Origin of the sequence: Proteiniphilum sp. (assembly GCF_034331125.1) — a bacterium.
GTDB classification, from domain to species: Bacteria; Bacteroidota; Bacteroidia; order Bacteroidales; family Dysgonomonadaceae; genus Proteiniphilum; species Proteiniphilum saccharofermentans.
The window spans coordinates 1-57,671 of record NZ_JAXQGC010000036.1; the positions used below are offsets into that span (position 1 = coordinate 1).

A 57,671-nucleotide genomic window follows, 5' to 3' on the forward strand; every position below is an offset into this window, starting at 1 on the left:
GAACAGGGGTCAGCTTGTTCCGGAATGAGGGGTCAGGATAAAACGGAATTTGCACAATTGAGTCCGGAAGCAAATTATTGTATAACTATAAAAATTTCCGATTATGAACTATCGTGATTTATTGAATTCCGGGGCGAATGTGAGTATAACACTCAAACTGGAAGATCTGCGGGAAATCTTCAGAGAGATGGCGGGCAGTCTTAAGTCCGTACCCAAAGACCCACCACCCGAAGAATTCCTAAGTCGTAAAGAGGTTTTATCTATTCTTAAAATTGATTCTTCTACTTTGTGGAGTTGGGAGAAAACAGGTTACATCAAATCATTCCCATTTGGAGGACGAAAGCGGTATAAATCTGTAGATGTCGAAGCAATACGCACCGGCAGGAAAGGAGTACGACATGGAAAATAAAGAAAAATATATCCGTGTCGGGACAACTTTGTATAAAATTGTTCGGCGTCCGCTGATCAGTGGCGATTATATTGAAGAGAAAATCCTCTGGAGTTATGAGGCCCTTCGGCAAGATTATGGAAAGAATAATCTCCCCGAAATTGAGAAATACGATGGCTTTTGCATTATCCCGAGTCATATAAACTACCAACAGATTTATGGAACCTTTCTTAACCAATACGAACCTATCAACCATACGCCTTGTGAGGGGGATTTTCCTTATATCCGGTTATTCTTGAAACATATTTTTGAGGAACAAATAGAGCTGGGGCTGGACTATATTCAACTTTTGTATACCCGGCCAACACAGATGCTTCCCATTCTTTTACTGGTATCTAATGAAAGGGAAACAGGCAAAACAACGTTTCTGCGATTTTTGAAAATAATTTTCGGGAAGAATGCCACATTCAATACGAATGAAGATTTTAAAAGCCAGTTTAATGCCGATTGGGCAAACCGCTTGTTAGTTCTGGTCGATGAGCTTCTTTTGAATAAGATGGAAGACACCGAAAAGATAAAAAATTTATCAACCGCCGGCGACTATAAGATCGAAGCCAAAGGAAAAGACCGCAGGGAAATTGAATTCTTTGCCAAATTCGTTCTTTGTTCCAATAACGAAAAGAATCCCATTATCATTCCGAAAGAAGAAATTCGTTTTTGGGTTCGGAAAATCAAACCGGTTGAAAAAGATATAACTTCTCTAAGAGAGTTGATGACAAAAGAAATTCCCTGTTTCCTGCATTTTCTTATGAACCGGAAGCTATCTACACAAAACGAATCCCGCATGTGGTTTAAACCGTCATTACTGGAAACTCCCGCCTTGAATAAAATCAAGAAGTACAATTCGAGTAAAGTTGAGATTGAAATGGCTTCTTATTGTGCCGAAGTTATGGAACGCCTCGAACTAAACACATTTCATTGTTGTCCGAAAGACTTCTTGGATATTATGCGGACTGCCGGACTGAAAGCGGATATTTCTCAGATTCGAAGTATTTTGAAAGATAGTTGGGGATTTCGTTCTGACCGTAACAGCGACTATACTTTTTATTGGGTTGGTTTTGATGGAGAGATACATCCAATGAAAAGAAAAGGACGGTATTTGGAGATAGAAAAAAATTTGGTGGATAAAATCCTGTTGTAATGTTTTCTTTTCATCGCTAATTAATTATCAATCAAAAAGAACATAATTGCAACAAAACCACAACAAACATACAACAAAATCAAAATTGTCGGTAACCAATAACAACGAAAGTAGCATTTGTTGTGTGTATGTTGAATTTATAATTTATTGGAATACTGTAGAATATCCCAACCCTACAACAAATCAACAAAAAATAGAAATATGCAATCAGACAATATAAAAAACATACCCATCCGGGATTACCTGAAAAATCAGGGAACTTATCCTGCAAAAGAATATTCCGGTTACGGAATGTACAGAAGCCCGTTCCGTGACGAACGCACGCCGAGCTTCAAAGTCGATTACCACCTGAACCTATGGCACGATTTCGGGAGTGGTGAAGGCGGAAGCATCATCGATCTGGTGATGAAACTGGATAGATGCCCTTTCATTGATGCAATTGAGCAATTGAGAAACTTTTCATTCATGCCCGTGAAAGAAGAACAACATTCATTAAAATTAGACTATTTCTGCGCTCGGCATAGCTCAAACAAGTTTGGCTCTGCCCTCACTGATCGAAATAGTTCTTTTTCCTTTCATCGGAATCCTGAAAAGAACAACGGGATCATCCTGATAGAAGAAAAACCGTTGGAACATCCCGGACTGTTGGAATACCTGCAAAACCGGAAGATTGATTTAACCATCGCAAGGGAACATTGCCGGGAGGTACATTATCAAACCGGGGGACGGGAGTACTTTGCCATCGGTTTTGCCAACGATGCGGGAGGGTATGAAATACGCAACCCCTCTTTTAAAGGCTGCATAGCGCCCAAGGACATCACCCATATCCGGCAGGACGATAGAAAGGAAACCTGTTTTCTTTTCGAAGGCTTTATGGACTATCTTTCCCTGCTCACTATACGGCAGCAACTCAATCCGGAATATCCGAGTTCCAACTGGCACGACAATATCATACTCAACTCCACGGCAAACCTGAAAAAAGCATTGCCATTATTGGCGGATTACGATCAGACGTATTGCTTTCTTGACAATGACAAGGCAGGAATTTAATACTCCCTATTCTCTGTACCGATTAAGCGGGGTTTTTAACTAAAATATTGTTCTCGAATTTTTTCACATTATCGTTTTTTTACTTGTAAACCAGCCATTCTTGAAGCAAATGAGTAAGTCAAGCTTTTTGGAAAAAATACAACTCCTTTTGAGTGGAGATTTTTCCCAAAACCCGTCAGGGATTTAGCTTGATGTCTCATTTGGTGCATGTACATTTGTTTACAAGTAAAAAATTATGCACTTAACCGGAACACGCTTACCGGCGTTCTTCTACCCACACCCTGGTGGGTTTTCTCCTTGTTGTAATGATTCACAAACCATCGGATCCCTTTCCAGAGTGTGGTACCGTTCTCTGCCGGAAACGGGTAAACATAATCCTGTTTCAATGTCCTCCAGAACCGTTCAATATAGATGTTGTCCGTTGCCCTGCCACGGCCATCCATGCTGATGCTGATTCCAAGTTCATTGAGCCTGTTCACCTACGCCGGGCTGGTAAACTGACTTCCCTGATCCGAGTTGATAATCCCGGGCACACCGTGCTCATCTATTGCCCCGTCAAGGACTTCAATCACGTTCTCTCCATGAAGGCTGTTATGAAGTCCCCATCCAACAATAAAACGACTGTACACGTCTATGATTGCCGTTAGATACATGAAACTCCTGTCCATGGGTATGTACGTGATGTCAATCTCCCAGACCTGGTTCGGATGGTCTACATCAAGATTACGAAGCAGATAGGGATAGATATAGTCGGATAGGCCCAATTTGCTCAAATTTCGCTTTGGATATTGAGCTATTATCTGCGCCTTGCGCATGAGTCGTCTCACTCGCTTGGGATTGACCCGTAAACCCTGTGCCAACAAGTAGTCTTGCATTTGCAGAACTCCGTAAGTGGGATGATCCTGATGGTGTTTATCCATTTTCTTCATAATCTCAAGATTCGCATCACATTCTCCTTTTGCCACATAGTAAAGACCGGATTTGCTGATCCCCAGCAGATCACATTGGCTCTGGAGGCTTATACAATCATCTTTCGATACAAGGCTTCGACGTTCAATTATTCCAAGCCTAACTGTTTCGACTTTTTTTTTAACCAGTCCCGCTGCATCTCCAATTCACCTATCTTGGCGAAGAGCTCCCGTCGCTCCTTTTCAAAGTCAGCTTCACTCTTGGGACCTTGTTTCGAGAAGATTTCTTCTGAACGTTTCAGAAACTCATTTTTCCACGTGCTGATCACTGTGGGGTGAACACCATAACGGGCACTTAACTCGGATAACGTCTCGCGTTCCTTGATCGCTGCCAATGCAACCTCTGCCTTGAAGGCGGCTGAATGTTTTCTTCTTGACTTGTTCATATCACAAATATAAGCATTTAATCTTTGCTTAGTTCGTGGTACAAATTTCGGGGAGTATTATATTTTTCTGTCAGATTACGAGAGTAAAGATACAAAAAAGAAGCAATAAATGCAAAGGAAAAGGCAACTAAAATCGTCTGTTTATGGGCTTTCCCAGCGTTTTTTGTAGTGACATTTTTCAGCGTTAATACCCTGTACCATCAGCATCAGTTTTTGCCAGGAAAAGGGGTGAGTTTTGCCTTTTTCATCAAGCGGGGGCAGTGCAAAATTGCCTTTCTCCAGTTTCATGTAGTAGATCACCAGTCCGCCGTGCTCCATGTGCAATGCTTTCATGCTCGTGCAATGACGGTTCAGAAAGATGAACACGTCACCGCTGCGTACATCCTGTCCCATCCCCTCAGTGACCAGCCCGCTTAAAGTGTAGAACCCTTTACGCATGTCCGTTGGAAAAGGGTAAAGCCAGTAACGCATCGAGGCGTTCAGATTGAACATGGCTTACTGGGTTAAAAGGATTAATGAACGCAGCTGAGTCGGATCAGTCCCAATGGGAACACGCACTTTAACGCCATTGGGATAGACTATTTCTAGAAAATTCCCTGGTATGGGATCAACATGCACCGGAATCGGTTTTTGATGGACTGCTTTGTTTGCAGGCAATGAATTGGAACCGGTAAAGACGATCGGAACAAAACCGGACTCTCGAACTGTTCTGTAGTTGTGCTCCTGCAATCTCTTCTGCCAGTAATAAAACCTGGATTCAACGATTGACTCGTTCCGGCAAAACTCTTTTATGCGAAGCCCGCTGGACTGGTAACGATCAAATATCTCCTCAAACTGCTGTAATGTCCACATGTTATTTTTTATGGGCAAATATAGCAAGGATCAGAAGTTAAAATAGGACGGGGTTTACCGAATGCTTACAGTGGACACTAATGATATTCATATATAAACGAAAATCACCACATTCGCACAAAATATTCGATTATGGACGAATATATTGCAATAATTGAAAAGTATAACTTATGGGTAGCTTACACAAATAGGAAAGGTGACAGTAGTGCTTCAAAAATAGTTTTACACTATGATGACACTTCAATGGGTAATTTCCAAAAAAAAAGAGCTACAACTTTAAGCTGTAACCCTTTTCTTGCGGTATGAACGGGACTTTGAATCACATGGTAAACGGCTGTATAGAAACGGATAAGTTTACTGAAAATTGAGATGCAACACGAATCAACCTCGAATGAAATGCAGTCAATTAAAACTTAAACGATACACCTGCGTTTAAAACGGCTATTCCGTACCCTAATTCGGCAAAAGCAGCGAAATTATCATTAAAAAACCAGCGGCTGCCGAGAAAAATAGAGTATCCTATTCCGCTTCCGTAACTGTTTGGTCCCGTGTAATCTCCACTCGAAGAATATGTCACGATATTATAACCCAGCATCAAACCCACGTAAGGATCGAGTTGTGGAACACTTTTGAAACCGTGGTGATGGTATGCACCGCGCGCTCCCACTAACCAGTAATTCCATTTCTGAGAGTAACCTGCGTCTTTGTAGGAATATCCGGCATTTCCGAAATAGCCTCCGATGCTTATTACTCCGGCATCTTCAATATCCCACATTCCGTGGTCGTAAGCGAGTGTCACGGCAGGACGTCCGGTGCCCAGGCCGCCTAAAACGGTTCCTATACCGATTCCTAAGTTTACTGCGCCCATGTCTTTTTGAAACTGTTGAGCGGATAAAGGCATGATTGTTACGGCTGCCAATAGGGCAATAAAGATAACTTTTTTCATTGTTTTTGATTTTTAAAATGTAGAAAATAATTTGTTTATTTTATCATTGAATTGAAGATTAATACCTTTTATATCAGGGATTCTTTGCGTAACGGATATTCACACTTTCCTCGTAATAGGGATTACCACTATAAGCATTTCGAAATCCCAGCCAATCGCCTTTTGCTGGTGCAGAGGCATTTCCATCACCGTTCGTGTCGCCGCCTACCGAATCGTCTTTATATGAAGTGAGAATCGCTGAGGATGGCAGGATAACGTTTGATGCCGAACTGCGTTGAATGCCGGCACCGGCCCGCTTGAATTTTATCACGGCATTAGAGCCTATGTCAATTACCTGAGAACCGTATACCTGTATATATTCATCCAATATATAAGGCACTTCGGTAACATGCCATTGCACGGTTGCATCCAAACCGCCGCTGCTGCGTATCATGGCAATTCCGTTGTGGCTGTTTTGTTGTTGTGGATTCTCCGGATTATGGAATTTATTGTTGGGATTCACCGTGTAGTGCGTCCAGACATACAACGGTTTTCCATTGTCATAGAACGAATTGTTGGTAAACTTTTGCATTTCGGGGTTGGTCATCGCCGCACCACCGTAGAATGCCGTGGCATTTTCGTAGGATGCTGACGGACTGAAAAGCGTATGCGCAAACCGGCAGTTGTCGAATTCGAAAGAACTAGCACCTACCTTTAATGCGTTATAAAATCCACCGCTGTTTTGTCCGGCATAAAAGAAATCCACGTATTTAAACAGGTGTCCCGTGCCATCTTGCAGATTGATCCTTTCCCAATCACCTTTTTCAGGCATCGTGAGTGCTGCATCACCATTGGAGTCGCCACAATAGCGGTCATCGGCAAGCGATGTGAATACAATGCGTTTTTGCGGTGTACCGGCTGCTATTACTTTTCCTTCGATAACATTAATGGAAGCATCTTTCAGCTTCACGGTTACCCCGGGTTCTATTGTCAATACATTGCGTATGGATATCGTCTGTCTGATTACATAGACGTTTCCCTCTGTCCACGTGGTAGGTGTGGTAATGTTCTCCGTTACTTCTACGATGTTGCAGCCTTGTGGAATTTCTTCCTGCAACAAATCGTCCTTTTCGCACGAAGCGAGAAACAAAAGTGCGGCAAGCATTGCCAAACAAGTAAAATTAAAATACTTTTTCATTGCTGTGATGATTTAAAATGTTGATTTAATATTTTGTATTGTGTTAAAGATGACCGTTAGTTTTTATTTTCGATATTTTTACACATCTTTACCGATGCAAATGTACAGTGTCGCGAAAGCGAAAAATACCCCCAAAAAGGGGTTTTATCTTGTGGCGGTTCAATATTAACTTTGTCATAAGTAAAAAATTAAAGACTCACAGCTTTATAACACACTTGTAATTAAATAATTATGAGAATAAGGAATCCAATTATTATATGTCTTCCACTCTTCTTTCTCTTTTTCATGTCGATAAGGTTGTTTTCGCAGGATGTGGATTCACTTGTTTTGAAGCATACAGACAAGCATGGAAAAGTGAATGTTGATTCAATGCTGGCAGTGGGTAAGCAATACCTTTACAGTCGTCCTGCCAAGTCGTTCGAAATTACCGAAAGAGCTATCGCCATCGCCGAAGAACAGAAAGACCAGATGCAGCTCGCCAGCAGCTACAGAAGCATAGGGGCTATATTTACGTTGATAAATACTGATTTAGACTCATCGTTTCATTACCTGGAAAAAGCGGAACATGCCTACCGTAAGTTACAGACAAGGGAAGCCACTCTCGGCTTGGGAATGGTCTTTCATAATTATGGTACAGTGAAACAGATTCAAGGTGATTACGTAAAAGCCATCGATTATTACATTCAGGCATCGAAGATATTTGATGAAGTTGAGGATTCTCAATTTTCGCCTTATACACTCAATAATCTTGCCACATTATATGGTCTCGTGGGTGATGCTCAGAAATCGGAAGCGTATGCGCACCAATGTATCTCCTTGGCTGATAAAAACGGAGATGAGTTTATGACTGCAACAGGGCGTATTATTTTAGCCGATGCGTTAATGACTCAAGAAAAGTACGAAGAGGTGCTCCCTTTGCTTCATCAAATATTGGATTATGGCAAGGAGCAGGATGACCCATACAAAATATTTCTGTATCATCTAAATTACGGCAAGTATTTGATGAGTTATAAAAAAGATTATGCTTCAGCCCTGCAGGAGTATGAAAAAGCGCAGCAACTCGCCACACAAGTTGGTGATGAGTGGGAGATCATGCGCAATGACCTGGCTCTTTCCGAAGCATATCTGATGAATGAACAGTATGGCAAATCACAAGAAGCGGCAGCAAAGGCGCTGAACACTGCCAAAAAGCTGCAAGCGAAAGACAAGCAGCGCGAATCGCTGTGGGTATTGGCACATACAAACGCACATAACCGTGATTTTGAAACTGCTTTTCAGCAACTTGATTCGGCATACCTGTTAAAAGATTCTGTTTATGCTGAAAACAACCGGCAGCAAATGGCATTGTTGGAAACGGAATATCAAACAGAGAAAAAAGAAATCCGGATCAACACATTGGAGAAAGAACGTGTTCTTTATGGAATCATATTCGCGGTAAGCTTATTGGGAATAATTATTTTGCTGGGAGCACTCTATCTTCGTCAGAGAGCAAAAAAACACCTGGCTCAGCAACAGGTGATTCAATTGGAAAAAGAAAAACAACTCATTGCCACACATGCCATTCTTGAAGGAGAAGCCACCGAGCGCACACGTTTGGCGCGCGACCTGCACGACGGACTTGGCGGCATGCTTTCGGCAGTGAAACTTAATTTATTTGATATGAAAAAAGGTGGAGCACTCCTCGCTTCGGAAGATGTGATACAATTTAATAAAGTGGTGGATATGCTGGACAGCTCCATCAACGAGCTAAGGCGCGTTGCGCATAACATGATGCCCGATTCACTCTCGCGATACGGGTTAAAGGTTTCGTTGCAGGATTTTTGCGATAGCCTTTCCATCGTGCAGTTTCATTTCTTCGGCAATGATGAACGTCTTGAGAACACATTGGAGATCATGATTTACCGCAGCGTACACGAGTTGGTAAACAACGCGCTGAAATATGCCGAGGCGGAAAACATAAACGTACAGATCGTTCAGCAACCCGACAGGGTTTCGCTCACCGTGCAGGACGATGGGAAAGGCTTCGATCCAACTACTCCTGTTAAAGGCACCGGACTGAACAACATTCGCACGCGCGCGGAATCGGTTGGCGGAAGCATGAATATCTTCTCTGAACCGGGAAAAGGAACTGAAATTAACGTGGAGTTCAAAATTTAAAGAGACTGAAGACAGGTGTCGGATGACGAATGCAAAACATAAATTTAACATGATAACCGTACATATTGTTGATGACCATAAAATATTGGTGGAAGGCCTGCAAAAACTAGTCGATGAATCGGGATTTGCCAAAACCACGGCTGTCAGTTATACCGGCAAAGAATGTATGACGCAACTGCGACGCGAGCAACCCGATGTGATTTTGCTCGATATAAACCTTCCCGATGCCAGCGGCATTGATTTGTGCAAGGAAATAAAATCGCTTTTCCCGAAAGTGAAGATTGTGGCGTTGACAAGTTATTCTGAATACGCCATCGTGAGGCAGATGATAGAGAACGGTGCTTCGGGATACGTGATTAAAAACGCCATGCCCGAAGAAATCCTGATGAGCATCGAGTCGGTTGCCGACGGCGAGACTTTTCTCTGCGAGCAGATCGATATGCTGATGAAGCGCTCCACCAAACAGCATATCTGGCTCACACCACGCGAGAAAGAATTATTGAAATTCATTGCCGATGGCTTCACGAATGTAGAAATCGCCGAAAAACTGTTTCTCAGCGTTGAAACCGTGAACAGTTACCGGAAAAATCTGCTCCTCAAACTCGGTGCACGCAATACAGCCGTCTTGGTTAAAATGGCATATGAAGAAAAATTGATATGACTCTGTGGCGTAAGACTCTTGCCAAATAAAGTGAATATTCTTGTCTGACCTGGAACTGTCCTACAAATTGGGAAGGCTACAGAATGAAAACTTGTTTCAAAAGGCAGGTTTTTGGATGATCAATTTATTGATTCGAGAGATCGTAAGATAATTCTTACAATAGTTCCATTTTTGTTTCCGGTGTCTGACTTGTCGGTAATCGTGTAATTAATTTCAAATTATGGGAAGAGATAGTCCACAATTGAATCATTATTTATATCAATCGATAATTTATTGCAAAACTGATTGCTTCTGAAATGTTGGCTACATCTAGTTTTTCTAACAGGCTTTTCCGGTAGGACTTTACAGTATCAAAGGAACGACTTATAATGTCAGCTATTTCAGTCATTGTATATCCCATAGCTGATAGTTTTAGCACTTCTTTTTCCATGTCTTTTAGTTCAGGACGAGAAATTTCCGTCCACTTTCTTTTCTGTCTATTGTATATCCAAAATTGTTTGGATTTATATTTCGACATAACAAGTTCTCCGAATCTGTTACCGCTTGATATTGAGGCTGTACAAAGGCCTAACCAAACCTGCCCATTTTCCGTTAATCTTAAAGGAGTTATCTGATGGTTTATTAACTGTTTCTTTTGCGAGAGACTATTAATGATGTGAAAATCATATGAGATTGTATAGTTTTTCTTTTCTTTAATAGGAATGTTCTGGATAAACTGAAATCCAACACTATTCGCTTCAAGTAACAGGTTTAAATCCTCTAAGGGAACTTGATTGATATAGAATTTATATCCTAACTGTCTTACTTCACTAGCATCCATTCCACAAAGAAAGAGAGGATTCTCTGAAACATAAAGAAAGTTTTGCCTATAATAGTCGATCACATAAACACTCCTATAGGTAGTTCGAGCAAAAGCGTCAATATCTTCAAGTATAGTCGCAACTGCATTGTAAGCCTCTTCAGGAATCTCATCTATTCTATTTTCTTTAATAAAAAAGTCTTTTACTTTTATCATATAACAAACTTGGGAAATATTAACATCAAAGATAAAAAAACTTTTTTACAACATTATTGAGAATCAAAATTACCCATTTGGGTATTGTTATTTATTAAAAGTACGGCTATTTTTGCGTGATTTAGTGGTAATTTTTATAAACACAATAATGGACAAATATATCACATCTTTTGAAAACTGTTCGATATGGCAACTCTCAAAAGCAGGTCTTCTCTCCCTATCAAAGTTTGTTGTAAATGAGAACTATAAACATCACAAAATTTTAACCGACAATACACAAAAAAAAAAGAGAAGAGGTTATGGCTGTTTATAGAGAGGAGATCCAATATTTTTCAAAATCGAATATTTTTGTGGCAAAGAACCGCCAGAATGAAATCATTGGTACAATTCGCATAATGGAATGGAATAGAAATGATGAACTTCCAATAACAAAAATATTCGGGATCAAAGAACTAGATGATATTTCTCCTGCAAATAGCAACGCTCACATTTGGCATGTCGGTCGATTTGCCGTACGTTCCGATTTAGGGAACCACGGAATACAACTATTCAGAATTTTAATGATGTATGCTATTATGCCGATTATGCAATATGAGAAAGGTATAATGTTTGCGGAGTGCGATAGTAAATTATTTAGAATCGTCAACCAACTAGGATTTAGAGCTATTGCATTGAATGAAGGCATACAATACTTAGGATCTGATACAATTCCCATGTACTCAACACGTGATGGTATGCTAGAGTTTGTGGAAAGGAATATGAATTTATTACTTGATAAGAAGGAGAATGTAAAAGATAATTTGCCGCATCTTATTTCTACTTTTATGAATAGGCTAAGAGCATAAAATATTTTTGTTTCCTTTATAGTTTCAATGCTCAATACAGTTGAGAAAATTATTTTCTTACAAGGAAACAATATTAGTTTTCCTATATTGAAAACTATATGGATCACGAAAATTCAATCTTAAAATGCCGTGTTTAGTCAATATAAAATATTGCTAAAATAGTGTAAATTTTCGAACTTTCTCAAAAATGCGGACAAATTGCGGACACGGCAAGAAAAACAAAAACGCTAAATTATTTATTACGAATAATTTAGCGTTTTAAACTGTACCCAGAGCCGGGATCGAACCGGCATGGAAGTGAATCCACTGGTGTTTGAGACCAGCGCGTCTACCAATTCCGCCATCTGGGCATTACCAAAAAGTGAATGCAAAAGTACACATATTTTTGATATTTTGAAACAGGTTGGTGCTCTTTTTTACAGATATTCGATCAATTCGTGTTTTTATTTGAAGTTTTGATTGTCTGTTTTATGTTCTGATATCTTTTTACGGATGTATTTTTCGGATCACTTCTTATCATTTTTATGTTATGTTTCCGGCTGCTTCGCGATGCTGTTTCCGTTTTGTTTTGTACCTTTAAAGGCAAATTTGAGGAGACCATAAACAAATTGTTGTGGAAGGATGTTATTTAACTAAATAGGAACCCGTACACAGAAAAAAGTAGATAAAGGTGAATTTCATTTTTAAAAACATATATAATCTTAGGAATGAGAAACAATCATAATTATTGTGTAATCATGAGCGGCGGTGTGGGAAGCCGCTTCTGGCCCTTCAGTAAAGAGGGAAAACCCAAACAGTTTCTTGATTTCTTCGGAACAGGACGGTCGTTGCTGCAAAGTACTTTTGACCGGTTCAAACAAATAGTTCCGGCAGAGAACATATACATTGTGACGAACGATGCATACGCTGAAATGACGAAAAAGCAGTTGCCCGAACTGAAAGATAACCAGCTCTTGCTGGAGCCGATCAGACGAAATACCGCTCCTGCCATTGCTTACGCTTCTTTCAGGATAAACGCGATCGATCCCAACGCGAATATAGTCGTCGCTCCGTCGGATCACCTGATCGTGAATACTGACGAGTTCGTGGCCGATATTCAAAAGGGGCTGGATTTTGTAAACACCAATCCGGTCTTACTTACGCTCGGAATTAAACCCAGTCGTCCCGAAACAGGCTATGGCTATATTCAGGTGAATGAGGAGGAGACGGGTGGAATACATAAGGTGAAGGCGTTTACCGAAAAACCTAATTTGGAACTGGCTAAAAAATTTGTCGACAGCGGTGAGTTTGTATGGAACTCGGGTATTTTCCTGTGGAATGTAAACACCATCCTGGATGCTTTTAAAAAGTACCTTCCGGATATCAACCAGAAGTTCAGCGAGGGAAAAGAGGTGTTTAACACGCCCGACGAGAAAAAGTTTGTCGATGCGAGTTTCCCGTTTTGTCCTAATATATCCATCGATTATGGTATCCTGGAGAAAGCGGATAACGTATATGTGAACATCTCCAACTTCGGGTGGAGCGACCTGGGAACCTGGGGCGCCCTGCATGAGATCTCGGATAAGGATGGGGAAAGCAATGCCAGCCTGCACTGCAAGTCCCTGTTTGTAGAGAGTAACGATAATGTCGTCGCGATGAGTGAAGACAAACTGGTCGTCTTACAGGGTCTTGACGGATATATTGTGGCTGAGTCGGACAACGTGTTGATGATCTGTAAGAAAAGTGAAGAACAAAGGATTAAACATTTCGTGACGGACGTAAAATTCCGTTATGGAGATGAATATGTTTAATCCTCGGAAGAAGACATCAAGCCGGGTATCCCGTAAGGGGCGTACTCTTACTGATCAATACGCCTGCTGATACCCGTGCTCATGTATCTTGCCGACCGCTCTTCCTGAGGGGTCGGCATTTTTCCTGAATTGTTCGTCCCATTCCAGAGCAACCGGTGTACTGCATGCTACCGAGGGGACCGACGGTACGCACCGGGCAGCACTATCCGACGGGAACAGTTCGGAGTAGATGCAGCGGTACATATATTCTTCTTTTGTCAATGGCGGATTGATGGGAAAGCGATGATGTACATTGGCCATCTGTTCGTCCGTTACCTCATGTGCTGCTATCTCTTTTAAAGTATCGATCCAGCCATATCCAACACCATCGGAGAACTGCTCTTTCTGCCGCCAGGCCACTTCTTCGGGCAGATAATCCTGAAATGCCTGACGAAGGATATGTTTTTCAATCTTACCGTTCCCTGCCATTTTGTCTTTCGGATTGAGGCGCATGGCTATATCTATAAATTCTTTGTCGAGGAAGGGTACACGCCCTTCCACTCCCCACGATGCCAGCGATTTATTGGCCCGCAGGCAGTCGTACTGGTGCAGTTTACTCAATTTCCGGACAGTCTCCTTATGGAATTCTTCAGCATTGGGGGCTTTGTGGAAATAAAGATATCCTCCGAAGATCTCATCCGCACCCTCGCCGGAAAGCACCATCTTTACTCCCATCGATTTAATAAAGCGGGCAATGAGGTACATCGGCGTACTCGCGCGGACTGTCGTCACGTCATAGGTCTCGATATGGTAGATCACATCGCGAATAGCATCAATCCCCTCCTGAATAGTGTAATGGATTTCGTGGTGTACCGACCCGATATGGTTTGCCACTTTTCTGGCGGCCGCCAGGTCGGGTGATCCTTCCAGTCCGATGGCAAAAGAGTGTAGTTGCGGCCACCAGGCATCCTCGCTATTGTCAGTTTCCACCCGTTTAGCGGCAAATTTTTTGGCGATGGCGGAAATGATGGAGGAGTCCAGTCCGCCTGAAAGCAATACCCCGTAAGGCACATCGCTCATCATCTGGCGTTGTACTGCATCTTCCAACGCCTGTTTAAGAAGTTGTACATCGGAAACATTCTCTTTCACATTATCATATTCCGTCCACTCACGGGAGTACCATTGCCGGAGCTGGTTATCACTACTATAAAAGTAATGTCCGGGAGGAAATTCTTCAATACTATTGCAGTACCCTTCCAGTGCTTTCAATTCCGATGCCACATAGTAGGCTCCATCCTGATCCCATCCCTGATAGAGAGGGATGATGCCGATGTGATCCCGTCCAATAAGGAAAGCATCCTTTTCGATGTCGTACAAGGCAAAGGCAAAAATACCGTTCAGGTCATCCAGAAAACCGGTTCCCTTGTCCCGGTACAGCGCAAGGATCACTTCACAATCGGATTGGGTAAGGAAATCATACTTGCCCTCATATTGCTTCCGGATCTCACGGTGGTTGTATATCTCACCGTTTACAGCCAGCACTAATTTACCATCCTTGCTGTAAAGAGGCTGATTGCCCGATGCAGGGTCGATGATCGAGAGGCGTTCGTGCGCCATGACCGCTTTGTCGGAAGAGAAGATACCCGACCAGTCGGGTCCGCGGTGGCGTAATTTCCGTGACATTTTCAGTAATTGCGGACGTAACTCTTCTTCGGATTTTTTTATATTAAATGTGCAAACTATTCCACACATGTTATTTCTTGTTTTTGGTGATTGAATAATGGATATTATCGCGATAAAAGGGAGGCTGCCGGTGATATGGAAAACAGACTGTTCTCTTGCGGCATAAGCATCTTATGAATATTCTCCGCCGTTTTTCTGCCCAATGCGATGGCTTTCACTACAAGGCTGGCGCCCATCACGGCATCGCCGGTGGCGAAAACTTTATCAACAGAGCTAAGGTGTTGCTTGTCGACTGCCACATTTCCCCGGACATCGTAATTGACGCCTAACTCATTCAGCAATCCTTCCTGTACCGGGTGGACAAAACCGAGTGCCAGCAATACCAGATCGGCTTTCAATACCTCCTTTTTACCGGTCGGTACCATACTGAAACGACCGTTGCTGTCTTTTTCCCAACTCACCTCTTCTACCAATGCCTCTTTTACTTGTCCGTTTTCTCCGCTGAACTTCAATGTGTTCAATTGCCAACGCCGCTCACAACCCTCCTCATGCGATGACGAGGTCTTTAATACCTGTGGATAGGGACTTGGCCACGGAGTGGCCGGATTATACCCTACGGGTGGTTTGGGCATGATCTCGATCTGCGTCACGCTTAAAGCACCCTGTCGTATCGATGTACCCACGCAGTCGGAGCCGGTATCGCCCCCACCGATCACCAGCACATGCTTCCCTTTTGCCGATATTTGTTCGGCAGTATCGGGCTCTTCTTTCTGCAGGATACGGATCTGTTGTGAAAGGAAATCCATGGCGAAATGGATCCCTTTCAGATCACGCCCTTCAGGTGTGATATCCCTCGGTTTTCCGGCACCGACAGCCAGACAAATGGCATCGTACTCCTCCATGATCTCTGCCCCGGAGATATCTTTCCCTACCTCTGTATTGGTTTTGAATTCAATACCTTCTTCAATCAGCAGCGTCAGTCGCCGGTCGATCACCTGTTTGGCCAGTTTGAAGTTAGGAATGCCATATCTGAGCAGGCCGCCCGGGCTATGGTCTTTCTCGAAGACGGTGACAGAATGTCCTTTCCGGTTCAGTTGCTGGGCGGCAGCCAGTCCAGCCGGACCGGAGCCGATAACAGCTACTTTCTTACCAGTCCTCCGCTTCGGCGGATGGGCTTTAATCATGCCTTCCCTGAACGCCACTTCGGTGACAGAAGCTTCATTCTCACGGATGGTGACCGGCGCCTCGTGCAGTGCCAGTACGCATGATTTTTCGCAGGGTGCGGGACAAACCCGACCGGTAAATTCGGGGAAGTTATTGGTCTCCATTAATACGTCGACCCCCTTTTTCCACTCGCCTTTGTAGATGTGATCCTGCCATTCAGGCATTTTGTTGCCAAGAGGACAAGCCCAGTGGCAGAACGGGATACCGCAGTCCATACAGCGTGCTGCCTGCAACTTACGGTCTTCCCTGTTGAGGGTCTGTTCTACCTCACTGTAGTCATATATTCTGTCGCTTACGGGACGATAACCGGCATCTTTCCTGGGTATCGTCATAAATGCTTTTGGATTTCCCATAATTTTGTCTGTTAATAGTCTCTTTCTACCACGGCGATCTTTTCGTTCAATGCCGCCATCTTCTTTTCCTGTAGCACTTTCTTATATTCAATAGGTACTACTTTGATGAATTTAGTCGCATAAAAATCCCAGTTATCGAGAATACGTTTGGCTATTTCGCTGTTAGTATACTGGCTGTGTTTGGAGATCAGGTTTTTCAATTCCCTGATGTCGGACATCTCTTCCAACAGCGTCAACTCCACCATTTCCATATTGCAGTAAAAGTCGAAATCGCCTTTCTCGTCCAGCACATAAGCAATACCGCCGCTCATTCCGGCCGCGAAATTCCTTCCGGTGCTGCCGAGCACGACCGTACATCCGCCGGTCATATATTCGCAGCAATGGTCGCCGGCTCCCTCCACCACAGCGGTGGCCCCTGAGTTCCTTACACAGAAACGCTCACCGGCGATACCGCTGATGAATACTTCACCTGAAGTAGCTCCATAGAGTGATGTGTTACCGCAGATGATGTTCTCCTCCGATTTGAAGTTGCTGCCTTTGGCCGGTGCTACGATAATACGTCCTCCCGACAAACCTTTACCGAGGTAATCGTTGCAGTCGCCATGAAGGTAGAAAGTAACACCTCCCGACAGGAATGCTCCGAAGCTCTGGCCGGCCGATCCTTCAAAATAGGCTGAAATAGTGTGTTCCGGCAAACCTTTTTGTCCGTACCGCGCTGCAATGGTGCCTGACAGCATGGCGCCGACCGCCCTGTCGGTATTTTTTATTGCTGCCTTGATACCAATCGACTGTTGGCGTTCGATGGCCGGAAGCGCTTCGGAGATCAGCATGCGATCCAATACATCATCGATCTTGTGATGCTGGATAGTCGTCCTCCTGATAGGCAGAAGGTTTGCTTCTTTCGGGAAGTAGATGATCTTTGCCAGGTCGATCTTTTCGGTCTTGGGCAGCTCCGGATAATGTTTGCGTTGGAGTAGGTCGGACCGGCCGATCACTTCATCGAGTGACCTGAATCCCATTTCTGCCAGTTGTTCCCGGGTATCCTCTGCCAGGAAGCGGAAGAAGTTGACGAGGTACTCATGTCGTCCCACGAACCTTCTCCGTAGTTCTTCGTTTTGGGTGGCAACACCCACCGGACAGGTATTGAGATGGCATTTGCGCATCATTACGCATCCCAGTACGATCAGCGCGCTGGTGGCAAAACCGAACTCTTCGGCACCGAGCAGTGCAGCCATTATAATGTCGCGTCCGGTTTTCAGTTGCCCGTCGGTCTGCAATGTGACCACTCCCCGTAAATTATTCGCTACCAATGTCTGTTGCGTTTCCGCCAGGCCGATCTCTAACGGTAATCCCGCGTGTTTGATGGAACTGGCGGGACTCGCGCCGGTGCCTCCTTCCGCACCGCTGATCACGATCAGATCCGCTTTGGCTTTCGCCACGCCGGCGGCAATGGTACCGACACCGCTTTCCGATACCAGCTTCACACTGATCTTCGCGTTCGGGTTCACGTTCTTGAGGTCGAAGATAAGTTGCGCCAGGTCTTCAATGGAGTAAATATCGTGATGGGGCGGGGGAGAGATCAGGGTGATACCGGGAATGGAGTGCCGCGTCCGGGCAATAATCTCGTCCACCTTGAATCCTGGTAACTGTCCCCCTTCACCCGGTTTTGCCCCCTGGGCGATCTTGATCTGTAGCTCATCGGCATTGACGAGGTATTCTGTGGTAACTCCGAACCGGCCGGAAGCGATCTGTTTGATGGCGCTCCGGCGTGACAGGTCGTCGGCCTGCGGGTGGAACCGTTCGGGATCTTCACCCCCTTCACCGGTATTGCTGCGTCCACCGATAATATTCATCGCGATCGCCATCGCTTCATGCGCTTCCTTACTGATGGAGCCATACGACATAGCGCCGGTACAGAACCGCTTCATGATGTCCTCTGCAGGTTCTACTTCGGAAATATCGATGGGATTGCGTGTATAATCGAGCAGGTCGCGGATAAAGGCTGGCTTCTCTTTGTTGTCGACCAACGCGGTGTATTCCTTGAATACCGAGTAATTGTTCGTCCGGGTCGCTATTTGTAGACGGGCGATAGTTTCCGGGTTCCATGCGTGATATACTCCATCGTTCCTGTAGGCATAATTCCCGAGATTTTGGAGATGGAACGGTTCACTGTCGTCGTTGTAAAACGCTTCGAGGAACGGTTGCAGTACTTCCTGGGCCACATCCTCCATGTCGATCCCTTCGATCTTTGATGAGGTTCCTTTAAAATAGCTGTCCAAAAGGGAAGAAGAGATGCCGATGGCTTCGAAGATATGCGCACCCCGATAGCTCCGCAGGGTGGAATTACCCATTTTGGAAAGCACTTTCAGCAATCCCTTATTGACCGATTTGATATAGTTTTTCTTTGCTGTGGGCAGGTCGAGCGCGATCTCGCCCGCTTTTATTTTTTCCGCAAGGATGGCAAAGACCATATAGGGGTTGATGGCATTGGCGCCAAACCCGAATAACAGGGCGAAATGCATTACTTCGCGTGGTTCGGCGCTCTCCACCACAATATCGATCTGCATCCGTTTACGTTTCTCCACCAGATAGTGGTGTACGGCTGATGTGGCGAGCAGGGAAGGGATAGGTGCGTGTTCCGTATCCACGCCTCTGTCGCTCAATACGATATAATTTTTGCCTTCATCGATCGCTTTTTCGACGGAGAGACACATCTGTTCCAGTGCTCTGCGCATGCCTTCTGCACCACTTTTCGGATCGAACAGCATAGGGATAATGGCAGAGGAGAATCCCTTGTACCGCAGGTTCAACAGGATGTCAAACTGGGTATTGGTCAGGATCGGGCTTTTTACCTTCACGATGCCCGATAGTGCGGGTATATCTTTGAGGAGATTTTGGTGTACGGCACCCAGGTAGCCGGTCAGCGACATCACCAGTTCCTCCCGGATCGGGTCAATGGGGGGATTGGTCACTTGTGCGAACTGCTGTCGGAAGTAGTTGAACAGGCGTTGCGGCTTATCGGACAGTGCCGCCAGCGTCACATCGTTGCCCATGGATGAAACGGGTTCCTTCCCTTCCAATGCCATGGGTTTGATCAGTACTTCGAGATCCTCCACCGAATAGCCAAATGCTTTCAGCAGGGTTTCGTAGTTCCCGACATTGTTGTTCACGCTTCGTCCCGAAGAGATATCATCCAGCTTGAGGCAGTTCCTGCTCAACCATTCACGGTAGGGAAATGCGTTTGCCAATGTCTCTTTCAATTCTGCATCGGAATAGATGGTACCGGTCAGCGTATCGATCATCATCATCTTTCCCGGCTTCAACCGTCCCATCTGTTTGATATCGGATGGCTCGAAAGCGAGGGTACCTGTCTCGGATGCCATGATCATGATACCGCTGTGGGTAATGGTATATCGTGCCGGTCGTAATCCGTTGCGATCAAGCATTCCGCCTGCGTAACGCCCGTCGCTGAAAATAAGCGTGGCCGGTCCGTCCCACGGCTCCATCAGCATGCTGTGGTATTCATAGAACGCTTTCACCCCGTCGGGGATAGGATTCTTCTCGTTAAAACTTTCCGGAACCAGCATTGCCATAGCGTGCGGAAGCGATTTTCCGGACATCACCAAGAACTCCAGCACGTTGTCGACAGAGGCGCTGTCGCTCATATTGGGCTGTACTACGGGATAGAGCTCTTCCATATCGGGGAACACATCAGACTGCAATACGCTCTCACGGCTCTGCATCCATTGCCGGTTGCCGCGGATGGTGTTGATCTCGCCGTTATGCGCCAGCATTCGGAACGGTTGCGCCAGATCCCAGGTGGGGAATGTGTTGGTGCTGAACCGGGAATGTACCAGTGCGATCCGGCTCGTGAAATTGGGGTTGGTGAGATCCGGGAAGTACTGACGAAGTTGTATCGACGACAACATCCCTTTATAGATCATCTGCCGGGTGGAAAGGCTTACTATATAAAAACTTCGCTCTTCTGCAATCTCAGTGCTGTAGATACTTTTCTCCACTCTTTTTCGCAGGATATAGAGTTTTCTCTCCAGTTCATCGGGCGAAAAATGGCCGGAAACGAACAGCTGTTTGATCACCGGTTCATTGGCAAGGGCGATCTCTCCCAGGCAACCGCTGTTGACCGGTACATCTCGGATAAAGAAAAGTGAAAGATCTTCTTCATAGGCTTTCTCTTTAATAACGGAGAGGCAATATTCTCTCTTTTCGTCTTCCCGTGGCAGGAAGACGAGTCCTGTACCGTACCGCCCTTCCGTCGGAACTGCAATTCCCTGAAGAAGGATGAACTCATGCGGGATCTGTACCAGTATTCCCGCACCGTCACCGGTGATGTTGTCGGCACTTTCGGCACCCCGGTGCACCATATTTTCCAGCACCTGCAGCCCTTTCTCCACAATGTCGTGAGATTTCTCTCCCGTCAATGTCATCGCGAGGCCGACGCCGCAGGCATCATGCTCGTTCTGAAACGAGTAGAGCGACTCTTTTTCGAATTGCCGGAGGTTTTTGAATATATCTTTCTGTCCCATTTTGCGTCTTTTTTAATTTTGAGCCAAAGTTTTGAGCCAAAAAAATAGCAGATAATCACTTACCTGCTATTCAAATAAATGTGAAAATTACATTTGAAGTTGTGAGGCTTAACTTATGAATAACAGTTCTCTATATTTCGGCAGTGTCCACATCTGATTATCCACGATCAGTTCCAGTTTGTCTACATGATAGCGGATCACATTGAAATAGACTTCCACCTTGTCGTGGTAAGCTACGGCTTTCTCGCGGGCATCCTCCAGTTTATTGGCCGCTTTCCGGGCTTCCACCATATCGTCTACATTCGTTTTTATCGCCGAAATATGGTCTGCGATCGCTTCGATAAGCGCCGCATCTTCTTTCGACAGCCTATTGGCTTTCTCCTTGTCGAAGACGGCATGCATTTTATAAATATTGTCGAGCAGCATCGACTGGTATTCGGTGGCGACTGGGATGATATGGTTCATGCAGAGGTCACCCAACACACGTGCTTCTATCTGTATCTTTTTTGTGTAAGTCTCCCATTTCACCTCGTTGCGTGCATGGAGCTCTTTTTCATTCAACACACCGATGCTTTCGAACATCTCTACTGATTCTTTTGAAGTATATCTGTCAAAGATCACGGGAACGCTGGTCTCACAGTCGAGTCCGCGCTTTTTGGCCTCTTCTTTCCATTCTTCGCTGTAGCCGTTACCATTGAAACGGATCGGTTTCGACTCCTTGATGTAAAGGCGGAGTGTATCGAAGATAGCCTGTTCTTTTTTCATTCCTTTTTTCATCTTCACGTCGATCTCTTTCTTGAAGTCGATCAACTGGGCAGCCATCACTGCGTTCAGCGCAGTCATTGCCGATGAGCAGTTGGCCAATGAGCCGACAGCCCTGTATTCGAACCGGTTGCCCGTAAAGGCAAACGGTGACGTGCGGTTCCTGTCGGTATTGTCGATCAGCACTTCGGGTATGTGGGCAATCCCTAATTTCATCTGTTTAAGTTCGTCCACGGTGATGTCGTCATCTTCGGAACTCTGTTCCAGTTTATCGAGCACGGATGAAATCTCTGTCCCGAGGAAGATGGAGATGATGGCGGGCGGCGCTTCGTTGGCTCCCAGTCGGTGCGCATTGCTGGCCGACATGATGGAGGCTTTCAGCAAGCCATTGTGTTTATATACTGCCATCAGCGTGTTCACCAGGAAAGTGACGAACAGCAGGTTCTCATTGGCAGTCTTTCCGGGGGTGAAAAGGCCGATACCGGTATCTGTCCCCAGCGACCAGTTGTTATGCTTACCCGATCCGTTTACGCCGGCAAACGGCTTTTCGTGCAACAGCAGTTTAAAGTGATGTTTGGCGGCAATCCTGTGCATCAGCGTCATGACCAGCAGGTTCTGGTCGACTGCCAGATTGGTTTCACCATAGATAGGCGCCAGCTCGAACTGGTTGGGTGCTACCTCATTGTGGCGGGTCTTTAACGGAATGCCGTACTTGTAGGCCTCCAGTTCCACCTCACGCATGAAAGCAGCTACACGCGGAGGGATCGCTCCGAAGTAGTGGTCTTCCAACTGCTGGTTTTTGGCGCTCTCATGCCCCATGAGCGTACGCTCGGTGAGGCTGAGGTCGGGCCGGGCGGCATATAGTGCCTGGTCCACCAGGAAATACTCCTGTTCCCATCCGAGGTATGAGTAGACCTTTTTTACATCCGGGTGGAACAGTTTACAGACCTCCACTGCTGCCTTGTCGACCGCCGAAAGCGATTTCAGCAACGGAGTCTTGTAGTCCAGTGCTTCTCCTGTATAGGAGATAAAAACGGTCGGGATACACAATGTATCGTCAATAATAAAAGCGGGCGAAGAAGGATCCCATGCGGTATATCCCCTTGCCTCGAAAGTATTGCGGATACCGCCGCTGGGGAAACTTGACGCATCGGGTTCCTGTTGTGCCAGCAGTTTGCCGGAAAATCTCTCGATAATACCTCCGTCAGGGCCGTTTATATAGTCAATAAAAGAGTCATGTTTCTCGGCAGTACCTTCAGTAAGCGGCTGGAACCAGTGCGTGTAATGGGTGGCACCCATCTCCATGGCCCACATTTTCATGCCGGCCGCCACGTGATCGGCAATCCCCCGGTGTAACGTAGTGCCCCGGTCGATCGCTTCCAGTACGATGTTCATTGTCTCTTTGGAGAGATATTTGGACATCTGTGTCCGGTTGAATACATATTTACCGTAATACTCGGAAGGAAGTTGTGTCGGGGGCGTCACTTCTATAGGCGTTCTCTTCGATGCTTCTTCTACTGCTTTAAAACGTAATGTTGACATAATAGAACTAAATTTGATAAATGGAGGCTTTTACGCCCGTAATTTTATATTTGAGTAAACAATCTGCTGCAAAAATAATCAATTTGTTTGACAATCCAAATAAAAACGATAAAAAAGTTATATTTTTCGATAAAAATTAACTTTATGATTGTTTTGTTGATATTTCTGTATCAAAAATACACAAATGATACAGTCCTGAATTCCACTTTCATATTGAATGACAGAAATTCATTGCAAAAGTAACCATTTTGAAAATGAAATAGCTGTTTTTAAGGAAATTCTCTTATAGGAACAATGAAAATAAAATATTCCAACAAAAATACCCGTTTCCCGAGGATTTAACAACGGAAACGGGTATTGTAATAGGTTTTTAAACCGCCTGTTCTATGATGAATAGGTGTGAATACTTTGCTGTGCTGACGGGAGGTAGTTGACACCGTACCAGCAAACCTGCAACAGGATAAATGCGATGATCAGTAAGATCATGGAAGTTTTGTCCGACGAGTTTTTCTTCAAACGGTAATGGATATAAAGCAGGTATCCTATCCAGGTGGCGGCTGCCCAAGTCTCTTTCGGATCCCAGCTCCAGTAATGCCCCCAGGCTATTTTCGCCCAGATGGCCCCTATCAGCATGCCCAGCGTAATACAGGCGATACCGGCGTAGACCAGACTGTCGGTCATTTCCATCAGGTGAGCTTTGTTGTTGATCTTCTTTTCCCTGACCAGATAGTAGATGGCGACCAGTGTTGCGGCGCCCAGGATGGCATAAGAGAACATATAGATAATAACGTGTGGTGCGAACCAGGGGCTTTGCAGCGCCGGCATAAGTACTTTGTTATGGATATCGGGCTTTACGATATTCACAATGATAAAGACCGTGGAGAGTACAGTGGTGAAAGAGAGTATCCATTTGTAGTTCCACCGAAGATAGGTGAGCAATCCGGCTACGGGCAGGAAAAAGGAATACCAGAGCCGTGTTTCACCCATGGTGCGTAAGGGCGGACGTTCGAGCGACATCCACAATCCGGCGATGAAGATCGAGAATACAATCAAGCCCAATGTGGTTAGCAATGCCGGCCACAACTTACGCTTACTTCCGTAGGCAAGGGCCGCACCGCTGCCCCAAAGCACCACGGCGCTTATTGCAAAATATGTAAATGAATCCCAGGTCATAATTTGTATCACTAATTTCAGACAGTCGTTCTGTTTTTTCCTCCCCTCCCTGTCATATAGTCCTTTTTTTAGGTCCGGCAATAAACAGGAAGAGCGCTCCGGCCAAAAGCATGAAAATGCCTGTGTAGACCGCTTTCAACCAGGGGTCACGTACCAGTTCAAAGACGGATGTGTCGGAATATTTACCTTTCGTGTCGTCGTAACTGTACTGATAGATCATCCAGTCTTCAACCTGTAACGGTTTGTTGACTTCGATCACCGCTTCTTTTGTAATTCCGCTTTCGGTAAAGGCGGTCACATGCGAACTGTATTTTTTTACCTCCTGCACCGGCATAGCCACACTTGTTTCTTCATCGATTTGTAAAAAGATGTGGGGAAAGAGGTAGCTGCCGTTACTGACCCATCCCTCTATGGGCTGTGCCAGGCCGGGTTTGTCCGCTTTTACCTTGATGGCGGTGGTGGCTCCTTCCATCATCATAGGAACCACATTCATAAAAGTGGAATCCCTGAAGATGGCCGCGTGCGGCAGGTAGTCCGTTATTTCGAGGGTGACACCTGCCAATTGGGTAGCTTTACCTATCCCTTCAAACATATAACTTTCGGGGCGGGAGGCGGGCAACATCTTTCCCGTTCCGTTTTCGATGATGACCAGTTTCGGTTCATACTCCTCTATCATAAAAGTATCTAACTGGATGGCTAAAGGCAGTTCCTTTATTTCACCCGTTTTCAGGTTCCCGCGCCATTCTACCTGTCCTTCCTGGATGGTCATGGTGAGCCGTTCCATATCTGCACTGCCCAATATTCCACCTAAAAGGGCGATAAACAGTCCGAGATGGTTCAGGTAAAAGCCGATTTCACGCCAGGTATGTTTCCGGGTTGTTCTCCTTAATGTGGTAAGCCCGAGGATGCTCAGATTGTAAAAACAGAGTAATACGAACGGCCATGAAGTCGTCATCTGATGCCAACCGAGAGAAGTGAAAAGATGGGAAGGCAATTGCTCCTGCCCCGTGGCAGACGAAAATTGGGGGATTACCCCCAAGATCATAGCAAGTATGAGTAGGATGACTAATGCCGGGATGGTGGCATATACACTTGACAGCCATCTGACCACCCGGCTTTTCCCGGACAGGAAATGAACAGCGAGAAGCCCTGCAACGAACAGGGCTCCGACAATAGTGTTAACGGGGGAAGCAAAAAGGGCGGTCTCGATATTTCCGGCGGCAAATTGCAGGAGTATTCCTGATAACAGGACACCTGCCGCCACGATAAAACCTTCCGCATACCCCCATGGGTGCTCCCAAATCTTACGGGAAGTATTTTTATTCATTATATTTTATAAGTCGTATTAATTGCAACTAAATCAATTGACTGACGATATTTTGTGACCCATTTCATCTCTTGTGAACTAAAAGAGTAGAAGTTGCTTCGCTAACTACTCTTTTTATGCTCATCGTGAGATATGGGTCCCCACAAAACATCTATAGGCCTCTGCTTTAGTTGCAAAAGAGCCTCAGTTCAAACTCACCAGGCGGTTGTTTGCTCTTGCCGTCTCAAGCCATTGGGGAACGATAGTCTCCTGGAATTTCTGCTTGTTGGCTCTTTCCTTGTCCATATCGAGTCCTATATAGGCTTGTGCCTTCTCTTTCGTGGAGATGTCAGGCAGGGGTACATTACCCGTGAAGCCGAGTTCAGCCAGTACTTTGGAGATTTCGAACCGGGCTTTGTGTGCACGGTCCAACCCCATGGAGAGGATACGCTGGAATTCCACCGGGGAGTGGAATGATCCGCCGTGAGAAGCAACTGCGTAATCCCAGCGCCATTGCGCCTGACGGATCAGTTGAAGGGCATTATGCATTTGTGTTTCAGAAGCACCTTTCTCCCATGCGAATTGGGCTTCCAAGTGTGCTTTTGAGAGTTCCTCCTCCACTAAGTTCCGGATCTGGTTTGCGCTACGCTGCCTTTCATAGACGGCATTCCTGAGATCTTCTTCCGACTCCCTGTGGCACACCTGGCAGGTATTGCTGATATTGGCAAGGGGGCTGATTACATGGTGGTCGCTGTATTTTATGCCGCCCTCGGAAATATAGGGCATATGGCAATCGGCACATGATACGCCGCGCTGGGCGTGTATTCCTGTCTTATAGATTTCGTAATCGGGATGTTGCGCCTTGATGATGGGGGCTTTACTCAGCGCGTGCGTGTAATCGGCGAACCCTATACTGTCATAATACTGTTCTGCTCCTTCCATGCTGGTGCCATTGTGCCAGGGGAAGATCAGGTATTTGCCTTCGGGCGTGAAATAATATTCCACATGGCATTGTGCACAAGCCAGTGAGCGCATATCCTGATGGGTGGCTTCCCTGATATCCATACCCATGTTCTCGAAACCTTCTATCAGTGCAGGGCGGCTGATTTTCAGATCCATGGTTTCCGCATCATGGCAATCGGCACAACCTATAGGATTGACCACCTCGTGTCCCCAGTGTGCCCAACTCTCTTTGTAGAATTCGGCAATTCCCACCGAGTCCATCAGGCGTGGTACATCGGGACTTTTACAAGTCCAGCAGGTAGCAGGTTGCGGTCCTTCGTCGGGTGTCATGGGTGCGCCGGTGCGCAGTGTGTGATGTACATCTGCGACCGCATGCTTGTGGCCTCTCGGTGTACTGTAGTCTTTTGCGAAAGCATAACCGGCCCAAAGGATCACCATTTCAGGGCGTTCTGCAAGTACATCCACCGCACTGCTTCCGTTAAACTCACTTTGGAAAGTGGTATCGGCAGTTTCAGCCCAGGTTTCATATTGACGCGGATAATTCACCGCGAATATTTCACTTCTCGACTCAATGCCTGTGATCTCTACTTTTCTGTTGTTCATCACGCTTGCTATCTCGGCTCTTCGCTGTGTGATGGAAGCCGCCAGCATTCCCAGCAGGAATACCACTCCCAGGGTAGAGAAAAATAGTAACCACCCTACCCACGGTTTCATCTTGTTATCGTTTTTGCTCTTCATACTTATATGAAATTACCAATTATCAATTACTAATTACCAATTTTATAGAAATTCAAGATTCATTATTCTTGACTTCTTCACTTTTAACTATTCACATTGGCACATCATCACATCAATAAATCAACACATCGTCAATCCTTCTTCATCATATTGTGCAGCCAATCCGGGACATTGCTTTTCGGCATCGGTACCCGTGCATTGGGCGTTGATGAGAGCGATCGGCTACGTGTGTGGGGAACATCCCTGTGGCAGTCCCAGCAGGTACTCCCACCCATTTCCTTGGTGTCCTTGAAACCCATACGCCCTGTTTTTATAAACTCGGTATTGAGTTGCGTGTGGCAACGGATGCAGTTATCCATGATTACCTGAGAACTTGCTTCGATGGCCTGGATAGCCTGGTCCTCACCACGTATTGTGAAAATGGCTGAATGGCGTAATCCGTCGACCGCCTTGAAATAGTATCCTTTCAGCTTGTTGTCCTGCGGTACGTGGCAATCGTTGCAAGTAGCGTTTCGTCCGTGGGAACTGTGCATCCAGGTGGCGTAGTAGGGACCCATGATATGGCAGTTCACGCAGGTGGCGGGGTCATCGGAAAGATAGCTGTATGCCCGTGACGTGAAGAAGGTATAGATAAACAGACCCACGAAGGCACCACTAATGATGAAGGCCGGATATCTCCATCCTCCGCGCGGCCGAATTTCGTTCCAGAAGTTTCTAAGTTTGCCCATGGTCGCACTTATTAAAGATATTCACTAACAAAGAAAGAGATAATATTCCCAAAAAAGTGTAATAATTATGACAATTGGGAAAAATAAACTATATTCGGGATTCAATTACATTAGACTATTTCTATACTCGGCATAGATAAAACAAGTTTTACCTCTGCTCTCGCTTAACGAAATAGTTCAATTACATTAGACTATTTATACAATATGGAAGGACGACACTTTGATAACCATCATACCGGAATGATCTTTCAATGCCCGTTGTGCAATTCTGTGCCGGAAGATCAGCGTGAAGATTTTATGCGGGACGTACGCTTTTCTGTAAAAAACTATCAGAAAGGCGATGTGATCGTTACTCAAGGGACCCTTTATGAGTCGCTCTATATCCTGATCAGGGGAGAGATCGTGACGGAGATGGCTGATGAAAAGGGCGATTTCATGAAGGTGGCGCATATCAGCGCACCCAATCCGTTGGCTACGGGTTTCCTGTTTGCTACCAATAACCGGTCGCCCGTCTCCGCAATATGTAAAATGCCTTGCACGGCAGTAGTCATTCCCAAAGAGAATGTCTATTTCCTGATGAGGAAGTATGAATCGTTTATGCTGGCTTTTCTATCCTATATTTCCAACAGGGTCTCGTCCCTTTCTGAAAAATTGAGGCTTGTCTCATTGCGTACCATCCGTGCAAAGCTGGCCTATTATCTGCTGAAAGAGTCGGCCGGTGAACCATCATTCCGGTTGAAAGCCTCCAAGGAGGAGATTGCCCGCCTTTTCAGTGTTTCACGTCCCGCATTGGTAAAAGTGATGATGGAGATGGCTGCGGAAGGTATTATTGAAGTGGATCGGAGGGATATCCTTATCAAAGACAGGATAGCGCTGCAAAAAATGTTTTAAAGAATTGGGCGGTTACCCTTGGGGATTTGCCCGGAAAACGGCCATCGTCGGATGGGAGGCTGCAAAAAAAATAAAACAAAACGGAACAATTATACTCACTGATAACTGATGAAAATGAATTTTGAAGCTGTAATTTTTGATCTTGACGGTACATTGGTGGATTCTATCGAAGATATCGCTGAGTCGATGAACAGGGTATTGTCCGAGAACCATTTTCCCGTGCATTCATTGGCTGCATATAAAACTTTTGTAGGGAGGGGGCTCTTGAATCTTACCCGTGTATCACTGCCTGAGACCGCACAAGACGAAAAAACAGTCGTAGCGTGTTATAACCGGATGCTGGAAGTATATAATGATCATTGTACTGAAAAGACAAAACCCTACGACGGAATCATACCATTGCTGGATGAACTGAAATCGCGTGAATTGAAACTCGCTGTTTTTTCGAACAAAGCGGATAAATTCACCAAAAAGATCGTGCAGACGTTGATGCCCGGTTACTTCGATATCGTAGTCGGAATGACGACAGAAGATCTCAAAAAACCAAATCCTGCATGTGCGTTGGAAATAAGCGAACATTTCGGGGTACGCCCTGAAAACATCGTTTATCTGGGAGATACCGGGATAGATATGCAGACAGCCCAAAATGCGGAAATGCATGGAGTAGGGGTGCTTTGGGGGTTCAGGACAAAAGAGGAACTGGTCTCTGCCGGGGCTGAAGCCATATTGAGCCATCCTCTGGATTTGATTGGATTACGATTATAAACTATCCGTTGTTGATTACCTGTTTTTGCCTTAGTCAATATAATGTCTGTTCAATCAAAATGTAATTTTTATTGTTCTTGTTTAAGTTTCTCCCGGCATATATATTTTTTCATCTTCGAAACAATTGCAGTGGAAAATACTATTTGCTGATTTTTAGTAAATTTGTATACAGCAATCATATTTAATATGGATATTGTTCAATTAAAAGGGAAAGACAAGCAGCTTTATTCTTTGGTGGTACACCTTGTAATGGATGAGGAGGTGATCGGTTACAATCTGAACTATCCCTATAAGACATCGTCCGATTATGTATAGTTCGTGGCCGTGGAGAATGGTGTTACCCTTGGTTTTATCCCTGTCAAACTGGAAGAGGGCAAGGCCAAAATAAATAATTATTATGTGGCGGATGATGATAGTACCGTTTTTTCTGCTTTGCTGAAAGAAATTGTCAAGGTGCTTTCGTCTGAATTTGAGATTGAGTCGGTTACGCAACTGCGGCATATCCCCGAATTTGAAAAAAATGGGTTTGCGATTGTTCTTAATTGGAAAATAAAAATGAAGGTATTCAAGGAATGAAAAAGAACGTGTATGAACTGGCCATGCTGCGGATAAAGTTATTATTCAATGAATTCGATAATATCTATGTCTCTTTTTCCGGCGGTAAGGACAGCGGTGTGATGTTGAACCTTTGTATACAATATATAAGGGAGAACAATCCGGACAGAAAGATCGGTGTGTTTTTTATGGACTATGAAATACAGTACAGCGAGACGATAGCGTATGTCGACAGGGCGCTGGAGGCAAATGCCGATATTCTGGAAGTATACCGCGTATGTGTACCTTTCAAAGTGACTACTTGTACATCGATGCATCAGGCTTACTGGCGTCCATGGGATGAAGATTGCAAAAATTTCTGGGTAAGGGATATGCCCGCCGGAAGCTATCGGAAAGAAGATTTCCCGTTCTACCATCCCGGTATATGGGATTCCGAATTCTATATTCTTTTTGCCCAATGGTATCATTTGCAGAAGAATGCAAAGAAAACCTGCTGCCTGGTCGGAATACGCACCCAGGAAAGTTCGCATCGGTGGAGAACGATCCATGGCAAAAGGAAACATCATATGTTTCGTAACCTGAAGTGGACAAAACAGTTGTCGAAAGATATTTACAATGCCTATGTGATACATGACTGGCTGACGACGGATGTGTGGACGGCTAACGGCCGTTTCGATTGGGACTACAACCGGCTGTACGATCTCTATTATCAGGCGGGCGTTCCGCTGGAAAAACAACGTGTAGCCAGTCCTTTCCTTTTGGCGGCACAGGAAAGCCTGCATCTTTACCGGGCTATCGACCCCGATATGTGGGGGAAAATGATATGCCGTGTGAACGGCATCAATTTCACATCCCTCTATGGCCACACAAGCGTGGTGGCACAGAAAAAGATCACTCTGCCGGCAGGGCATACATGGGAGAGTTATATGCACTTCCTTTTGTCCACTTTGCCGGAAGAAATTCGTCAGAACTATTTGCGGAAGCTCTCGGTGAGTATCAATTTCTGGCGTAAACGGGGTGGCTGTCTTCCGGAAAAGTCGATACAACAACTGCAGGAGATGGGGATCGACATAGAGGTGGTGGACCATACCAATTATAAGACGGAGAAGTGTCCGGTCAGGATGGAGTATCAGGATGATCTCGATGTGCCCGGATTCAAATATCTTCCCACCTTCAAGCGGATGTGTATATGTATCCTCAGGAACGACCATCTGTGTAAATACATGGGATTTGCCATGACAAAAAAGGAGCTTGCACTCCGTAATAAAGTAATGGATTTTTATCAAGGTATTTATAGTACATGAAAGACGAAAAGGAATATGCCAGTCCGGTGTATGCGGTAAGGGCTGTGCCGCTAGAAAAAATAGAGGCAAATGCATACAATCCCAACGTTGTCGCCCCGCCGGAAATGGAACTTCTCGAATTGTCGATCTGGGAGGATGGTTATACCATGCCTTGCGTATGTTATTACCTTCCTGAAGAGGACAAGTATGAACTGGTAGACGGGTTTCACAGGTATCTGGTGATGAAAACATCGAAACGCATTTATGAGCGGGAAAAGGGATGTCTGCCGGTAACAGTGATAGACAAAGACCTCTCAAATCGTATGGCTTCGACGATCAGGCACAACCGTGCCCGTGGCACCCATAGTATTGAGTTGATGACCAATATAGTGACGGAACTCAAGAAAGCAGGAATGAGTGATGCATGGATCATGAAAAATATCGGAATGGATAAAGACGAGTTACTTCGCTTTAAACAGATTTCGGGTTTGGCAGCGCTTTTTGCCGATGAAAAATTCAGTATACCCGATGAGAAAAACAAATAGGTGTTATCTTTTTATCTTCATTTTATTCAGTAACTCTTTGGTTTCGGCGGATATCCGATAGCTTTCACGAGCTTTCTGGATAGCTTTATTATGCACGAACGTAGAGAAGGTCTTTTGCTGGAGATAAGGCAGGGTCTTGTCGTAAAATTTGACAAGTCCCACGCTGAGTGCCCAGGCAATAGCCATATCCACGTAATACTGTCCTTGCGGTACTTCCGACAGGTGTTGTAATGTCATGTCTATATATTCCTCTTCCATATAGTGGCACATCAGCAGGATCACGAAAAAACGCTTGGTGAATTCCCCTTCGTCGTTTTTCAGTGGCAGGAAATGGTCGAATACTTCCTCGGGATATTTTTTGAAAATCCTGAAGGCAGAGGTGAGCGTATCGACATGCGCCCAATTATCAAATCGCAGGATTAAGGGATCTGCATATCCGAAAACCGTCTCCAATGAGAGTTTGTGTAAGTTACCCAATACCAATCCGTAGAGGAGGACATGTTCATAGGTGGTGAATTCCGCATTTTTCAGGTAGTCGCCGATCTCCGGCTCTTTGCAGAGTTCCTTTGCCAGTTTCTTTAATGCTGGCATGCGGATGCCCTGTATTTCATAACTGGTCGGGATCAGTTTCTCATTGAATATCTTGTAATCGTTCTCTGCCAGTGCCTGAAGCCTTTGGTCTATTTGTGTATTTTGGATCATGACTGATATGTATATTTATTGAGAGTGAACTAAAATTATTCCGGATGTTCCGGATCTCATATTGAAATGTGCTGTAATATTTGTAAAATATTCTTTTTTAGGCTGTTGTCGCTCTCTGTTGTGGCGACATCTGCAAAAGAGGTATACCCACTGCACCAAACAAAGGAGAAAAATGAATGACTATGGGGCCATCCTATCCCTGCCTCTTCCATTGATTCGAAATGCCTTATATAAAACGATTTTGACAGGGCTGAATCAGGAAGAACTTCTGCTATAACGTATTCTTTCGCCATTATACAAAGTTATACAATATTCAATGCAATACTATAAAGTCGCATTTTATTGATAAAACTTTTTTCATTTCATCAAGTAAACCATTCCGTTCTATTGTCCAAACCGGACAACCTTCTACCCGCAGCACAGAGGAGGTCTCACTTGTTTGTGAAGTTTTCAATGAAGCGGGAAGGATTGCAAAAGGAAATGGACTGATTTTCGGTTATCACAACCATGATATGGAATTTGCCCGTGTAATTCCGGGAGGAAAGGAAATGGTTTTTGGCCGCCGGGCTTTTGGCAGGGATATGCCTGAGGGCGCTGAAGTAATCTATGACGGGTTCCTCAGGCAAACCGATCCTGAACTGGTCATATTCCAACTGGATGTTTATTGGGCTGTAATGGGACAAAACGATCCGGTTGAATATATGCAGAAATATCCTGACCGTATCCGCTTGCTGCATATCAAAGATAAAGCCGTGCTGGGACAATCAGGTATGATGAATTTCGAGAAGATATTTACCCAGGCTTACGAAAACGGTATTCAAGACTATTTTGTTGAGTTGGAAAGGCTCCCCTCAGGAACACAATTTGAAGGAGTAAAAGAATGTGTTGATTATCTGCTTAAAGCTCCATTCGTTAAATGATGGTGTGTCAAAATTAGAACTTGTTGCCGAGGGTTGACGATATGATGGTATTATCCGTTGTCTGAAAGTAAACCCCAGACTTATTCAAAACCCCGGATATTAAAACGATATAATTGATAAATAGAAGAGAGGCTGTCTCTGATTTATTTTGAACTGAATCCCAAAAGTTGAACAAAAACTTTTGGGATTCGCCTTATTGGGGATATCCCTAATGTGTAACACCGAATTAGATTCTTGTCCATAAATGGCGTCTAAAAATCAAGGATTAAACCGGATCCACCAGTAATGGAACATAATTATGGTCGAAGTAATAGCAAATTTGATTTTATTTCCTTTACCTGATTTGCCGTTACTCCGGCTTCCTGGGCAAACTGTTCCCATGCAGAAACCGTATCGACCACTTTTTCGATGATTTCTTTTCCATGTTTTATGCCCATTCGGTCGGCTACTGTTTTCAGGTCTTCGAATGTAAATCCGTCTTGCTTGCCGTTGACAGACATTTGATGCCGATTCGTCCAACGTCCTTGCGGGTTGAAGGAATAGCACAAGTCATAAGCCGGAGCCAGCCGCCATTGGCCCGAGCGATCCATAATAAATGAATGGTTTTTCGTATGGTCGTCATGGTTACGGGCTACCACATTGAATACCATCCGACGGTAAAACTCTTCCTGTTGGATATATGGTAGCTGCATTTGTCGCATTAACCGGAAAGCCTGTTCGTAAGCATGTCGTTGATCCCGGTCATAATGAGCTATTCCCGCTAAAGTTTGAATATGCAACTTCTCGCCGGAATCGGTACGGTCAAAGCGTTTTGTCATAAAATGATTACTATCGCCTTCTTTCAACAACCGGCACTCCATCATATTTATTCCTACTGCTTTGGCCATTAGATAATAAGCATACTCTATATTACCGATTCCTTTCGGATTATCGGTGATTTGGAAATGTTCTTCATAAACTCCACCGTCAAATTTCAGAAGCCAATAAGTAAAACCTTCCGGAGCGAGAACTTGACCCGACCGCACTTCATTGGTCGATTCGTTATAGGCGATAATCGCTTTCGGTTTGGCTCCACCGGCAGATGTCCCAACCTTCAGTATGTCAAGTATTTTTTGATCCTGATTTTGTAACCTGCTCTGAAATTCCAGCCGGTTTTTGAATACTTCCTCAGCCAATGCCGTGAGTTCGTCAATGTAAATCCGTGTAGACTGATCCAATCCCGGTATTTCCTTTGAAGGTTGAAATTCTAAAGCCCCCATCGCCCGTTTACCCACATAACATAAATAGTCTAATGGGGTGATTTGTTCATCAGACAATCCTCGTGATGCAAACCACTCATAGATAATCTGGCTACCGAAAGCATCGGGAAGAGAATCAGCAATCAACCCCGGCAATCCCTTAAAACAATTGTTTCGGTTTTGCTGGAATTGGTAAACCATCCCTGCCGAATTACGCAATGGCATCATGACAGGAGAAACATCAAGCCCGGAACGCAAAAACTTATCGTCATATTGAAACGATGCAGCTTCGTTGTTGTGATCCCATATAAGAGCACCCACATTATTCCCCCAGATATTTACATCAACAATTAAGTCATCCATTGTAAATTGTTCTATTGAAAACTTTTAATTCGCTTTATTTCTTTGATGAACTCGCACGCATTCTTTTCTTGCTTTGCAATTTTTTCATAAGGATAGGACTTATGGGTTCTTCGGGTATTAACTGTTCCAGATTTTCCAGTATGCCAAGCCCCCGCATGACCTTTATCAAACTTTCTGTTGAAATGGTTTCACCGTTTTCGAATCTCCGGATAGTTCCTATAGCTACACCTGAATATTCAGAAAGCTCTTTCTGCTGCATGTTCTTCTTTAACCGTAATTCCCTGAACCGCTTCGACAACTCTTCAATGATAGCGGGATCACTCATTTCTGTCCACATAACATTCATGTTTTTTACAAAGGTACAAATAAAATCAATATATTAAATATTAATAGCTGTTTTATACATTAAAATATAATATATTGATGTTTGTGGTAATTGTGAATAGAGAACCGGTTATTATAAAAGACAGGGAATTAGAAGAAGAGATGGTTCGAGAACGAACAGTTATGGATGATATCAACAATTATTTCAAATGGGAAATAATCGACAATCTCAGTCATTTCCCATCAATTTATAGACTGGATTATTACCTGTTCAGTCTTTTCAAAAAGGGTAGGGAAAGGTGTATCTTTTACGGGGATAGGATCATGAATGGTAAACTCGATTTTAGTGCCTATGCCTAAAGGGAAAGAACCCCATCTTGTCATTTTCCACGAATTGTTGATCGTGACAGGAACAACATAGGCGGAAGGTGCGTATTTGCAGAGGATTTTCAATCCGTTCTCGGCAAAGCGCCGTGGTTTGCCGGTATTGCTTCGTGTCCCTTCAGGGAATATGACTGCCGAACGTTTGTGTATTTCTATATACTCTGCCAATTGCCGGATGGCGGATAAAGCCTGTTTTCCATCCTTCCTGTCGATCAATACAGATCCGCCATGCCTTAAATTGTATGATATGCTGGGAATCCCTTTTCCCAACTCGATCTTACTGACATATTTAGGATGAATTTTTCGCATATACCACCCGATAGTCGTGATGTCATACCAACTCTGATGATTGGAGGCAACAATCAGGGGTGTATCTGGGGGAAGTTTTTCCAGTCCTCTGATCTTATATTTTGTGCCCAGCACATAAGTGTTCAATACAAGGAAGAAACATAGCACATCGACACTCTTTTTGTGGGCGTTATATCCGAACAGGTTGAAGCATATCCATTGAACCACGTGAAAAATTACCAGCGTAGCTCCAAACAATAGGTAATAAATAATGGAGAGGGGATATGCTATTAACTTTTGCATAATGATTTTATCTTATTTACTTCACAAAAATGTGGCACGAGAATTTGAACATTTCCTGCACAAAGATAATGCTTCTGATGTTTTAATCTGGGTGAATCGAACACTTTTTCTTTTTCGGACTCATAAGAACAGTCGGGGATGGCGTCTTGTCACTAAGAAATAAAAAGATATGGCCAGTAAACCTATAAAACATCCCGCCATACCTACGTACTGAGTTCCTGCATGTGTGCTTGCAATCCCGCCAATAAGCGCGCCGCTGCCAATCCCTACATTATATATCCCTGAATAAATAGACATCGCCACTGCCGTTGCATCGGGAGCGACTTTTATGACGGTATCCTGAAATACCAGATTAAAGATCATGAATGATATGCCCCAGAATATGCATAATACAAATATGGTATAAATGTTGATCCCCAATGGATACATAAGAGAGAGCGAAATAGATACACAAATTACGCTTGCGCCCATAAGAAACGGCGATCGCTTCTCATTGTAACGGGAGAATAAAAAACTTCCCAAGATTCCGGCAACACCGAAAATAAGCAGTACGATCGTCGCTACATTTTCATCAAGTCCGGCTATATCGATCATAAAAGGTTCTATATAGGTGTATCCGGTAAAATGAGCAGTGATCATAATAACTGTCAGTAGATATATCCCTGTCAGTGCCGGGCGTTTGATTAATTTGGGTAAACTTTTGAGAGATCCCGCGTTCTCACTTTTTAAGACCGGTAATACAAACATCAGGAATATCAATACCAGGAAAGCAGCTATGCCAATAAATAAAAAAGTTGTCCTCCATCCCATATATAATCCCACTGTTCGTCCGAGAGGCAGTCCGAGTATAGTCGCCAACGAGCTCCCTGTAGCAATGATTCCCAATCCGGCTGAACGGTGGCCCTCCGGTGCCATTTGCACAGCCATTGGGGCAGCGACCGACCAGAAGATGGCATGTGTGCAAGCCACCATAATACGTGAGACAAATAATGAAGTATAATTATAGGATTGCCATGACAGCAAATGACTTATAATAAATAAAATCAATAGGCCGGCCATTAATTTACGACGCTCTACTCGTGCAAAAATAAGTATCAATGGTAAAGAAGCCAGTGCCACCACCCATGCATAGATGGTAATCAATAGTCCGGCTTTGGCTTCGCTGATGGAAAAACCTTTTGCTATATCGCTCAAAAGGGCTATCGGGGCGAATTCGGAAGTATTGAAAACGAATGCTGCAAAGGCAATCCCAATACAGGGTAACCATTCTTTAAATTTTGGACGAACCGTTACGGTCGTAATACGATTGTGTGGGTCTGGAATGTTTGTTCTGTTTTTAGCCACTGTAGCCGGACATTTTTTCAGCTGCAAAATTATAGAATATATGTACATTTGTGTCTGATATATCATAAAAAACACTAAACTTGTAACTTTTCATCTTTTTATCCGTTGATTATCAACTTTATTTTAAGTGAGAAGCATCAATTGAATTATGAAAATATGATTGATAGAATAGAAGGGCATATAGTAGATGTTGTTGGAAGAGAGATATTTGAAGGGTCTGTCGAGGTGGAAAATGGCTTTATTACCGCTATAAACAGACACCCTGTTGAGCGAAAGAGCTATATTATGCCCGGTTTTATAGACGCTCATGTGCACATTGAGAGTTCGATGCTTACGCCCGAAAACTTTGGTAATGTGGTTATTCGGGAGGGGACGGTCGCGGTGGTTACCGATCCGCATGAAATAGCCAACGTAATGGGGGTTGGTGGTGTTGATTTTATGATTGAAAACGGCAGGAAATCTCCATTGAAGACCTTCTTCACCATTCCGTCTTGTGTGCCGGCCACTCCTTTTGACTGTTCCGGCGGTGTCATAGCCTCCGGTGATATAGCAAAACTGGCGGCTTCCGGGCAATTTGTGGGACTCTCCGAGATGATGGATATACCGGGCGTATTATCCGAAAATAAAGAGGTAATGGCCAAACTTGCTGTGGCTGAAAAATACCGGTTGCCTATTGACGGACATGCTCCCCTGTTATCGGGAAGCGCTCTTGCCACTTATGTAAGTCATCATATCTCTACCGACCACGAATGTGTGTCTCTTGCGGAAGCGGAGGAGAAGATGGCATTGGGGTTGAAAATACTTATCCGCGAGGGAAGCGCTGCCCGTAACTATGAAGCATTGAAATCACTTATTCGTTCCAATCCGGATGTAGTAATGTTCTGTACCGACGACTCCCATGCATATGAACTACAGACGGCGGGCCACATAAAAAAACTCGTGGCCCGTTCCGTGGCAAACGGATTCGATCTGTTTGACGTGCTCAGAATAGCATCCATCAACCCTATTCATCATTATCATCTCGATGTCGGGCAATTGAGGATGGGGGATAAAGCTGACTTTATTGTGGTGGATAGCCTGGAGACGTTTAACGTGGAACAGGTTTATATTGATGGAGTGGAACGGATGAGAACCGCTTCCCCGTCTCTGCTTCCTATCGCTATTAATAATTTTAATCGCGATAAAATAGCAGTGTCTTCATTACGCAAAGCGGTGTCCGGACAGATTAAAGTGATATCTCTTGTCGAAGGTGAACTACTGACCACTGTTTCCACATATTCACCCAAATTCCCTGTAGAGAACCTTGAAGGGGATACAAGTGAAGATATTGCCAAGATCGTGTATGTCAATCGATATAATAACGGGACTCCCCAGGTAGCTTTTTGCAAGGGATTTCACCTTCAGAAAGGCGCTTTCGCCAGTACCATCGCACATGATTCGCATAATATTATCGCTGTCGGCAATTCAGATATAGAGTTGGCCGGCGCCATCAATGCGGTCATTGAGAGCAAAGGAGGACTTTCTGTATGTTGTGACGGAAAAACAGGACTACTACCCTTGCCGGTTGGTGGAATCATGAGTGACCTGCCCGGAAAGGAAGTTGCCGATATTTACCATGAACTTGATACCCGGGTTAAACAACTTGGGTGTAAGCTTGATGCACCATTTATGACACTCTCTTTCCTTTCATTGGTTGTTATTCCTGAAATAAAAATCGGGGAGAAAGGGCTTTTTAGCTATACTGACTTTGATTGGATAGAACAGTAATTCAGGGTGCCTGTATTTGATGAAATATTATTAGCCGAACTAAAAACTAACAGCATATTGATAGACACCGTTATGCAATAAAAATAGTGCATCTTAGAAACGAAATACTAATCATCCATATCTCAATTATCTTTACTTCTATTACATATCTGCCAAATCCCAGCAAAGACTTTCTACTGTATGTTTATTCAGTTCCTTTGTTTTTAGGATTTTGACTTTCTCTTCAAACAATTGAGGTTTGAAGTTCTTTTTCTGCTGTTTTACTTCAACAGCAACTGCACTCTTATCATCCAAATATACTCCCACAATATCAATCTCATTCTGATTCCCTTTTGGTTCCCACCACGAGCCTATTGCGCGATAAGAAAAACTCTCCTGCATCTTTTGTTTAAAGTACAGTTCCAATGTCTTTCCCGAATAAGTGGGATAATCATCGAGCATGATTTTAGACAGTCCTTCAAAGTTTCCAATCTCAATCAGTGACCTGTTCCGCTCAATATATCTGAACCAAAAGCGCAGGAAATTATCGGTTACTTCGTACCTTACAGTTTGTGTTCCTTCTTTCGCAAAAATGGGACGTTGCTTTTTAATTACTTCGTAAACTGTTTCCAATTTCTGTAACTATGCCCGATTCATTATTTTAAATCCACCTTCTTGGAAGGTGGTGGTTTAATTTGCCTTTCCTTTGCTCCGAAACCACCAGTTCCGAAACGGTCATTTCCGAAATACATATTTCGAATTGAACTATTCTGTAAGCGAATCCACAAATTCCCCAAACCTCAAAATCTTCTCACTATTCGCCTTATTGAAAAGTAAGTGTTCAAAATCCTTTTGCTTCTTCTTCAAATCGACTGTTTTCAGTAATTCGGCTGTTGCCTGCTTGAACTCCTGTAAGCTATGTATTCCACAACGCTTTGACAGAAAATCATAATCCGGCTTGGCTTGCGAAAGTAAAAACATCAGGTCGTAAAAATCACGTCCTTTTGCACGGGCTAACATGGCGGCAATTTTCATGCTGCACAATACGCCATCGGAAGGAACAGGAAACGGGAAAAAGAATCCGCAACCCTTGATATTTGTAATAACCGGAGGGTAAACGACTCCTTGGTCTTGACTTTCGACCTTTATCAAAAAACGTTCTTCCTTGTGTCCGCTTAATCCTAAATCAAATAACAGTTCCGGAAAATGGATATTGCGCCGGAAGGCCGTTAGTTTCGGATTTTCTTTGTCCTTTGCCTCTACCCGCAACCCTAAACGCTCCAAAAACTGGATTACGCCGTTTGTCATTTCAGTAAACTCGTCTTTCGACAGGTCTTTGCAGTCAAAATCCAAATCTTCGGAGAACCGGTCTATCCCTTTTACCAAACGCAGGTTTGTTCCGCCGATAAAAGCCATCTTTTGGATGCTTGGGGTAGAAGAAAGGTAATCCAGAATCATCAACTGCAAATACTCTTTCAGTATGTGCTTATCGAAGCCTGAATTTCCACGGATTTGAGTCGGCGAATAATTTCTTATCTGTTCAATCTGTATCATAAATCGTATGTCTTAAAAAGTAGCTTTACCCGATGGTCAAGCGCCTTGCTTTGAAATTTGGCGCAGTAGTCCATCAGTAAATCCTTGTTTAAATCATCGTGCAGGAAATCTTCATCCAAACGTAATTCTTCTAATTCCTGCTCACTATCGTAGAATGGATAAAGATACAGCAAATCAAGCAATGCCTTCTCGGGTGTGGCAAACTGTATGGTGCGGTTGTCTGCCATTGGCTTCAACTCGTACCCGAATAGTAGGTTTTCTTTGACATTCTTATAAGAGTATTCGCCGAAGTCATTGGCGAAAGATGCTGTTTTCAGGGTTGTCACATTGGTAATCTGCACCACCGCTTCCGGTATCATCCCATAGAACGACAATGCCGTGTGTAGACTAATATAGGACGGGCGGTAAATCCGATTGGCAAAATAAAGAGAATAATCCGGCTTGCTCTTATACTCCGAAAAAGCAAAATAGCCCTGCCGTAATCGGATAAGATATCCTTTCTTAGTCCAACGGGTAAAATTATTCCGGTCAAAATCGGGTTGCCATGCATATACCTGATAGATATTGAAGCACGCCAAATCGAACATTTTAGTCTTAAATTCCAGAAAATTCATTTCCTTATTTTATTTCTATTATGCAGCAAATATAGTGCGTTTTGGAAATAAAACAAAATGTTGAGATGAATTGAAGATATTCTTGTTCTGTTGACGAGACGAAAATAGACTATTTTTGTCTTGTCGATAGAACAGAAATATAGTGTTTTAGATTACTTTTTCGTATTCATCTTCAATTTGTTGAGAAAAAGAATATATTGTGCTATAATCTTTATTGTATTGATAATCTCTCTCCAATTTGCCTATTTCGTTTATTATTTGAATTTCATCAGAGCAATCGGTTGTTTCTCGTGTATATAAAACTGTAAGCTACCCGTGTACTTTCCGAAATATCCAGTACATTGAATACTTGTTTTTGGATTAATTCTAATTGATCGATTTGTGTTAGTTCTACGATAACATTTGCCTTCATATTGATTTTTCTTTAAATGTTACCGTAAAGTTACGAAATTATTTTCACATTTGCAATTTAAGTATTTGATATATAGGTTAATAGATTATTGCAAATGTTTTACCATTGTTTTACCAAAGACAAATAAAAAACGCTGTAATTAGTTTAATTACAACGTTTTATGAGGTTTAGTTGAGTGGTGCCACCAGGAATCGAACCGGGGACACAAGGATTTTCAGTCCTTTGCTCTACCAACTGAGCTATGGCACCAACACTGCTTAAATTGCGAGTGCAAAGATAAGAGCATTTTTGAGATTTACAAAATTTGTAAATAAAAAATGCCGAAAATTTTATTTATCCGCGAGTGGATTCCATCCCTGTGCACGGAGTTGCATCTCCTGACCGTCGCGGGTAACCAGATAGCACCCCTGTTCAGGCGGTGTAATATGCCCCACCAGACGGATCCCTTCCAGTTGGTTCATCTTTTCATGCAGATGCAGCGGAACGGTAAAGAGCAATTCATAATCTTCCCCTCCATTCAGGGCTACGGTGGTTACGTTCATATTGAATGTTTCGGCCATTACCGCAGTCTGATAATCGATAGGTATCCGCTCTTCGAAAAGCTGGCAGCCGGCGTTACTCTGTGTACAGACATGGAGCAGGTCGGACGACAACCCGTCGGATACATCTATCATGGAGGTGGGAACTATCCCGTGTTCCGCCAGCAGGTTCACGATATCTTTTCTGGCTTCGGGTTTTAGCTGGCGTTCCAAAAGATATTCCTTTCCTGCAAAATCGGGTTGGAAGTCTTTGTCGCCGTCGAACACTGTCTTTTCTCTTTCCAGCAGCTGCAGCCCCATATAAGCTGCTCCCAAATCGCCTGAAACATAGATCAGATCGGTATTTTTAGCGCCGTTGCGGTAGACTATTTTCTCCTCTTCCGCCGTACCGATACAGGTAATGCTGATGGTGAAGCCGGTAAGGGAGGAAGTGGTGTCTCCTCCTATGATATCCACCCCGTAGATATCACAGGCCAGCTTCAATCCGCTGTAAAATTCTTCTAAGTCTTCCACTGAAAACCGTTTTGATATCCCTAAAGAGACGGTGATCTGCTGTGGCTTCCCGTTCATGGCGTAAATATCGGAGAAGTTGATAACAGCCGCTTTATACCCGAGATGTTTCAGCGGGGTATAGACGAGATCGAAATGGATCCCTTCCAGCAGCAGGTCGGTTGTCACCAGTGTCCGCTGCCCGCCATGATCTACGACGGCGGCATCGTCACCCACGCCTTTGATGGAACTCTCCTGTGTGAGTTTGATATCTTTGGTCAGGTGGTCGATCAACCCGAATTCGCCCAATGTCGCTATTTCTGTCCGTTGCATATAAATAATGAATAAAAAGAGGTTGTCTGAGAATTACTCTTATCAAGTATTACAGACACCCTCTTTTATAAAGAATAAAGTTGATTATATTTTTTGAATAATGGTCCGCATGATCTCCGCCATCTTCGGTTGGGCGATCTTGGCAGCTTCCTGCACATCTTCGTGCGACACTTCCACGATCTTGCCGATCACGCCTAAGTCGGTGATGATGGAGAATGCCAACACTTTCATTCCTGCGTGGTTGGCTACGATCACTTCGGGTACGGTAGACATACCCACGGCGTCTCCCCCGATAATACGCAGGAAATTGTATTCGGCCGGAGTTTCAAAAGTCGGTCCCTGAAGGCCGATATAGACACCGTGTTGCAGCTTGATATTTTTTTCTTTGGCGATCTCCATGGCCATCAGCCGCAGCGATTTGTCATATGCCTCGCTCATATCGGGAAAACGGGTGCCCAATTCATTGAAGTTCTTCCCGTGGAGCGGATGCTCGGGGAACAGGTTGATATGGTCTTCAATCAGCATGATGTCGCCTACATCGAAGCTGGAGTTCATCCCTCCTGCCGCATTGGAAACGAATAGGTATTCGATATTCAATGCCTGGAAAACACGGATGGGAAAGGTGACCTGCTTCATATCATATCCTTCGTAATAGTGGAAACGCCCCTGCATGGCCAGTACTTTCTTGCCGCCGAGCGTACCGACGATCAGTTTTCCGCTATGGCCTTCCACCGTGGAGACGGGAAAGTTAGGTATCTCCGTATAGGGGATTTCGTTTTTATCCTCGATCTCATGTACCAGTTCACCCAGGCCGGTGCCTAAAATAATAGCTGTATTAGGGATTTCGGTAATTCTATTTTTTAGATAATCCGCTGTTTGTTTGATAGTTTCTAACATGTTCTAAAATATTATTATTAAATTGTTCTTGTTCTTTCTCGTTAATGAATGTTACCTGCACCGGGATGTAATAGAGCATTTTCTTCATCTCTTCATCGAGATAAGGCAATTCTCTGAGGCGGACAGCATCCTTCTCGGTGGTGAGGATGACCTTGTTGTTGTCATCCGCCTCTACCGTATGGATCAATTCCCGGATCGATTGTATGTCTTTCTCTTTAAAAGAGTGGTGATCGGGAAAAAATTTCGTGTAGAGGTTGTAGGTGATAAGCTCTACCTTATCTAGAAGAGGTTGGGGTGAGGCTATGCCTGCCACTAAAAAGATATGTTTCTTGCGAATATCCAATGCCTGTAGTGGTCCACCCTGCAACTCCGGAAAGAGAGGCATTATCATTCCGTAATCGAGGCCGGTGAAATAGAGTTGTTGAAAAGCATAAAGTGCTAATCCGTTCGTATAAATCCGGAAATCAATGGGCTGCATATCAGGGTCACATTTGGTGACTATGATGATGGACGCCCTCTCTTTGCCTTTCAGCGGTTCGCGTAGTGATCCCGCGGGTAACAACCGGTCTTCGAAAACGGGACGGTTACTATCCACCAATAGGATGGAGAGTGAAGGTCGGACATAGCGGTGTTGAAAGCCGTCGTCGAGAAGGATCACATCGGGACGCTCCTCTTTTTCAATAGAGAGGATTTTGCTGATGCCACTCACCCGGTCTTTATCGACAACAACCAGTGCTTCCGGGAATTTTTGCTTGATCTGCAGGGGTTCATCTCCCACATCGCGTGCTTTCGAATCGGTGTCGACAATCTTAAAACCGTTGCTTTTTCGTTTGTAGCCTCTGCTGAGCACTGCTACTTTGTATATCGGTGATAATAACCTGATGAGATATTCAATATGCGGGGTTTTGCCCGTGCCGCCTACAGTGAGGTTACCCACACAAATCACCGGAATATCGAATGATGTTTGTTTGAGTATCTTTTTGTCGAACAGTGCATTCCGGAAATTCACACCAAGGCCGTAGAGCCAGGCTAACGGCGACAATGATCGACGTATTTCGGCGGAAGGTTTGTCCTTTTCCATTTAGTGAACTTTTTTGTTAAGCCAAAATAACGGTTAAGCGAGAACAATGCCAAGCTTGCTTGAAACATTGCCGGGCAATAGTTATTTATCAAAGTGAACAGAAGGCAAGCTTGCTTGCATTATGTCATGGCGAGAATTGGAAATCGAGGAGCGAAGGCGACTCAAAATACCTAATTCTATTGAATATTCAAATTATACGGAATTCTTGCCTGGATATAATCCTGCTCTTTGATATCTTTTAGCAGCATAAACATCTCGTAACTTTCACCCAGATATTCTTTCATTGTCCGGGCAACCAGTTCCTCCTTCCGGGGGTTGAGCAGTTCATCGAAACGAGAACGGAGTTTCGGATACTCGAATACCACATAACTCTTACCCAGATTAGCCATCTCGGCAGCTATTTCGATGGCTCTCTCAATCCCACCCAGTTCATCCACCAGCCCGATCTCTTTGGCTTGGTTCCCGGTCCACACACGGCCTTCGGCATAGAGCGCCATCGAGTCTTTTGGCATGTCGCGCCCTTCCGAACAGCGTGTCAGGAAGAGATCATAACCTCTCTCGACCATGGACTGGAGCAATTGTTTCTCTCTTTCGTTGAAGGGACGTATAACGTTGCCAAAATCGGAAAACTCATTGGTTTTCACCTCATCGGTAGATATTCCGAGTTTTTTTGCAGTCCCCTCAAAACTCGGGATAGCACCGAAAACACCAATCGATCCGGTCAGGGTAGTAGGCTGGGCAACTATCTTATCGGCATTGCAGGCGATATAATAACCGCCGGATGCCGCCATATCGCCCATAGAGACCACAACCGGTTTTTCCGCTTTCAGGTCGGTGATGGCTTTCCATATCTGTTCGGAGGCATAGGCACTACCGCCCCCCGAGTTGATACGGAATACCACCGCTTTTATCTCTTTATCTTTTCTCAGTTTCTCGATCTGATCCACCATATATTTATCCTGTATGTTGGATGATCCGGTACCTGAAATTATATTCCCGTGCGCATATAAGATGGCGATCGTATTGTCGGTCTTCTTTACGGTTTTCGTGGTTACCGATTTCATATTGGCCACGGTCGCCGACGGGATCTTTGCATCTTCATCGATGTCGAGCAGGCTCCTCAGGTAATCCTTCATCTCCGTTTCATACAGGAGGGTATCTACCAGATTGGCTGAAAGCAGGAAGTCGGTCGATTGTACGGCAGGCAGGTTGTTGGCCAGCGAGTCGATATCGGCAATTGTAAGTGAACGCGATTCCGCCAGATCACTTCTGAGGAAGCTCCATGCATCGTTCAGGAAAGAGCTTACCTGTTCCCTGTTGGCTTCACTCATTTCGTTCTGGGTAAACGGTTCCACCGCCGATTTGTAGGTTCCCACCTTGAATATCTGCATTTCGATCCCCAGCTTATCGAGGGCGTCCTTATAAAAGACCGGTATCGAGGCCAGACCGTGGAGGTCGAGCATCCCTTGCGGATTGATGGCTACTTTATCTGCTACGGAAGCAAGGTAATAGCCTCCCTGGGTGTAGGTATCGGCATAGGCAACGATAAATTTCCCGCTCTCCTTGAAATTTTCCAGTTCATGGCGGATCTCGGCTAATGTGGCCATGGAGGCGGTCATGATACGGGAGTCGATATAGATCCCCTTTATTTTATCGTTATTCTTTGCTTTCCTGATGGCACTCACAATATCGTTCAAACCCATAGGCAAAGGACGGTTAGAGCCCATCATAGAGGTAAACGGATCCTCTTCGGGTGTGCGTTCCGTGATAGGGCCATTCAAGCGGAGATTCAACACCGTATTGTCTTGAAGGATAAATTTCTCACCGCCCGACATAGATCCGAGAAAAGATCCTATTGCCCCAAAGAAAAAGATCATTGCAATTATAGAAAAGAGAATGTTCGCGATAACAAAGCCCAAAGCGGACGCGAGCACGATTTTTAGAAAATCCTTCATAGAGTAATTATTAATTGATTATTAGTGCAAAAATAGAGAAAAAAGAGTTATACCCCAAGTTAATTTACATATTCTTAATTAATTTCATTTGTCCGTTTTTACCGTTGGTAGTAATTTTGATGCGTGAAGATTATGCTCAATGGAAAGGAATATTATTCCTTAAAAAAACATAAATAGGGGTAAAAATCTCCTGGTTCACGCAGCGTTTTTTCTTGTTCTTCATCTAATAAAATGAACTGCGGTTAAGAATGGATGATTCGCAACTTGTCATAGCATGTAAGAAACAGGACCGTAATGCCCAGAAAATATTGTACGAGCGGTATGCTCCTATGATGATGGCGGTATGTTTACGTTACAGCGGGGAAGAAGAGACAGCCCGGGACTTGTTGCACGATGGATTTATCCGGGCTTTCACGCAGATCGGCTCGTTTTCGGGCAAGGGTTCTTTTGAAGGTTGGCTCAGACGGATTTTCGTGAATCTGGCATTGGAGAATTACAGGAAAGAGAAGCAGAAGTACCGGTTTATGGAGGAATACAGCTATGTCAATGCCGATGAGTCGGAAATCCAGGCGGATAATTCACTGGATATTGAAAATATCCCCAGGGAAGAGGTACTCGACATGATAAAGAATTTACCGCCCGGATACAGGACAGTGTTTAACATGTATATTTTCGAAGAGATGTCGCACAAAGAAATTGCCCGGGTGTTGGGTATTAATGAAGCTGCGTCGCGTTCGCAATTTTTCAGGGCAAAGAATATGCTCCGGAAGAAAATTTCAGCCATCCTGCATAACAATCAAAGACAGATACAATGATGTCAGATAACGATATTAGAAAAGGATTTCAATCAAAACTCAGCGGTTTTGAAGCGCCTGTCCCGCCAAATGGCTGGGATAGCGTGGAGCGGTCGTTGAAGGCAGCTGCGGCTGCCCGGACGGTACTCCGCCGAAGATGGTATGCCGGTTCGGCAGCCGCTGTGCTGGTACTGCTCGTCGGCAGTATACTGTTTATCCGAAATCCTATGGAGCAGGGGGAGACGATGGTTTCCGAATCGGCTTCTACAACATCCCCGACCGGTAATACTCCGGATCCCGGTACAGAGATGACTTCAGCTTTGGAATCAGTGTCAGAACCGATTACCCGGCCGGTTGAATCCGGGCAGCTTTTGGCTGCAAGGTCTTCCGGAAAAGCTGAAACCGGAAAAAAATCGGTTATTCGCTCATCCTCTCCGGCGGGAATGCTGGCGGCATGGATGAAGCGTGAAAAGTTAGGGGGTGAGAATGCAGAGAAGAAAGTGGAAGCCGGCACACTTCACCTATTGACAAAACCTGAGGAAAAGGAGGTAGTCCAAGAGGATGAAAAGTTGTACGAAGAAGAAACAATTACAGTCGGTGGAAATGAGAAAATCCTTTTTGCCGAAGCGGGTGTACCCGAAAGGGGGCAAGGAACCCTTTTGCTTGCCGTCAACGGGAGAGGGGGGCTGACCGGCTACCAACAAACGGTAAACTCACCCATGACTTTGAGAGCGGCTTCTGTAAACACCGACAACAAATATATGACGGAAGCCAATAAAAACTTACAGGTCCAGACCAATAATGCGACGAACAATGTTTCTGAAATGGAACATGACCAACCGGTGTCATTCGGTATCACGGTTTCCAAATATCTGTTTGACGATCTTTCCGTTGAAACAGGCCTTGTTTACTCTTATCTTCACTCTAAATCCAGGAATACCAATGATAATTTCAAAGTGCAGGAAGTGCAAAAACTTCATTATCTGGGTATCCCGTTGAATGTGAACTACAATATTTTCTCTTTAGGACAGCTGAATGTGTATGCTTCCATAGGAGGAATGGTGGAGAAAGATATATATGGTGAATTCCGGAAAATCAAAGAGGGGCAGGCATCTGCGAATTTCAATAGCGCAGCAGAAGGATCGGAAGAGAAGGAGATTACGAAGATATCCCAAGAGAATCCCCAGATATCGGTCAATGCCGGTGTAGGGCTTTCCTATCCTATTTATGACAGGCTGAGGTTATATGGAAAAGTGGGGGGAGCTTATTATTTTGATGCGAAAAACCAATATAAGACTATTTATTCCGACAGGAAGATCGTGATGGATATTAATGTGGGATTAAGGTATGAATTTTAATATTAATATAAAATAGAAAGTAGAAATGAAAAAAGTAATTTTGTTTTTGAGTGTTATCGGAGCAACACTTCTGATGACATCCTGTTTGGGAGATACGACCAATAGTTATACTGATAATTCCTATGTTTACATAGATACTGACGATATGGGAGAGGTTTACGGAAAAACGTTCACAGGGCGTATTATCACTCACTCCGCCTTGGGTTCGGGGCGTAATACTATTCAATTTCTGGTATATAGTTGGGATGAAGAAAAAGGTACCACACCTTTAACATTTGGGCAAAGTGTACTTTCCGCCGACAATGTCAATATCATCCAGAAAAAAGATGATATATACCACACTTATCTAAGAATGTCTCCACTCCCTGAAGAGGAAAATCCTGCGGGTTTTAAAGAAATTGGAAGCCCCATCTTCTCTCCAGACAAGGAGTTTATGAGTGACTTGTGGGTTCTTGAGTATGTCTATATGGCAAATAAGAATCAGAATGCCAAGGTTGAGTTCTATAAGGAAAACGAACTGAATGATAAGGGTGAGGTTGTAATTAAAATACAACTTGTATTGTCCGGTACGCCTGATGGTACTTCACAAGAGCAGAAGGGAGATGTGGTTGCATTCAATATGTCGCAATTGCGTAATATGTATTCAGGGGGAAGTGACGCGAAGGAGGAGTTGAAGATATTGTTTAAATATAATAAGCTTGATGCCAATGGAGAGGTTAAGGAAGCCGAATTACCTGTAGTTTCCTGGAGAATTAAAGAAGTAAACTAGACTTTTCTGTTATTTATGGTATAAAACAGCAGCTTTTATCAGGTTGCTGTTTTTTTCTTTCCTTATTTATCTGTCTGTGTGGTTACAAAAAAATCATGTACCTTTGCAATCCAAAATCAAAAAGGAATGTGGAGGGATATTTTTATCACTATTGCGCAGCTCATTGTCGCGTCTCCCCGGGCATGGAAAGATGTGGAAAAGGAAAAGAGGACGCAGCATGAGTTCCTTTACCGTTTCCTTCATCCCATATTCGGAATCATTGCCTTCACTTCTTTTGTGGGAGGTCTGTGGTTCGTGAGGGAAGGGAATGTGGAGAATGCGTTGAAGGGTGCTATTATTAGTGTTGTAGGAGTCTACGGCGGTTATTTTATTGCTGCTTATCTGCTGAATGAAATTGCTCCCCGCTTTGGTTTAAGCAAGGACCTGCCCCGCTTTCAGCAATTCACAGGCTATGCTTCAGTAGTGCTCTATGCCTTGTTTATCGTTACACCTTTTCTATCAGAACTCTTTATTCTCTGGTTATTGGTGCTTTACACCATTTATGTGGTGAATGTTGGATCCATTTATTTTATGAAAGTGCCAAAAGCAAAAGTCACTGATTTTACGGCAGTAGCATCTGCTATTATCATTCTGTCGCCGGTACTTATCTATACTCTTTTTTCCTATTTGATAAAGTAATGAAGCAAGCAGCTATCAATATAAAGAACAAACGTGCCACGTTCGATTACGAACTGGTTGAAACCTTTACGGCAGGTATTGTACTTACCGGCACCGAGATCAAGTCGATCCGGCTGGGAAAGGCGAGCCTGGTAGATACCTATTGTTTCTTCGAGCGGGGAGAATTATGGGTGCGTAATATGCATATTGCCGAATACTTTTACGGTACCTATAATAATCACAGTGCCCGGCGCGACCGTAAACTGCTCCTCAATAGAAACGAACTGCGCAAACTTTCCCGTCTTACCAAAGAGACCGGATTCACTATTATTCCCATCCGTCTGTTCATCAATGAAAAAGGATTGGCCAAAATTGTGATTGCGGTAGCGAGAGGGAAAAAGCAGTACGATAAGCGTCAGTCCCTGAAAGAAAAAGAAGACAAGAGATCAATGGACAGGATGTTTAGGAAGTGAAAAGTTAAAAATTAAAAGTTAGGAAGTGGAGGAGTGAGAAGCAGGAAGCGGTTTCGTAACGATATAGTTTATCCGGCGTTCAGGAAATCGGGCTATACCACATTATGGTTGTTGAAGATTATTTTACCCGTTTCCTTGGTCGTGAGATTGTTGGATTATTACGGCATACTCGTGTTTTTTGCCGGTCTTCTCGACCCTGTTTTTATTTATCTGGGATTGCCCGGCAGTACCGCCATTGTTTTTATCACCAGTATTTTCCTTCCGCTCTACGCGCCGCTGGCTATTATCACCTCCATGTCGATCACCCTGAGGGAACTCACTATTCTGGCGCTGATGTGCCAGATATCTCACAATCTTCCGGTAGAAAGTGCTATTCAGGCGAAGACCGGAACACCCTTCTGGACTGTCACTACTTTGCGGATCACAATGAGTGTTGTCGTAGGGTTGTTGTTGAATCTGATCCTGCCGCAGGATATGGGAAATCCTGTTTTTGTGCAGACAGACGTAGCCGTAATAACCTCACTGGGCGATCTGTTGCTGCTTTGGCTGAGAAGCTCGTTACAGGTAATGCTTCTTATTGCCGTAATTGTTTTTTCACTGAATCTGCTTTACAGTCTCCTCCATGCTTACACGCTGATCCCTAAACTGAGCAAGGGTATTGAACCGTTACTGAGGTTTTTCGGCCTGCCGGCAAGTACCGGATTTCTCTGGCTTATCGGCTATATTGTGGGGCTGGCATACGGGGGTGCGCTGATGATGGATCAGATGAAGGAGGGAAAGGTGAACAGAACCGATGCTAATTTGTTGAACTATCATCTTGCCATGTCTCATTCCGTACTGGAAGATAATATCCTTTTCATCGCGCTTGGCGTATCCGTCTGGTGGATACTGGGTGTACGGCTGTTGGCGGCATGGATAGTGGTATGGGGGAGAAGAATTATTTTGAAGTTGAGGTTTGGCAGTTCAGGTTGAAGATTCAAGATTCAAGATTCAAGATTCAAAATTCAAGATTCAAAATTGTAAATGGAAAATTACTGTGGATGGTTCGGGAATCTATTCTGAGCCTAATTGAAACAAAATATGACAAAGAAGAAAATAGAGGATATTTTGCCTGGGCGCATCCTGATCCTGGATGGTGCGATGGGTACAATGATACAACGTTACGGTCTTACCGAAGCCGATTTCCGGGGTGAGCGGTTCAAAGATTTCGATCGGTTGCTCAAAGGCAATAACGACCTGCTTTCGCTTACCCGTCCCGATGTGATTGGTGATATCCATCGTGAATACCTGGCTGCCGGTACCGATATCATCGAGACCAACACTTTCAATTCCACGTCGATCTCGATGCAGGATTACCATATGAGCCATCTGGCCCGTGAGATTAATCTGGCAGCAGTCCGGCTGGCACGTGAAGCAGCCGATGAGTTTACCCGGAAAACGCCTGAGAAACCCCGGTTTGTGGCGGGATCCATCGGACCAACCAACAAGACGGCATCGATGAGTCCCCAGGTAGAGAACCCCATGTTCCGTTCGGCAGTCTTTGACGACTTCAAAGCAGCTTATAAAGAACAGATCAGCGCATTGGTGGAAGGTGGAGTAGACATCCTTCTGATAGAGACTATTTTTGATACGCTCAACGCGAAAGCAGCTATTTTTGCTGCTGAGGAGGTAGCGGAAGAGACCGGTATAAAAACGCCTGTCATTCTTTCCGTTACCATTTCCGACAGGGCAGGACGAACCCTTTCGGGGCAGACGCTGGGCGCTTTTGTCGCTTCCGTCAGCCATGCCAATCCGTTGGCTATCGGGTTGAACTGCTCGCTGGGAGCAGCTGAACTAAAGCCTTATGTGAAAGAACTGGGGCGTATCGCACCTTTCTATATCAGCACTTATCCCAATGCCGGATTACCCAATCAACTGGGTGAGTATGACGAGACCCCGGAAAAAATGGCCGCACAGATCAAAGAGTTTGTGGACGAAGGTCTGGTAAATATCATTGGCGGATGTTGCGGTACAACTCCTGCCCATATTGCCGAATATGTACGTATAGTAGAAAACGGTGTACCTCATCAAAAGGCTTCTCCTCCGGAATACCTGCGGCTTTCGGGATTGGAGATGCTGGAGGTGTCGCCCCAGATCAATTTTATGAATATCGGGGAGCGGTGTAACGTGGCCGGATCGAAGAGGTTTTTGCGATTGATTCAGCAAAAGAACTATGAGGAGGCGCTCGATATTGCCCGTAAGCAGGTAGAGGACGGAGCGCAGGTGCTCGATATCAACATGGATGACGGGCTGCTCGATGGGGTGGAGGAGATGACCAGTTTCCTGAACCTGTTGGCATCCGATCCCGATGTGTCGCGCGTACCCATCATGATTGATTCCTCAAAATGGGAAGTATTGGAAGCCGGCTTGAAATGTGTACAGGGAAAATCAATTGCCAACTCCATTTCATTGAAGAACGGAGAGGCGGAATTCCTGCATCAGGCACGGTTAGCGCAGCGCTATGGGGCGGCAGTAGTGGTAATGGCTTTCGATGAGACGGGACAGGCCGACACCTTCGAACGCCGTATCGAGATATGCGGTCGTGCTTATAGATTACTTACCGAAGATGGTTTTGATCCGAAAGATATTATTTTCGACCCTAACGTGCTGGCTATTGCTACGGGGATCGATGAACATAAGAATTATGCGGTGGATTTCATTAAAACCGCGCGATGGATCAAGGATAACCTGCCGCATGCCAAAGTGAGCGGAGGAGTGAGCAATCTTTCTTTCTCATTTCGTGGGAACGATTATGTGAGGGAAGTGATGCATTCCGTTTTTCTCTATCATGCCATTCGTGCGGGGATGGATATGGGTATCGTGAATCCGGCACAATCGGTGATCTATGAGGATATCCCTGCCGACGTGAAAGAACTGGCCGAAGATGCGGTGCTGAACAGGCGCGATGACGCTACCGAGCGGATGATGGCTTATGCCGAAAAGATCAAAGGAGAAAAAAATCCGGAAGCGGAAAAAGGCAAAACAGAGGAGTGGCGTACGCTTCCCCTTGAAGAGCGGTTGAGTCACGCATTGGTAAAAGGGATTGGGGATTACATGGAAGAGGATCTTGCCGAAGCGCTGCAAGCCTATCCCCGTGCGGTGGATATTATCGATAAGCCGTTGATGGATGGGATGAACCGGGTGGGCGATCTCTTCGGTGCGGGGAAAATGTTCCTTCCGCAGGTAGTAAAGGCGGCGCGCACCATGAAAAAAGCAGTCGCGATCCTGCAACCTACCATTGAAGCCGAGAAAGCGACCGGTGATTCACAACGCAAAGCAGGAAAGATAGTACTGGCCACAGTGAAGGGAGATGTGCATGATATTGGTAAGAACATTGTCTCCATTGTATTGGCCTGCAATAATTATGAAATTATCGACCTGGGGGTAATGGTACCTCCCGAAAAGATTATCGAAACGGTAATCAAGGAACAACCCGATATTGTAGGGTTAAGCGGATTGATCACTCCGTCGCTTGAAGAAATGGCTATTGTAGCAACCGAGATGGAAAAAGCAGGTTTCAGTCTCCCTTTGCTGATCGGTGGAGCTACTACTTCTAAACTGCATACGGCACTGAAGATAGAACCGAAATACAGTCTGGGTCCCGTAGTCTATGTCAAAGATGCCTCGCAAAGCCCATCGGCGGTTGCCAACCTGATGAGCCCCGGTAACAGGAACGACTATATCCGGAAAGTAAAGGATGAGTATACGGCATTGCGCGAGAACAGTACACGGAAAGTGGTCGAACTGGTTTCATTGGAAGAGGCCAGAAAGAATGCTTTCAGTATTGACTGGAGCAGATATGAGGCTGTCGTTCCCCGCACATTAGGACGTGTGAAGCTGGAACATATCGATATGGCTGAGATTATTCCCTATATCGATTGGAAATTCTTTTTCCATGCCTGGAATATGTCGGCCAAATTCCATACTGTCACCAAAACGGAACGTACCAAAGAGGCTCGTGACGCATGGTTGGCCGGATACCGCGAGGACGACCGTGAAAAAGGGCGGGAAGCTGAAAAACTGTATGACGACGCCGCAGACATGCTGCAAAAATTCGTCGATGAAAAGGCTGAATATGTCAAAGCGGTTTTCGGGATATATGAAGCATACAGTGAAAACGATACAATTTTCGTCGGCGGTACGCCTTTCCCGTTCCTGCGCCAGCAGAAGAAGAGCGATAAGAATGAGTACTTCTGCCTGAGTGATTTTATTGCGCCACGCCATACGGGGAAGAAAGATTATATCGGCGCTTTCGCCGTCACTGCCGGAGTGGGAGCGGAAGAGCAGATGGGTAGTTATGAGGCGGAAGGAGATGAATATGCAGCCCTGTTGATGAAGTCGTTGCTCGATCGGCTTGCGGAGGCAGCTACAGAATGGTTGCATGCCAAAGTGCGTCGTGAATACTGGGGGCATGCAGCAGAAGAAAATCTCTCGATCGCCGAGATGTTCGCTGTGAAGTATGAAGGGATACGCCCCGCGGTGGGTTACCCCTCTATCCCGGATCAGACAATGAATTTCCTGCTGCATGATGTGCTTGCCACCCCGGAAATAGGGATTGCGCTCACTGAGAACGGTGTTATGTATCCCAATGCATCGGTCAGCGGACTCTTTTTCGCCCATCCGCAATCAAAATATTTCGCCATAGGGGAGATATCGGAAAAGCAAGTGGAAGACTATGCCCGTCGTAGAAATGTGACACCCGACGAGATTCGCAAGTTCCTGCTGGCTAATTTGGCATAGTTGACAGAAAGGTTTTGTATCTTTGTACACATAATTCAGAGATATCATGCGAAGTTTCGGAAGCGACAATAATTCCGGTATAGATCCGCGAATCATGCAGGCACTGATGAGTGCCAACAACGACCATACCATAGCCTATGGCGATGACCCATGGACCCGCGAGGCAGAGGAGGCGGTTCGTGCACTCCTCGGAGAGAAAGGGGTGGAATCTTTCTTTCTCTTTAACGGGACGGGAGCCAATGTAGTGGCTTTGCAGGCTTGTACATTACCGTTTCATTCAATCCTTTGTGCCGCTACTGCCCATATCGCAGTGGATGAGTGCGGCGCACCCGTGAAAATGACAGGTGCAGCGTTGAAAGAGATTCCCACACCCGATGGTAAGCTCACTCCGGATCTGGTGCGTCCTTATCTGCATGGCTTTGGCTTCGAACACCATTCCCAGCCAAAAGTGATTGCCATTTCGCAGACCACGGAACTGGGTACTATCTATACTCTCCAGGAGATAAAAGCGCTTGCTCACCTGGCACACAGTCATGAAATGTTTCTTTTTATGGATGGAACACGTGTGGCCAACGCCTGTGCTTTTCTGGATGTCTCGTTGAGGGAGATGACCATTGACGCAGGCGTGGATATTTTTACACTGGGAGGAACGAAAAACGGACTGATGTTCGGTGAGGCGCTTGTACCGCTGCGTAAGGAATTGGCTGAAAACATCAGGTATTACCGGAAGCAGACCACTCAACTCTATTCTAAAATGCGGTTTATCTCCGCGCAGTTTATTCCTTACCTGAATGAAAACATCTGGCTGGAGAACGCGAAAAGATCCAATGATGCGGCCCAGAAGCTCTATGATGAGATAGACAGGATTGGAGGGATAGAGATTAC

Annotated in this window: 50 protein-coding genes, 2 tRNA genes and 1 pseudogene (1 of these 53 running past the window's edge); 23 read left to right on the forward strand and 30 right to left on the reverse strand. The window is 44.7% G+C overall.

The annotated features are described in order from the left end of the window. Positions 1-103: 103 nt before the first annotated feature. From U2P89_RS07855 to U2P89_RS07865, 3 genes are all read left to right on the forward strand, one after another. Positions 104-409 (forward strand): DNA-binding protein, encoded by a 306-nt coding sequence (locus tag U2P89_RS07855; protein WP_313382025.1) that lies wholly within the window; start codon positions 104-106, stop codon positions 407-409. After that, a complete protein-coding gene (locus U2P89_RS07860; protein WP_409568077.1) occupies positions 399-1,589 on the forward strand; it encodes a primase-helicase family protein in 1,191 nt (396 codons plus the stop codon). The genes U2P89_RS07855 and U2P89_RS07860 overlap by 11 nt, the downstream gene beginning before the upstream one ends. A 201-nt stretch (positions 1,590-1,790) precedes the next feature. Further along, positions 1,791-2,639: a CHC2 zinc finger domain-containing protein gene (locus tag U2P89_RS07865; protein ID WP_313382023.1), complete on the forward strand. Its 849-nt coding sequence runs from the start codon at positions 1,791-1,793 to the stop codon at positions 2,637-2,639. Between the two features lie 233 nt (positions 2,640-2,872). On the opposite strand, the gene U2P89_RS07870 is transcribed toward U2P89_RS07865, so the two are convergent. From U2P89_RS07870 to U2P89_RS07900, 7 genes are all read right to left on the reverse strand, one after another. Continuing rightward, complete coding sequence (locus tag U2P89_RS07870) at positions 2,873-3,118, reverse strand: integrase core domain-containing protein (protein WP_313382022.1); 246 nt, start codon at positions 3,116-3,118, stop codon at positions 2,873-2,875. Beyond that, on the reverse strand, positions 3,119-3,754 hold the full coding sequence (locus tag U2P89_RS07875) for an IS3 family transposase (RefSeq protein ID WP_322191178.1): 636 nt from the start codon (positions 3,752-3,754) through the stop codon (positions 3,119-3,121). Next, complete coding sequence (locus tag U2P89_RS07880) at positions 3,697-3,993, reverse strand: transposase (protein WP_286880050.1); 297 nt, start codon at positions 3,991-3,993, stop codon at positions 3,697-3,699. Before U2P89_RS07880 ends, U2P89_RS07875 begins: the two co-directional genes overlap by 58 nt. 141 nt (positions 3,994-4,134) lie before the next feature. Further along, a complete protein-coding gene (tnpB, locus tag U2P89_RS07885; protein ID WP_091910086.1) occupies positions 4,135-4,485 on the reverse strand; it encodes an IS66 family insertion sequence element accessory protein TnpB in 351 nt (116 codons plus the stop codon). A 3-nt stretch (positions 4,486-4,488) separates the two neighbouring features. Continuing rightward, complete coding sequence (gene tnpA / locus U2P89_RS07890) at positions 4,489-4,845, reverse strand: IS66 family insertion sequence element accessory protein TnpA (RefSeq protein WP_091910088.1); 357 nt, start codon at positions 4,843-4,845, stop codon at positions 4,489-4,491. A 406-nt stretch (positions 4,846-5,251) separates the two neighbouring features. Then, positions 5,252-5,791, reverse strand: coding sequence for a hypothetical protein (locus U2P89_RS07895; protein ID WP_091910091.1), 540 nt, complete (start codon positions 5,789-5,791; stop codon positions 5,252-5,254). A gap of 73 nt (positions 5,792-5,864) precedes the next feature. Continuing rightward, positions 5,865-6,968 (reverse strand): hypothetical protein, encoded by a 1,104-nt coding sequence (locus U2P89_RS07900; protein WP_053826678.1) that lies wholly within the window; start codon positions 6,966-6,968, stop codon positions 5,865-5,867. A 231-nt stretch (positions 6,969-7,199) separates the two neighbouring features. On the opposite strand from U2P89_RS07900, the gene U2P89_RS07905 reads away from it, so the two are divergent. After that, on the forward strand, positions 7,200-9,125 hold the full coding sequence (locus tag U2P89_RS07905; RefSeq protein ID WP_091910096.1) for a tetratricopeptide repeat protein: 1,926 nt from the start codon (positions 7,200-7,202) through the stop codon (positions 9,123-9,125). 49 nt (positions 9,126-9,174) lie between these two features. After that, the gene (locus U2P89_RS07910; RefSeq protein ID WP_074010783.1) at positions 9,175-9,786 is read left to right on the forward strand and encodes a response regulator; all 612 of its coding nucleotides are present in this window, start codon (positions 9,175-9,177) and stop codon (positions 9,784-9,786) included. Between the two features lie 253 nt (positions 9,787-10,039). Here U2P89_RS07910 and U2P89_RS07915 read toward each other — a convergent pair whose 3' ends face one another. After that, entirely contained in the window at positions 10,040-10,801 is a 762-nt protein-coding gene (locus tag U2P89_RS07915; protein ID WP_322191141.1) for a helix-turn-helix transcriptional regulator, read from the reverse strand. Positions 10,802-11,100: 299 nt separating this feature from the next. Here U2P89_RS07915 and U2P89_RS07920 point away from each other — a divergent pair, with 299 nt between their 5' ends. After that, on the forward strand, positions 11,101-11,646 hold the full coding sequence (locus tag U2P89_RS07920) for an N-acyl amino acid synthase FeeM domain-containing protein (RefSeq protein ID WP_322191142.1): 546 nt from the start codon (positions 11,101-11,103) through the stop codon (positions 11,644-11,646). Between the two features lie 266 nt (positions 11,647-11,912). Here U2P89_RS07920 and U2P89_RS07925 read toward each other — a convergent pair. Beyond that, a tRNA-Leu gene (locus tag U2P89_RS07925) sits at positions 11,913-11,996 on the reverse strand. 357 nt (positions 11,997-12,353) lie between these two features. On the opposite strand from U2P89_RS07925, the gene U2P89_RS07930 reads away from it, so the two are divergent. Next, positions 12,354-13,436: a mannose-1-phosphate guanylyltransferase gene (locus tag U2P89_RS07930; protein ID WP_322191143.1), complete on the forward strand. Its 1,083-nt coding sequence runs from the start codon at positions 12,354-12,356 to the stop codon at positions 13,434-13,436. A gap of 54 nt (positions 13,437-13,490) precedes the next feature. On the opposite strand, the gene asnB is transcribed toward U2P89_RS07930, so the two are convergent. From asnB to nrfH, 8 genes are all read right to left on the reverse strand, one after another. Continuing rightward, the gene (gene asnB, locus U2P89_RS07935) at positions 13,491-15,167 is read right to left on the reverse strand and encodes an asparagine synthase B (RefSeq protein ID WP_322191144.1); all 1,677 of its coding nucleotides are present in this window, start codon (positions 15,165-15,167) and stop codon (positions 13,491-13,493) included. Positions 15,168-15,202: 35 nt separating this feature from the next. Continuing rightward, complete coding sequence (locus U2P89_RS07940) at positions 15,203-16,675, reverse strand: glutamate synthase subunit beta (RefSeq protein WP_322191145.1); 1,473 nt, start codon at positions 16,673-16,675, stop codon at positions 15,203-15,205. An 11-nt stretch (positions 16,676-16,686) separates the two neighbouring features. Continuing rightward, positions 16,687-21,219, reverse strand: coding sequence for a glutamate synthase large subunit (gltB, locus tag U2P89_RS07945; protein WP_322191146.1), 4,533 nt, complete (start codon positions 21,217-21,219; stop codon positions 16,687-16,689). A 108-nt stretch (positions 21,220-21,327) separates the two neighbouring features. After that, positions 21,328-23,523 carry a glutamine synthetase III gene (locus U2P89_RS07950; protein WP_322191147.1) on the reverse strand — a complete coding sequence of 732 codons (2,196 nt, stop codon included), beginning with the start codon at positions 23,521-23,523 and terminating at the stop codon, positions 21,328-21,330. A gap of 384 nt (positions 23,524-23,907) precedes the next feature. Beyond that, the gene (gene ccsA / locus U2P89_RS07955; protein ID WP_091908946.1) at positions 23,908-24,696 is read right to left on the reverse strand and encodes a cytochrome c biogenesis protein CcsA; all 789 of its coding nucleotides are present in this window, start codon (positions 24,694-24,696) and stop codon (positions 23,908-23,910) included. A 52-nt stretch (positions 24,697-24,748) separates the two neighbouring features. After that, entirely contained in the window at positions 24,749-26,023 is a 1,275-nt protein-coding gene (locus U2P89_RS07960; RefSeq protein ID WP_322191148.1) for a cytochrome c biogenesis protein ResB, read from the reverse strand. A 183-nt stretch (positions 26,024-26,206) separates the two neighbouring features. Then, the gene (gene nrfA, locus U2P89_RS07965; RefSeq protein ID WP_026327182.1) at positions 26,207-27,703 is read right to left on the reverse strand and encodes an ammonia-forming cytochrome c nitrite reductase; all 1,497 of its coding nucleotides are present in this window, start codon (positions 27,701-27,703) and stop codon (positions 26,207-26,209) included. A 131-nt stretch (positions 27,704-27,834) separates the two neighbouring features. Beyond that, positions 27,835-28,431 (reverse strand): cytochrome c nitrite reductase small subunit, encoded by a 597-nt coding sequence (gene nrfH, locus U2P89_RS07970; RefSeq protein WP_019538853.1) that lies wholly within the window; start codon positions 28,429-28,431, stop codon positions 27,835-27,837. 204 nt (positions 28,432-28,635) lie between these two features. Between nrfH and U2P89_RS07975 the strand changes: the two genes are divergently transcribed. The 6 genes from U2P89_RS07975 (at position 28,636) to U2P89_RS08000 (ending at position 32,470) form a co-directional block, all read left to right on the forward strand. Further along, on the forward strand, positions 28,636-29,322 hold the full coding sequence (locus tag U2P89_RS07975) for a Crp/Fnr family transcriptional regulator (RefSeq protein WP_019538852.1): 687 nt from the start codon (positions 28,636-28,638) through the stop codon (positions 29,320-29,322). A gap of 108 nt (positions 29,323-29,430) precedes the next feature. Continuing rightward, positions 29,431-30,087, forward strand: a complete 657-nt coding sequence (locus tag U2P89_RS07980) for an HAD family hydrolase (protein WP_322191149.1) — start codon at positions 29,431-29,433, stop codon at positions 30,085-30,087. A gap of 186 nt (positions 30,088-30,273) precedes the next feature. Beyond that, positions 30,274-30,402 (forward strand): hypothetical protein, encoded by a 129-nt coding sequence (locus tag U2P89_RS07985; protein ID WP_322191150.1) that lies wholly within the window; start codon positions 30,274-30,276, stop codon positions 30,400-30,402. Positions 30,403-30,405: 3 nt separating this feature from the next. Beyond that, positions 30,406-30,663 carry a hypothetical protein gene (locus U2P89_RS07990; RefSeq protein ID WP_322191151.1) on the forward strand — a complete coding sequence of 86 codons (258 nt, stop codon included), beginning with the start codon at positions 30,406-30,408 and terminating at the stop codon, positions 30,661-30,663. Next, the gene (locus U2P89_RS07995; RefSeq protein ID WP_322191152.1) at positions 30,660-31,946 is read left to right on the forward strand and encodes a DUF3440 domain-containing protein; all 1,287 of its coding nucleotides are present in this window, start codon (positions 30,660-30,662) and stop codon (positions 31,944-31,946) included. Before U2P89_RS07990 ends, U2P89_RS07995 begins: the two co-directional genes overlap by 4 nt. Further along, on the forward strand, positions 31,943-32,470 hold the full coding sequence (locus U2P89_RS08000) for an IbrB-like domain-containing protein (RefSeq protein ID WP_091908956.1): 528 nt from the start codon (positions 31,943-31,945) through the stop codon (positions 32,468-32,470). The genes U2P89_RS07995 and U2P89_RS08000 overlap by 4 nt, the downstream gene beginning before the upstream one ends. A gap of 3 nt (positions 32,471-32,473) precedes the next feature. Here U2P89_RS08000 and U2P89_RS08005 read toward each other — a convergent pair whose 3' ends face one another. Further along, complete coding sequence (locus tag U2P89_RS08005) at positions 32,474-33,172, reverse strand: DNA alkylation repair protein (protein ID WP_091908958.1); 699 nt, start codon at positions 33,170-33,172, stop codon at positions 32,474-32,476. A gap of 602 nt (positions 33,173-33,774) precedes the next feature. Between U2P89_RS08005 and U2P89_RS08010 the strand changes: the two are divergent. Further along, positions 33,775-34,092, forward strand: a pseudogene (locus tag U2P89_RS08010) (sugar phosphate isomerase/epimerase family protein); the annotation flags it as partial. Positions 34,093-34,388: 296 nt separating this feature from the next. On the opposite strand, the gene U2P89_RS08015 reads toward U2P89_RS08010, so the two are convergent. From U2P89_RS08015 to U2P89_RS08030, 4 genes are all read right to left on the reverse strand, one after another. Continuing rightward, a complete protein-coding gene (locus U2P89_RS08015; protein ID WP_076931438.1) occupies positions 34,389-35,693 on the reverse strand; it encodes a type II toxin-antitoxin system HipA family toxin in 1,305 nt (434 codons plus the stop codon). A gap of 34 nt (positions 35,694-35,727) precedes the next feature. Continuing rightward, positions 35,728-36,030 carry a helix-turn-helix domain-containing protein gene (locus tag U2P89_RS08020; RefSeq protein ID WP_076932284.1) on the reverse strand — a complete coding sequence of 101 codons (303 nt, stop codon included), beginning with the start codon at positions 36,028-36,030 and terminating at the stop codon, positions 35,728-35,730. Between the two features lie 230 nt (positions 36,031-36,260). Next, entirely contained in the window at positions 36,261-36,992 is a 732-nt protein-coding gene (locus U2P89_RS08025; RefSeq protein ID WP_322191153.1) for a lysophospholipid acyltransferase family protein, read from the reverse strand. A 120-nt stretch (positions 36,993-37,112) separates the two neighbouring features. Continuing rightward, the gene (locus tag U2P89_RS08030) at positions 37,113-38,336 is read right to left on the reverse strand and encodes a sugar transporter (RefSeq protein ID WP_322191154.1); all 1,224 of its coding nucleotides are present in this window, start codon (positions 38,334-38,336) and stop codon (positions 37,113-37,115) included. A gap of 156 nt (positions 38,337-38,492) precedes the next feature. On the opposite strand from U2P89_RS08030, the gene ade reads away from it, so the two are divergent. Beyond that, on the forward strand, positions 38,493-40,103 hold the full coding sequence (gene ade / locus U2P89_RS08035) for an adenine deaminase (protein ID WP_322191155.1): 1,611 nt from the start codon (positions 38,493-38,495) through the stop codon (positions 40,101-40,103). Positions 40,104-40,244: 141 nt separating this feature from the next. On the opposite strand, the gene U2P89_RS08040 is transcribed toward ade, so the two are convergent. From U2P89_RS08040 to sppA, 8 genes are all read right to left on the reverse strand, one after another. Next, positions 40,245-40,715, reverse strand: coding sequence for a DUF234 domain-containing protein (locus U2P89_RS08040; RefSeq protein WP_076931436.1), 471 nt, complete (start codon positions 40,713-40,715; stop codon positions 40,245-40,247). 132 nt (positions 40,716-40,847) lie between these two features. Then, on the reverse strand, positions 40,848-41,636 hold the full coding sequence (locus tag U2P89_RS08045) for a nucleotidyl transferase AbiEii/AbiGii toxin family protein (RefSeq protein WP_322191156.1): 789 nt from the start codon (positions 41,634-41,636) through the stop codon (positions 40,848-40,850). Further along, positions 41,633-42,250, reverse strand: coding sequence for a type IV toxin-antitoxin system AbiEi family antitoxin domain-containing protein (locus U2P89_RS08050; RefSeq protein ID WP_076931434.1), 618 nt, complete (start codon positions 42,248-42,250; stop codon positions 41,633-41,635). The genes U2P89_RS08045 and U2P89_RS08050 overlap by 4 nt, the downstream gene beginning before the upstream one ends. A 588-nt stretch (positions 42,251-42,838) precedes the next feature. Beyond that, positions 42,839-42,911, reverse strand: a tRNA-Phe gene (locus U2P89_RS08055). 80 nt (positions 42,912-42,991) lie between these two features. After that, on the reverse strand, positions 42,992-44,023 hold the full coding sequence (gene thiL, locus U2P89_RS08060; RefSeq protein ID WP_092025256.1) for a thiamine-phosphate kinase: 1,032 nt from the start codon (positions 44,021-44,023) through the stop codon (positions 42,992-42,994). A gap of 84 nt (positions 44,024-44,107) precedes the next feature. Further along, on the reverse strand, positions 44,108-44,920 hold the full coding sequence (locus tag U2P89_RS08065; protein ID WP_092025259.1) for a purine-nucleoside phosphorylase: 813 nt from the start codon (positions 44,918-44,920) through the stop codon (positions 44,108-44,110). Further along, positions 44,877-46,001: a tetraacyldisaccharide 4'-kinase gene (gene lpxK, locus U2P89_RS08070; RefSeq protein ID WP_322191157.1), complete on the reverse strand. Its 1,125-nt coding sequence runs from the start codon at positions 45,999-46,001 to the stop codon at positions 44,877-44,879. The genes U2P89_RS08065 and lpxK overlap by 44 nt, the downstream gene beginning before the upstream one ends. Before the next feature lie 176 nt (positions 46,002-46,177). Next, on the reverse strand, positions 46,178-47,956 hold the full coding sequence (gene sppA / locus U2P89_RS08075; protein WP_091908973.1) for a signal peptide peptidase SppA: 1,779 nt from the start codon (positions 47,954-47,956) through the stop codon (positions 46,178-46,180). A gap of 248 nt (positions 47,957-48,204) precedes the next feature. On the opposite strand from sppA, the gene U2P89_RS08080 reads away from it, so the two are divergent. From U2P89_RS08080 to U2P89_RS08115, 8 genes are all read left to right on the forward strand, one after another. After that, entirely contained in the window at positions 48,205-48,771 is a 567-nt protein-coding gene (locus tag U2P89_RS08080; RefSeq protein WP_313381402.1) for an RNA polymerase sigma factor, read from the forward strand. Then, complete coding sequence (locus U2P89_RS08085) at positions 48,768-50,108, forward strand: hypothetical protein (protein ID WP_322191158.1); 1,341 nt, start codon at positions 48,768-48,770, stop codon at positions 50,106-50,108. The genes U2P89_RS08080 and U2P89_RS08085 overlap by 4 nt, the downstream gene beginning before the upstream one ends. Positions 50,109-50,133: 25 nt before the next feature. Beyond that, the gene (locus tag U2P89_RS08090; protein ID WP_313381400.1) at positions 50,134-50,877 is read left to right on the forward strand and encodes a hypothetical protein; all 744 of its coding nucleotides are present in this window, start codon (positions 50,134-50,136) and stop codon (positions 50,875-50,877) included. A gap of 126 nt (positions 50,878-51,003) precedes the next feature. Beyond that, positions 51,004-51,555, forward strand: coding sequence for a YIP1 family protein (locus U2P89_RS08095; protein WP_091909955.1), 552 nt, complete (start codon positions 51,004-51,006; stop codon positions 51,553-51,555). Then, complete coding sequence (gene smpB, locus U2P89_RS08100; protein ID WP_076931422.1) at positions 51,555-52,007, forward strand: SsrA-binding protein; 453 nt, start codon at positions 51,555-51,557, stop codon at positions 52,005-52,007. The genes U2P89_RS08095 and smpB overlap by 1 nt, the downstream gene beginning before the upstream one ends. Positions 52,008-52,040: 33 nt before the next feature. Beyond that, a complete protein-coding gene (locus U2P89_RS08105) occupies positions 52,041-52,979 on the forward strand; it encodes a nucleoside recognition domain-containing protein (RefSeq protein ID WP_322191159.1) in 939 nt (312 codons plus the stop codon). Between the two features lie 108 nt (positions 52,980-53,087). After that, positions 53,088-56,786, forward strand: coding sequence for a methionine synthase (metH, locus tag U2P89_RS08110; protein ID WP_322191160.1), 3,699 nt, complete (start codon positions 53,088-53,090; stop codon positions 56,784-56,786). Positions 56,787-56,832: 46 nt separating this feature from the next. After that, positions 56,833-57,671, forward strand: the 5' portion of a protein-coding gene (locus U2P89_RS08115; protein WP_322191161.1) for a low specificity L-threonine aldolase. The gene runs 211 nt beyond the window's last position; the window shows 839 of its 1,050 coding nt (coding positions 1-839); the start codon lies at positions 56,833-56,835; its stop codon lies beyond the right edge, outside the window.

Bases quoted from the DNA above. Each gene is read 5' to 3' on its own strand.
- U2P89_RS08085 (WP_322191158.1), top strand. From the start codon at position 48,768: ATGATGTCAGATAACGATATTAGAAAAGGATTTCAATCAAAACTCAGC.
- U2P89_RS08045 (WP_322191156.1), bottom strand. From the start codon at position 41,636: ATGATACAGATTGAACAGATAAGAAATTATTCGCCGACTCAAATCCGT.
- U2P89_RS07985 (WP_322191150.1), top strand. From the start codon at position 30,274: ATGGATATTGTTCAATTAAAAGGGAAAGACAAGCAGCTTTATTCTTTG.
- U2P89_RS07915 (WP_322191141.1), bottom strand. From the start codon at position 10,801: ATGATAAAAGTAAAAGACTTTTTTATTAAAGAAAATAGAATAGATGAG.
- U2P89_RS07880 (WP_286880050.1), bottom strand. From the start codon at position 3,993: ATGAACAAGTCAAGAAGAAAACATTCAGCCGCCTTCAAGGCAGAGGTT.
- U2P89_RS08065 (WP_092025259.1), bottom strand. From the start codon at position 44,920: ATGTTAGAAACTATCAAACAAACAGCGGATTATCTAAAAAATAGAATT.
- U2P89_RS07865 (WP_313382023.1), top strand. From the start codon at position 1,791: ATGCAATCAGACAATATAAAAAACATACCCATCCGGGATTACCTGAAA.
- lpxK (WP_322191157.1), bottom strand. From the start codon at position 46,001: ATGGAAAAGGACAAACCTTCCGCCGAAATACGTCGATCATTGTCGCCG.
- tnpB (WP_091910086.1), bottom strand. From the start codon at position 4,485: ATGTTCAATCTGAACGCCTCGATGCGTTACTGGCTTTACCCTTTTCCA.
- U2P89_RS07905 (WP_091910096.1), top strand. From the start codon at position 7,200: ATGAGAATAAGGAATCCAATTATTATATGTCTTCCACTCTTCTTTCTC.
- U2P89_RS07910 (WP_074010783.1), top strand. From the start codon at position 9,175: ATGATAACCGTACATATTGTTGATGACCATAAAATATTGGTGGAAGGC.
- asnB (WP_322191144.1), bottom strand. From the start codon at position 15,167: ATGTGTGGAATAGTTTGCACATTTAATATAAAAAAATCCGAAGAAGAG.
- U2P89_RS07960 (WP_322191148.1), bottom strand. From the start codon at position 26,023: ATGAATAAAAATACTTCCCGTAAGATTTGGGAGCACCCATGGGGGTAT.
- U2P89_RS08020 (WP_076932284.1), bottom strand. From the start codon at position 36,030: ATGTGGACAGAAATGAGTGATCCCGCTATCATTGAAGAGTTGTCGAAG.
- U2P89_RS07895 (WP_091910091.1), bottom strand. From the start codon at position 5,791: ATGAAAAAAGTTATCTTTATTGCCCTATTGGCAGCCGTAACAATCATG.
- U2P89_RS07920 (WP_322191142.1), top strand. From the start codon at position 11,101: ATGGCTGTTTATAGAGAGGAGATCCAATATTTTTCAAAATCGAATATT.
- metH (WP_322191160.1), top strand. From the start codon at position 53,088: ATGACAAAGAAGAAAATAGAGGATATTTTGCCTGGGCGCATCCTGATC.
- U2P89_RS07900 (WP_053826678.1), bottom strand. From the start codon at position 6,968: ATGAAAAAGTATTTTAATTTTACTTGTTTGGCAATGCTTGCCGCACTT.
- U2P89_RS07855 (WP_313382025.1), top strand. From the start codon at position 104: ATGAACTATCGTGATTTATTGAATTCCGGGGCGAATGTGAGTATAACA.
- nrfA (WP_026327182.1), bottom strand. From the start codon at position 27,703: ATGAAGAGCAAAAACGATAACAAGATGAAACCGTGGGTAGGGTGGTTA.
- U2P89_RS08050 (WP_076931434.1), bottom strand. From the start codon at position 42,250: ATGAATTTTCTGGAATTTAAGACTAAAATGTTCGATTTGGCGTGCTTC.
- tnpA (WP_091910088.1), bottom strand. From the start codon at position 4,845: ATGTGGACATTACAGCAGTTTGAGGAGATATTTGATCGTTACCAGTCC.
- U2P89_RS07975 (WP_019538852.1), top strand. From the start codon at position 28,636: ATGGAAGGACGACACTTTGATAACCATCATACCGGAATGATCTTTCAA.
- U2P89_RS07980 (WP_322191149.1), top strand. From the start codon at position 29,431: ATGAAAATGAATTTTGAAGCTGTAATTTTTGATCTTGACGGTACATTG.
- U2P89_RS07930 (WP_322191143.1), top strand. From the start codon at position 12,354: ATGAGAAACAATCATAATTATTGTGTAATCATGAGCGGCGGTGTGGGA.
- U2P89_RS08090 (WP_313381400.1), top strand. From the start codon at position 50,134: ATGAAAAAAGTAATTTTGTTTTTGAGTGTTATCGGAGCAACACTTCTG.
- thiL (WP_092025256.1), bottom strand. From the start codon at position 44,023: ATGCAACGGACAGAAATAGCGACATTGGGCGAATTCGGGTTGATCGAC.
- U2P89_RS08005 (WP_091908958.1), bottom strand. From the start codon at position 33,172: ATGATCCAAAATACACAAATAGACCAAAGGCTTCAGGCACTGGCAGAG.
- U2P89_RS08025 (WP_322191153.1), bottom strand. From the start codon at position 36,992: ATGCAAAAGTTAATAGCATATCCCCTCTCCATTATTTATTACCTATTG.
- U2P89_RS07995 (WP_322191152.1), top strand. From the start codon at position 30,660: ATGAAAAAGAACGTGTATGAACTGGCCATGCTGCGGATAAAGTTATTA.
- nrfH (WP_019538853.1), bottom strand. From the start codon at position 28,431: ATGGGCAAACTTAGAAACTTCTGGAACGAAATTCGGCCGCGCGGAGGA.
- gltB (WP_322191146.1), bottom strand. From the start codon at position 21,219: ATGGGACAGAAAGATATATTCAAAAACCTCCGGCAATTCGAAAAAGAG.
- smpB (WP_076931422.1), top strand. From the start codon at position 51,555: ATGAAGCAAGCAGCTATCAATATAAAGAACAAACGTGCCACGTTCGAT.
- U2P89_RS07940 (WP_322191145.1), bottom strand. From the start codon at position 16,675: ATGGGAAATCCAAAAGCATTTATGACGATACCCAGGAAAGATGCCGGT.
- ccsA (WP_091908946.1), bottom strand. From the start codon at position 24,696: ATGACCTGGGATTCATTTACATATTTTGCAATAAGCGCCGTGGTGCTT.
- U2P89_RS07860 (WP_409568077.1), top strand. From the start codon at position 399: ATGGAAAATAAAGAAAAATATATCCGTGTCGGGACAACTTTGTATAAA.
- U2P89_RS08000 (WP_091908956.1), top strand. From the start codon at position 31,943: ATGAAAGACGAAAAGGAATATGCCAGTCCGGTGTATGCGGTAAGGGCT.
- U2P89_RS08015 (WP_076931438.1), bottom strand. From the start codon at position 35,693: ATGGATGACTTAATTGTTGATGTAAATATCTGGGGGAATAATGTGGGT.
- ade (WP_322191155.1), top strand. From the start codon at position 38,493: ATGATTGATAGAATAGAAGGGCATATAGTAGATGTTGTTGGAAGAGAG.
- sppA (WP_091908973.1), bottom strand. From the start codon at position 47,956: ATGAAGGATTTTCTAAAAATCGTGCTCGCGTCCGCTTTGGGCTTTGTT.
- U2P89_RS07950 (WP_322191147.1), bottom strand. From the start codon at position 23,523: ATGTCAACATTACGTTTTAAAGCAGTAGAAGAAGCATCGAAGAGAACG.
- U2P89_RS08095 (WP_091909955.1), top strand. From the start codon at position 51,004: ATGTGGAGGGATATTTTTATCACTATTGCGCAGCTCATTGTCGCGTCT.
- U2P89_RS08080 (WP_313381402.1), top strand. From the start codon at position 48,205: ATGGATGATTCGCAACTTGTCATAGCATGTAAGAAACAGGACCGTAAT.